70 protein-coding genes and 1 tRNA gene (1 of these 71 running past the window's edge) are annotated in these 55,290 nt (G+C 41.2%); 58 read left to right on the top strand and 13 right to left on the bottom strand.

Going from position 1 to position 55,290, the window contains the following annotated elements; all coding sequences use genetic code 11:
- On the bottom strand, positions 1–1,001 hold a 1,001-nt coding region (locus AB5754_RS02915), incomplete at its 3' end, for a UbiD family decarboxylase domain-containing protein (RefSeq protein ID WP_368259458.1).
- 96 nt (positions 1,002–1,097) lie between these two features.
- On the bottom strand, positions 1,098–1,976 hold the full coding sequence (locus AB5754_RS02920; RefSeq protein ID WP_311833503.1) for a LysR family transcriptional regulator: 879 nt from the start codon (positions 1,974–1,976) through the stop codon (positions 1,098–1,100).
- A 124-nt stretch (positions 1,977–2,100) separates the two neighbouring features.
- Between AB5754_RS02920 and AB5754_RS02925 the strand changes: the two genes are divergently transcribed.
- The 6 genes from AB5754_RS02925 to AB5754_RS02950 all read left to right on the top strand — a co-directional run bounded on the left by AB5754_RS02925 (position 2,101) and on the right by AB5754_RS02950 (position 10,764).
- Entirely contained in the window at positions 2,101–2,829 is a 729-nt protein-coding gene (locus AB5754_RS02925) for a DUF554 domain-containing protein (RefSeq protein ID WP_368251959.1), read from the top strand.
- Between the two features lie 185 nt (positions 2,830–3,014).
- Positions 3,015–6,974 (top strand): family 78 glycoside hydrolase catalytic domain, encoded by a 3,960-nt coding sequence (locus AB5754_RS02930; RefSeq protein WP_368259459.1) that lies wholly within the window; start codon positions 3,015–3,017, stop codon positions 6,972–6,974.
- 133 nt (positions 6,975–7,107) lie between these two features.
- The gene (locus tag AB5754_RS02935; protein ID WP_311833507.1) at positions 7,108–7,440 is read left to right on the top strand and encodes a potassium channel family protein; all 333 of its coding nucleotides are present in this window, start codon (positions 7,108–7,110) and stop codon (positions 7,438–7,440) included.
- Between the two features lie 129 nt (positions 7,441–7,569).
- On the top strand, positions 7,570–8,151 hold the full coding sequence (locus AB5754_RS02940) for a polymer-forming cytoskeletal protein (RefSeq protein ID WP_311833508.1): 582 nt from the start codon (positions 7,570–7,572) through the stop codon (positions 8,149–8,151).
- Positions 8,152–8,292: 141 nt separating this feature from the next.
- Positions 8,293–8,826: a ClbS/DfsB family four-helix bundle protein gene (locus AB5754_RS02945; protein ID WP_368251957.1), complete on the top strand. Its 534-nt coding sequence runs from the start codon at positions 8,293–8,295 to the stop codon at positions 8,824–8,826.
- 477 nt (positions 8,827–9,303) lie between these two features.
- Complete coding sequence (locus AB5754_RS02950) at positions 9,304–10,764, top strand: helix-turn-helix domain-containing protein (RefSeq protein ID WP_368251956.1); 1,461 nt, start codon at positions 9,304–9,306, stop codon at positions 10,762–10,764.
- A gap of 50 nt (positions 10,765–10,814) precedes the next feature.
- On the opposite strand, the gene AB5754_RS02955 is transcribed toward AB5754_RS02950, so the two are convergent.
- On the bottom strand, positions 10,815–11,129 hold the full coding sequence (locus AB5754_RS02955) for a DUF1827 family protein (protein ID WP_311833511.1): 315 nt from the start codon (positions 11,127–11,129) through the stop codon (positions 10,815–10,817).
- A gap of 165 nt (positions 11,130–11,294) precedes the next feature.
- Positions 11,295–13,529, bottom strand: coding sequence for an AAA family ATPase (locus tag AB5754_RS02960; protein ID WP_368251955.1), 2,235 nt, complete (start codon positions 13,527–13,529; stop codon positions 11,295–11,297).
- Between the two features lie 393 nt (positions 13,530–13,922).
- Here AB5754_RS02960 and AB5754_RS02965 point away from each other — a divergent pair, with 393 nt between their 5' ends.
- From AB5754_RS02965 to AB5754_RS02985, 5 genes are all read left to right on the top strand, one after another.
- Positions 13,923–14,189 carry a phosphocarrier protein HPr gene (locus AB5754_RS02965; RefSeq protein ID WP_010753392.1) on the top strand — a complete coding sequence of 89 codons (267 nt, stop codon included), beginning with the start codon at positions 13,923–13,925 and terminating at the stop codon, positions 14,187–14,189.
- Position 14,190: 1 nt separating this feature from the next.
- On the top strand, positions 14,191–15,921 hold the full coding sequence (gene ptsP, locus AB5754_RS02970; protein ID WP_311833513.1) for a phosphoenolpyruvate--protein phosphotransferase: 1,731 nt from the start codon (positions 14,191–14,193) through the stop codon (positions 15,919–15,921).
- Positions 15,922–16,191: 270 nt separating this feature from the next.
- On the top strand, positions 16,192–17,433 hold the full coding sequence (locus tag AB5754_RS02975) for a glycosyltransferase family 4 protein (protein WP_368251954.1): 1,242 nt from the start codon (positions 16,192–16,194) through the stop codon (positions 17,431–17,433).
- Positions 17,434–17,528: 95 nt separating this feature from the next.
- Positions 17,529–18,389: an NAD(P)-dependent oxidoreductase gene (locus AB5754_RS02980; RefSeq protein ID WP_368251953.1), complete on the top strand. Its 861-nt coding sequence runs from the start codon at positions 17,529–17,531 to the stop codon at positions 18,387–18,389.
- Between the two features lie 96 nt (positions 18,390–18,485).
- Positions 18,486–18,716 carry a YkuJ family protein gene (locus AB5754_RS02985; RefSeq protein WP_010753396.1) on the top strand — a complete coding sequence of 77 codons (231 nt, stop codon included), beginning with the start codon at positions 18,486–18,488 and terminating at the stop codon, positions 18,714–18,716.
- A gap of 89 nt (positions 18,717–18,805) precedes the next feature.
- Here AB5754_RS02985 and AB5754_RS02990 read toward each other — a convergent pair whose 3' ends face one another.
- Entirely contained in the window at positions 18,806–19,888 is a 1,083-nt protein-coding gene (locus tag AB5754_RS02990) for an NAD(P)H-dependent flavin oxidoreductase (protein ID WP_368251952.1), read from the bottom strand.
- A 241-nt stretch (positions 19,889–20,129) separates the two neighbouring features.
- Here AB5754_RS02990 and AB5754_RS02995 point away from each other — a divergent pair, with 241 nt between their 5' ends.
- The 15 genes from AB5754_RS02995 (at position 20,130) to AB5754_RS03065 (ending at position 31,579) form a co-directional block, all read left to right on the top strand.
- Positions 20,130–20,570 (top strand): MarR family transcriptional regulator, encoded by a 441-nt coding sequence (locus AB5754_RS02995; protein ID WP_311833517.1) that lies wholly within the window; start codon positions 20,130–20,132, stop codon positions 20,568–20,570.
- 8 nt (positions 20,571–20,578) lie between these two features.
- Positions 20,579–21,550 carry a beta-ketoacyl-ACP synthase III gene (locus AB5754_RS03000; protein WP_368251951.1) on the top strand — a complete coding sequence of 324 codons (972 nt, stop codon included), beginning with the start codon at positions 20,579–20,581 and terminating at the stop codon, positions 21,548–21,550.
- 50 nt (positions 21,551–21,600) lie between these two features.
- Complete coding sequence (locus AB5754_RS03005; protein ID WP_311833519.1) at positions 21,601–21,825, top strand: acyl carrier protein; 225 nt, start codon at positions 21,601–21,603, stop codon at positions 21,823–21,825.
- A gap of 87 nt (positions 21,826–21,912) precedes the next feature.
- Positions 21,913–22,845 carry an ACP S-malonyltransferase gene (gene fabD, locus AB5754_RS03010; RefSeq protein ID WP_368251950.1) on the top strand — a complete coding sequence of 311 codons (933 nt, stop codon included), beginning with the start codon at positions 21,913–21,915 and terminating at the stop codon, positions 22,843–22,845.
- Between the two features lie 12 nt (positions 22,846–22,857).
- The gene (gene fabG, locus AB5754_RS03015) at positions 22,858–23,595 is read left to right on the top strand and encodes a 3-oxoacyl-[acyl-carrier-protein] reductase (RefSeq protein ID WP_368251949.1); all 738 of its coding nucleotides are present in this window, start codon (positions 22,858–22,860) and stop codon (positions 23,593–23,595) included.
- A 48-nt stretch (positions 23,596–23,643) separates the two neighbouring features.
- On the top strand, positions 23,644–24,882 hold the full coding sequence (fabF, locus tag AB5754_RS03020; protein ID WP_368251948.1) for a beta-ketoacyl-ACP synthase II: 1,239 nt from the start codon (positions 23,644–23,646) through the stop codon (positions 24,880–24,882).
- Positions 24,883–24,884: 2 nt separating this feature from the next.
- Complete coding sequence (accB, locus tag AB5754_RS03025) at positions 24,885–25,376, top strand: acetyl-CoA carboxylase biotin carboxyl carrier protein (RefSeq protein WP_311833523.1); 492 nt, start codon at positions 24,885–24,887, stop codon at positions 25,374–25,376.
- Positions 25,377–25,379: 3 nt separating this feature from the next.
- Positions 25,380–25,808, top strand: a complete 429-nt coding sequence (fabZ, locus tag AB5754_RS03030) for a 3-hydroxyacyl-ACP dehydratase FabZ (protein ID WP_368251947.1) — start codon at positions 25,380–25,382, stop codon at positions 25,806–25,808.
- An 8-nt stretch (positions 25,809–25,816) separates the two neighbouring features.
- Entirely contained in the window at positions 25,817–27,181 is a 1,365-nt protein-coding gene (locus AB5754_RS03035; protein WP_368251946.1) for an acetyl-CoA carboxylase biotin carboxylase subunit, read from the top strand.
- Between the two features lie 115 nt (positions 27,182–27,296).
- Entirely contained in the window at positions 27,297–28,163 is an 867-nt protein-coding gene (gene accD, locus AB5754_RS03040) for an acetyl-CoA carboxylase, carboxyltransferase subunit beta (RefSeq protein ID WP_368251945.1), read from the top strand.
- Positions 28,052–28,942 (top strand): acetyl-CoA carboxylase carboxyl transferase subunit alpha, encoded by an 891-nt coding sequence (locus tag AB5754_RS03045; RefSeq protein WP_368251967.1) that lies wholly within the window; start codon positions 28,052–28,054, stop codon positions 28,940–28,942. The genes accD and AB5754_RS03045 overlap by 112 nt, the downstream gene beginning before the upstream one ends.
- Before the next feature lie 166 nt (positions 28,943–29,108).
- The gene (locus tag AB5754_RS03050) at positions 29,109–29,942 is read left to right on the top strand and encodes a transporter substrate-binding domain-containing protein (RefSeq protein WP_368259460.1); all 834 of its coding nucleotides are present in this window, start codon (positions 29,109–29,111) and stop codon (positions 29,940–29,942) included.
- Positions 29,943–29,960: 18 nt separating this feature from the next.
- A complete protein-coding gene (locus AB5754_RS03055) occupies positions 29,961–30,650 on the top strand; it encodes an amino acid ABC transporter permease (protein WP_368252056.1) in 690 nt (229 codons plus the stop codon).
- A gap of 10 nt (positions 30,651–30,660) precedes the next feature.
- A complete protein-coding gene (locus tag AB5754_RS03060) occupies positions 30,661–31,392 on the top strand; it encodes an amino acid ABC transporter ATP-binding protein (protein ID WP_368252055.1) in 732 nt (243 codons plus the stop codon).
- Positions 31,393–31,508: 116 nt separating this feature from the next.
- Positions 31,509–31,579, top strand: a tRNA-Gly gene (locus tag AB5754_RS03065).
- Positions 31,580–31,669: 90 nt separating this feature from the next.
- On the opposite strand, the gene AB5754_RS03070 is transcribed toward AB5754_RS03065, so the two are convergent.
- From AB5754_RS03070 to AB5754_RS03105, 8 genes are all read right to left on the bottom strand, one after another.
- Complete coding sequence (locus tag AB5754_RS03070; RefSeq protein WP_368252054.1) at positions 31,670–32,818, bottom strand: tyrosine-type recombinase/integrase; 1,149 nt, start codon at positions 32,816–32,818, stop codon at positions 31,670–31,672.
- Positions 32,819–32,994: 176 nt separating this feature from the next.
- Positions 32,995–33,675, bottom strand: a complete 681-nt coding sequence (locus AB5754_RS03075) for a hypothetical protein (protein WP_368252053.1) — start codon at positions 33,673–33,675, stop codon at positions 32,995–32,997.
- Positions 33,672–34,058 (bottom strand): hypothetical protein, encoded by a 387-nt coding sequence (locus AB5754_RS03080; RefSeq protein ID WP_368252052.1) that lies wholly within the window; start codon positions 34,056–34,058, stop codon positions 33,672–33,674. Before AB5754_RS03080 ends, AB5754_RS03075 begins: the two co-directional genes overlap by 4 nt.
- On the bottom strand, positions 34,027–34,980 hold the full coding sequence (locus AB5754_RS03085; protein ID WP_368252051.1) for a ParA family protein: 954 nt from the start codon (positions 34,978–34,980) through the stop codon (positions 34,027–34,029). Before AB5754_RS03085 ends, AB5754_RS03080 begins: the two co-directional genes overlap by 32 nt.
- Positions 34,981–35,092: 112 nt before the next feature.
- Positions 35,093–35,710 carry a DUF5067 domain-containing protein gene (locus tag AB5754_RS03090; protein WP_368252050.1) on the bottom strand — a complete coding sequence of 206 codons (618 nt, stop codon included), beginning with the start codon at positions 35,708–35,710 and terminating at the stop codon, positions 35,093–35,095.
- 19 nt (positions 35,711–35,729) lie between these two features.
- Entirely contained in the window at positions 35,730–36,197 is a 468-nt protein-coding gene (locus AB5754_RS03095) for an ImmA/IrrE family metallo-endopeptidase (RefSeq protein ID WP_368252049.1), read from the bottom strand.
- 18 nt (positions 36,198–36,215) lie between these two features.
- The gene (locus AB5754_RS03100) at positions 36,216–36,878 is read right to left on the bottom strand and encodes a restriction endonuclease (RefSeq protein ID WP_368252048.1); all 663 of its coding nucleotides are present in this window, start codon (positions 36,876–36,878) and stop codon (positions 36,216–36,218) included.
- Positions 36,879–36,886: 8 nt separating this feature from the next.
- Entirely contained in the window at positions 36,887–37,204 is a 318-nt protein-coding gene (locus AB5754_RS03105) for a helix-turn-helix domain-containing protein (protein ID WP_368252047.1), read from the bottom strand.
- A gap of 160 nt (positions 37,205–37,364) precedes the next feature.
- On the opposite strand from AB5754_RS03105, the gene AB5754_RS03110 reads away from it, so the two are divergent.
- The 32 genes from AB5754_RS03110 to AB5754_RS03265 form a co-directional block, all read left to right on the top strand.
- On the top strand, positions 37,365–37,598 hold the full coding sequence (locus tag AB5754_RS03110; RefSeq protein WP_368259461.1) for a helix-turn-helix transcriptional regulator: 234 nt from the start codon (positions 37,365–37,367) through the stop codon (positions 37,596–37,598).
- Positions 37,595–37,747 carry a hypothetical protein gene (locus tag AB5754_RS03115; protein WP_368252045.1) on the top strand — a complete coding sequence of 51 codons (153 nt, stop codon included), beginning with the start codon at positions 37,595–37,597 and terminating at the stop codon, positions 37,745–37,747. Before AB5754_RS03110 ends, AB5754_RS03115 begins: the two co-directional genes overlap by 4 nt.
- A gap of 62 nt (positions 37,748–37,809) precedes the next feature.
- Positions 37,810–38,358 (top strand): hypothetical protein, encoded by a 549-nt coding sequence (locus AB5754_RS03120; protein ID WP_368252044.1) that lies wholly within the window; start codon positions 37,810–37,812, stop codon positions 38,356–38,358.
- Between the two features lie 3 nt (positions 38,359–38,361).
- Entirely contained in the window at positions 38,362–38,598 is a 237-nt protein-coding gene (locus AB5754_RS03125; RefSeq protein WP_368252043.1) for a helix-turn-helix domain-containing protein, read from the top strand.
- Position 38,599: 1 nt separating this feature from the next.
- Complete coding sequence (locus AB5754_RS03130; protein ID WP_368252042.1) at positions 38,600–38,803, top strand: hypothetical protein; 204 nt, start codon at positions 38,600–38,602, stop codon at positions 38,801–38,803.
- 49 nt (positions 38,804–38,852) lie between these two features.
- Positions 38,853–39,164 (top strand): hypothetical protein, encoded by a 312-nt coding sequence (locus AB5754_RS03135; protein WP_368252041.1) that lies wholly within the window; start codon positions 38,853–38,855, stop codon positions 39,162–39,164.
- A gap of 11 nt (positions 39,165–39,175) precedes the next feature.
- Positions 39,176–39,991, top strand: coding sequence for a phage recombination protein Bet (bet, locus tag AB5754_RS03140; protein ID WP_368252040.1), 816 nt, complete (start codon positions 39,176–39,178; stop codon positions 39,989–39,991).
- Entirely contained in the window at positions 39,954–40,766 is an 813-nt protein-coding gene (locus AB5754_RS03145) for a PD-(D/E)XK nuclease-like domain-containing protein (RefSeq protein WP_368252039.1), read from the top strand. The genes bet and AB5754_RS03145 overlap by 38 nt, the downstream gene beginning before the upstream one ends.
- 10 nt (positions 40,767–40,776) lie before the next feature.
- Positions 40,777–41,583 (top strand): DnaD domain protein, encoded by an 807-nt coding sequence (locus AB5754_RS03150; protein ID WP_368252038.1) that lies wholly within the window; start codon positions 40,777–40,779, stop codon positions 41,581–41,583.
- 17 nt (positions 41,584–41,600) lie between these two features.
- Entirely contained in the window at positions 41,601–42,455 is an 855-nt protein-coding gene (locus AB5754_RS03155) for an ATP-binding protein (RefSeq protein ID WP_368252037.1), read from the top strand.
- Entirely contained in the window at positions 42,452–42,841 is a 390-nt protein-coding gene (locus AB5754_RS03160; RefSeq protein ID WP_368252036.1) for a DUF1064 domain-containing protein, read from the top strand. The genes AB5754_RS03155 and AB5754_RS03160 overlap by 4 nt, the downstream gene beginning before the upstream one ends.
- Before the next feature lie 16 nt (positions 42,842–42,857).
- Positions 42,858–43,322, top strand: a complete 465-nt coding sequence (locus AB5754_RS03165; RefSeq protein ID WP_368252035.1) for a hypothetical protein — start codon at positions 42,858–42,860, stop codon at positions 43,320–43,322.
- 105 nt (positions 43,323–43,427) lie between these two features.
- The gene (locus AB5754_RS03170; protein WP_368252034.1) at positions 43,428–43,775 is read left to right on the top strand and encodes a hypothetical protein; all 348 of its coding nucleotides are present in this window, start codon (positions 43,428–43,430) and stop codon (positions 43,773–43,775) included.
- A gap of 62 nt (positions 43,776–43,837) precedes the next feature.
- On the top strand, positions 43,838–44,494 hold the full coding sequence (locus AB5754_RS03175; RefSeq protein ID WP_368252033.1) for a hypothetical protein: 657 nt from the start codon (positions 43,838–43,840) through the stop codon (positions 44,492–44,494).
- Complete coding sequence (locus AB5754_RS03180) at positions 44,469–44,819, top strand: hypothetical protein (RefSeq protein WP_368252057.1); 351 nt, start codon at positions 44,469–44,471, stop codon at positions 44,817–44,819. The genes AB5754_RS03175 and AB5754_RS03180 overlap by 26 nt, the downstream gene beginning before the upstream one ends.
- Positions 44,801–45,034: a hypothetical protein gene (locus AB5754_RS03185; RefSeq protein WP_368252032.1), complete on the top strand. Its 234-nt coding sequence runs from the start codon at positions 44,801–44,803 to the stop codon at positions 45,032–45,034. Before AB5754_RS03180 ends, AB5754_RS03185 begins: the two co-directional genes overlap by 19 nt.
- 139 nt (positions 45,035–45,173) lie before the next feature.
- Complete coding sequence (locus tag AB5754_RS03190; RefSeq protein ID WP_368252031.1) at positions 45,174–45,515, top strand: hypothetical protein; 342 nt, start codon at positions 45,174–45,176, stop codon at positions 45,513–45,515.
- On the top strand, positions 45,512–45,874 hold the full coding sequence (locus AB5754_RS03195; protein WP_368252030.1) for a hypothetical protein: 363 nt from the start codon (positions 45,512–45,514) through the stop codon (positions 45,872–45,874). Before AB5754_RS03190 ends, AB5754_RS03195 begins: the two co-directional genes overlap by 4 nt.
- Positions 45,871–46,308, top strand: a complete 438-nt coding sequence (locus AB5754_RS03200; protein WP_368252029.1) for a YopX family protein — start codon at positions 45,871–45,873, stop codon at positions 46,306–46,308. Before AB5754_RS03195 ends, AB5754_RS03200 begins: the two co-directional genes overlap by 4 nt.
- A gap of 12 nt (positions 46,309–46,320) precedes the next feature.
- Positions 46,321–46,809, top strand: coding sequence for a hypothetical protein (locus AB5754_RS03205; RefSeq protein ID WP_368252028.1), 489 nt, complete (start codon positions 46,321–46,323; stop codon positions 46,807–46,809).
- Positions 46,806–47,003, top strand: coding sequence for a hypothetical protein (locus AB5754_RS03210; RefSeq protein WP_368252027.1), 198 nt, complete (start codon positions 46,806–46,808; stop codon positions 47,001–47,003). Before AB5754_RS03205 ends, AB5754_RS03210 begins: the two co-directional genes overlap by 4 nt.
- Before the next feature lie 80 nt (positions 47,004–47,083).
- Positions 47,084–47,509 carry an ArpU family phage packaging/lysis transcriptional regulator gene (locus tag AB5754_RS03215; RefSeq protein WP_368252026.1) on the top strand — a complete coding sequence of 142 codons (426 nt, stop codon included), beginning with the start codon at positions 47,084–47,086 and terminating at the stop codon, positions 47,507–47,509.
- Between the two features lie 442 nt (positions 47,510–47,951).
- Positions 47,952–48,584: a hypothetical protein gene (locus AB5754_RS03220; RefSeq protein WP_368252025.1), complete on the top strand. Its 633-nt coding sequence runs from the start codon at positions 47,952–47,954 to the stop codon at positions 48,582–48,584.
- A gap of 70 nt (positions 48,585–48,654) precedes the next feature.
- The gene (locus tag AB5754_RS03225) at positions 48,655–49,101 is read left to right on the top strand and encodes a terminase small subunit (RefSeq protein ID WP_368252024.1); all 447 of its coding nucleotides are present in this window, start codon (positions 48,655–48,657) and stop codon (positions 49,099–49,101) included.
- Positions 49,070–50,359 carry a PBSX family phage terminase large subunit gene (locus AB5754_RS03230; RefSeq protein WP_368252023.1) on the top strand — a complete coding sequence of 430 codons (1,290 nt, stop codon included), beginning with the start codon at positions 49,070–49,072 and terminating at the stop codon, positions 50,357–50,359. Before AB5754_RS03225 ends, AB5754_RS03230 begins: the two co-directional genes overlap by 32 nt.
- A gap of 15 nt (positions 50,360–50,374) precedes the next feature.
- Positions 50,375–51,892, top strand: a complete 1,518-nt coding sequence (locus AB5754_RS03235; RefSeq protein ID WP_368252022.1) for a phage portal protein — start codon at positions 50,375–50,377, stop codon at positions 51,890–51,892.
- Positions 51,885–52,718, top strand: a complete 834-nt coding sequence (locus tag AB5754_RS03240) for a phage minor head protein (RefSeq protein WP_368252021.1) — start codon at positions 51,885–51,887, stop codon at positions 52,716–52,718. Before AB5754_RS03235 ends, AB5754_RS03240 begins: the two co-directional genes overlap by 8 nt.
- A 12-nt stretch (positions 52,719–52,730) precedes the next feature.
- Positions 52,731–52,931, top strand: coding sequence for a hypothetical protein (locus AB5754_RS03245; protein ID WP_368252020.1), 201 nt, complete (start codon positions 52,731–52,733; stop codon positions 52,929–52,931).
- A 39-nt stretch (positions 52,932–52,970) separates the two neighbouring features.
- Positions 52,971–54,035: an XkdF-like putative serine protease domain-containing protein gene (locus tag AB5754_RS03250; protein ID WP_368259462.1), complete on the top strand. Its 1,065-nt coding sequence runs from the start codon at positions 52,971–52,973 to the stop codon at positions 54,033–54,035.
- Positions 54,036–54,049: 14 nt separating this feature from the next.
- Positions 54,050–54,991, top strand: coding sequence for a phage major capsid protein (locus tag AB5754_RS03255; protein ID WP_368252018.1), 942 nt, complete (start codon positions 54,050–54,052; stop codon positions 54,989–54,991).
- A 9-nt stretch (positions 54,992–55,000) separates the two neighbouring features.
- A complete protein-coding gene (locus AB5754_RS03260; protein WP_303220440.1) occupies positions 55,001–55,168 on the top strand; it encodes a hypothetical protein in 168 nt (55 codons plus the stop codon).
- Positions 55,169–55,177: 9 nt separating this feature from the next.
- Positions 55,178–55,290: the 5' end (the start) of a hypothetical protein gene (locus AB5754_RS03265; protein WP_368252017.1), read on the top strand. It continues 292 nt past the right edge of the window; only the first 113 of its 405 coding nucleotides appear in the window; the start codon lies at positions 55,178–55,180; its stop codon lies beyond the right edge, outside the window.

Genomic DNA, 55,290 nt, shown 5'->3' on the forward strand with positions numbered 1-55,290 from the left:
ATCCCAGCCATAGAGACATGTTCTTCACTGGGGCCGATAGTAGTTTGCATAATCGGCCGATCTTTTCGGTGAGTTATAGCTTTGACTTTTACTACGTTAACCGCGGGATTGGCATCTCCTGTATAACCAGGGAACTCCGGCATGGCCTTGCCCGTATTTGTATTAATATCTTCTTGCATCGTTTGATTTGGCATAATCTCAGCTTCGATGACAAATTCCGCTCGGGCAATCGCCATTTCATCTACAGTGATTCCAGCTACCAATTGGACGGGTTCCTTTCGTAAAGCACCAGCTACCCACAGTTCATTATAACCTAGAGGTGTGGTAGGGGGCTCAAAAGTTGTTCCAATGGCAATCGCCGGGTCCAATCCGATATTGATGGTAATCGGCATGGGTTTATTTAAAGCTTCAAACTCCTTGTGGAAGTGACCGATATGGCGGCCACCGGGCATAATGTACATCCCGATCGTGTCTTTGTCTTCTAAAACCATGCGGTGAATCGTCACATCGCTCATGGTCTTATCTGGATCAGAGCCAAGGACTACTCCCATGGTAATATAAGGTCCTGCATCTTCTTGTGTATTAGTAGGAGCTGGCAAAATTGTGCGAATATCAAAGTTAGAATCCGTTGCCAGATGGACGACTTCTTGTACTGGTGCGTCTTTTTTAGTCACTTGAATTGGTTTTACTGGATTTTCTACAGAATGTTGTAAAAGTTTGCCCAGCGTGCGGTAATCGTGGTGCAATATTTCTCCAACTCGCTTGCGACTCGCCATGGTGCCGATGGAAACCCGGGCATTTGGAAAGCCTTTAATATTGTTGAAAGTCACTGCAGGACCTTCTTGAGTAGGACGCATAACGGTACCTCCAGCGCCAATATAACGATAAACGCCGGATAACTCTGCTTCGGGATCAATTTCTCTATTCGTTTCATGGTATTGGCCGGGAATTTCATTTAATTCTGCTAATACTTTTCGTAAATCATAAGGTTCTGACATCATTTTTCCTCCTTTTAAGTTCTGTCTTTATCATAGGAGGATTTTTTTACTAGAACAATTCATGATTTTTATTATCCTATTCCAAAACGGAATAATTACTTACGATTGTTGCTCTTTTAAATAGTCCCAAAATAAGCGCAGAGCTTCAGGTTGGACGGTTTTTTTGCGAATAAAAGCCAGGTAACTAACTTCAGTTGGTGTAATTGGAATGACGGATACGGAATCAGTCCAGTTGCGTTCGATTGTTTTCTCCATTAGAATCGTGACGCCCAGTTCATTGGCTACCATATTAAGCAATAAATCAATTCGAGAACTTTTAAATAAAATAGTTGGCTTAAACCCAGCTTTTTTACACAGATCAAGGGTTGGCTGGTACAGCATTGTCTCTTTTTCTAATAAGACAAATTTTTCATCCTTTAACTCGGCTAGGGCAAGCTTTTTACGATTAGCGAAGGGATGACTCTTGGCCACCACGGCTACAAAAGAATCTTCTTCTGTTACTGACAAGTCATAATCTGGTAAATCTAGGGTGAAAGTCCGCATAAAAATCAGATGGTTATGGCGATCCTCTAAGAAAGGGAGTAATAAATTTCCTTCTCCTTCCTTTAAGCGCAGTTTGACTTCGGGATGCTCTTTTAAAAACTGGGTAATCAGTGAAAAGCCCCGATAATTCGCCATGGTGGGAATCGTTAAAATACTCAAGGAAAGCTCTTCTTGAGACTGATATTCCTGAAGCGCTCTTTCAAGACGGTGATATTCTGCCACCATATTCATGGCGTGGGGAAGTATAAGTTCTCCTTGTTTCGTCAAACTGATTTTCCGATGGGCCCGATCAAATAAAGTAACGTTAAGTTCTTTTTCCAAAGCTTGAATCTGTTTGGAGATACTGCTCTGGGTGCTAAATTGTCGCGAAGCAGTCTGTGTATAGCTAAGTGTTTTAGTAAGGTCAATAAAGCTTTCTAATTTATGGATATCCATTGGCATTCCCTCTTATCTATTCCATTCTAGAATATTGTAACACCAAATTTGAATTGCTTGAAAAGATAAACTCGCTAAAATAGATTCGTTGAGCAGTTTTTGCGACATCTATAGGAGGGGTATTATGCCAACTGGTATTATTATTAATGTATTGTCCGTTTTTATTGGAGGAATTGTCGGTGGCTTAGCGGGCGAAAAATTAAACGAAAAATTCAAAAGGGAAATCAATATGATCTTTGGCGCTTGTTCTTTGGCCATGGGAATCTACGCCATAGCACCGATGAAGTATATGCCTGCTGTCATTTTTTCGGTAGTTGTGGGTACAGGCTTTGGTTTAGTGATTCATTTGGGAGATAAAATTAACAAAGGAGCGATGTTGATGCAACGTCCCATTGCCAAACTGATTCCCAATGAAAAAATAATGATGAGCCAAGAAGAGTTTATTAACACCTTGGTCACGGTGATCGTTTTATTTTGCGCCAGTGGCACAGGGATTTACGGCAGTTTGGATTCAGGAATGACCGGGGATAGCTCTGTTTTAATTGCCAAATCAATCTTAGACTTCTTTACCGCCGCAATTTTTGCTTGTAATTTAGGCTACGTAGTTTCAGTGGTTGCCATCCCGCAATTTGTGATTTTCTTTGTCTTGTTTTTAATGGCCAAATTCATCTTTCCGCTAACTACGCCGGATATGATTTTGGATTTCAAAGCTTGTGGAGGGATTTTAATGTTGGCCACTGGTTTTCGGATGATTAAAGTCAAGATGTTTCCCACAGCAGATATGATTCCCGCCATGGTTTTGATTATGCCAATTAGTTGGGCATGGGTGAACTGGATTTTACCTTTGCTGTAAGAGCCTTTAGAGGATTGGTTAGCCTAAAAATACTTTCAATACAGAAAAAGGATTGAAAGCCTTATTTTCTATCGAGATTGATAGGAAATAGGGCTTTTTCTACTAGGTCAATTGGTCTATTATTAAGTGAGGATGAAAATTAATAACTGATTGGAAACCAGTATTTAGGAAGTGATGGGTGAAGAATGAAAAAGAGGTTACAAAAAATCAGTATTTTATGGGTTGTTTTACTAGTTTGTGGTATGAGCCAAGCCAGTTTCGCGGCAGAGGATGATACGCTGCATCTGGAAGAAAAGCAAGGACAGTTAGATAAAGAAAAGACACCTGAAATAAAAGACGCGACCCCAAATAATGAAACAAGCGATTCTTCTAGTGTGCTTAATGATGAGAAAGCAATTGATGGCTTAAGCGGTAGCCTAGAAGAAAACGGTACTGAAAAACAAACGGAAAAACCTAATAATCTAAAAGTAAATTTATTGCCTTTTGCCAAAAATGCTAGCAAGGATAAATTAACTTTTTCTTGGCAGAATGCCACCGCAGCGTTACAGTCTGCCTTTATGATTACTGTTTATTTGCGAAATGATGCAACGGAAGCTGTCTATCAAAGCAATTGGATTGCTTCTTCTGAGCAAACTTCAGTTCATTTGCCGGATCTTGGAAACTCGCTTTTGGCCAATGAATTGTATTATTGGTCAGTTAGTGTCCAATATAAGGATGGCACCCAGGCGATTTCAGATCGAGTACCTTTTGTAACCGCAGTGGATACTCAGTGGGAAGGTACCGATTTTTCATGGACTTCAGAAAGTAGTGTTGCCAATTTAATGCGCACCAAAGTAAGCAGAGAAGAAAATGTGGAAAAAGCAATGCTGACGATTACGGCTCTAGACACAGAAGCAGCCAAACGCAATGTCTTTAACGTTTATGTGAATGGCGTAGAGATTGGTGTAGGGCCTACTAGGAGAAATGGACAAAGCTTATTTTACAATACCTATGACATTACCGATGAACTGACTTTATCTGAAAATATCATTGGCTTATATAATTATTCCCAAGCTGTGAATTCGGGTGCTTTGATGCAGATCACTTATTACTACCCGGATGGGACAAAGAAAGTTGTTTACAACTCTGCCCGAGATGTGAACCAAACTCAGATTAAAAAAATGGATGAGATCATTTACGGTAGTTCCAATCAGTCCATCGGAACGGCTTATTACACCGAATTAGCCCAGAATGCAGACACGACAAAATATCCTTATCAATGGTCTGAAGTAACGGATTATGACAATAACCCGTGGAGTAAAGCTAGCCTAAGCGCTATGAACGCTCATTATAGACTGACACCATCCATAACAGACAACACGCTGCGACGTTTTGTTACCCCGGCTTCGGTGATTAAAAATGGGGATGGCAGCTATACGGTTGCTTTTGCCAAAGAGATTGTCGGGGATCTCCAATTAACCGCATCTGCGCCAACAAAAACCGCCATCCGGATCACTTTAGGGGAGCAATTGCAAAATGGGGTTGCCAAGTATCGGATGAACACCGGAAATGTTTACGATGAAACATGGTTATTTCAAGGGACGAATGTTACTTTTGCCGGGTACAGTCAAAAAGGGTTTCGGTATGCTACGATTTATAACTATCCTGGTGAATTAACTACCGATAAAGTGCAAGGAATCGAAATGAGCATTCCTTATGATGAGACAAAAAGTAGTTTTTCCAGTGATGATGATTTGCTTAATTCGATTTATGCAATGTCAAAATATTCCTATCGCGAAGTACACGATGGCTTAGTAGCGGATTCTGTAACTAGGGAGCGTCGGGCCTATGAAGGGGATAATCTGGTTTACCAGGCCTTATCTTATACTTTAAGCGATGACTATTTATCAGCACGAAATACCTGGGATTATCTAATTGAAAATCCTACCCAATATACAGAATATCGTTTAATGAGTGCTGTAGGAGTTTATGAGGACTATCTTCACACTAAGGATACAATTTACGTTCAAGAAAAATATGATAAGCTCAAAAATTTAATGAATGCAGTAATCTATGACCCTAACCAAAATCTTGTGTACTCTAATGGAACAATAGATTTAGTCGATTGGCCAAGAACAGAACTACCTAATTACGATATAGCAAATACAAAATACAAAAGTGAAGTCAATGCAGTTAGTTACAAAGCCTATTTCGCGATGAGTCAACTAGCGGCGATTATTGGTAATCCAACAGATGCTCAAAACTACTTAAACCAAGCCAATGCTATTAAAGAAAGTATGATTGAAAAGTTATATAACTCAACTAAAAAATCATTTTCTGATGGTTTGACAGCAACAGGCTCCCTTCAAGCCAATTGCTCTGTCCAAAATGATTATGTTGCCTTAGCCTTTGGTATTTATTCTGGTGAAAAAATGGCGGATGATTTGGCTAGCAATATTGAAAAGGCTGGGAAGCAAGCTAGCGGTAGTATTTATATGGCTTACTTTTTTTATAAGGGATTGTATGACACGGGACACGGCGCCATTGCCACTCAATTACTTGAACAACGAAACAATAAAGAAATTCGGAGCTATTTTTCTGTGTTAAACAATCTGGATGCCACCATTGCGCCTGAAGCTTGGAGTGTTTCAAGTAAGCCGAATATGACGTTTTCTCATGTTTGGGGAACAGGTGGTGGTATTGCATTGATAAAAGGAATCTTTGGCGTAGAGCCTACTGATTCAGCCTTTTCCAAGTACAACTTAACTTTAAATACTGATTCGGTTGCCTCAGCGAGTATGTCTATGCCGACTTTAAAAGGAAGTATTATGGCTAGTTTTATAAAAAGCCCGGATTCATTGACGATTGAAACGACAGTACCCAATGGTTGTGAAGCAACGGTAGAACTGCCGAAGTTATTTGATATATCAACGGTTTTCGTTGATGGACAGCCTGCATCTTCGTCTGAAAAAGAAAGTACTAAGCTAGTTATCGGTGGAGGCAGCCACACCATTCAAGTAATGCCTTCAATCACTTTATCTGGAACGAGCTCAGAAGGAAGTAGTTTAGACCCAGTATTTGATCAAGCTTCTTTTGGTCAATATGCCAAAAATGATATTCAAACCATAACGACAAATCTCGGCACGAATTTGAGTTCGTTAGGAAATTTGGAAACTGCCACTTACAGTAAGGGAAAAGCTACGTGGTCTTCCTATGTGTCACAAGGGGCAGTTGCTTTAAATAGTGACAATACCCCAATTGCCGCGATTCGTTACCGATTAACAGGGGAATTGGCAAATCAATATGATCTGTATTATCGAACTTTTTCTTCAAGAAGTGGCTGGCTAGGTTGGGCTAAAAATGATGCCCCAGCTGGATTTTATATTTCAAATGTAACGATTACTTCAATTCAGCTTAAGCTTATTAAAAAGGGAGAAACTTTTGAAACCGGTGATATTCCACCAATTTTTGAAGGGGGCAAGTCAGCTCCGACTACTTTAGCAGTTCGGCGTTCAAATAGTTATTACTTTAAATACAATCTTTTAGGAGGAGAGGCAGATAAAGTAATCGGCTATGGAAAACCCCAGGATACAATTTTAGTCGGGGATTGGGATGGCGATGGAGTGGACACTTTAGCAGTTCGCCGAGGAAATCTTTACTATATTAAAAATACCATTGCCGGTGGCGAAGCGGATAAAGTAGTGGGCTATGGCCGACCAACTGATGAAGTATTAGTCGGGGATTGGGACGGCGATGGAGTGGATACTTTAGCGGTGCGGCGAGGAAACCTTTACTATATTAAAAACACCATTGCCGGTGGCGAGGCAGACGAAGTTATTGCGTATGGTCGACCAAAGGATATCGTATTAGTCGGAGATTGGGACGGCGACGAGAGGGACACATTAACCGTTCGGCGAGGAAATCTTTACTATATCAAAAACTCGATTGCCGGTGGCGAGGCAGATAAAGTAGTGGGCTATGGCCGACCAACTGATGAAGTATTAGTCGGGGACTGGGATGGCGATACACAAGATACTTTGGCAACAAGGCGAAAAAATATTTATTATATCAAAAATTCTTTGTCTGGCGGCCAAGCAGATACCGTCTTAGCCTATGGGAAACCTAATGATATTGTTTTTGCTGGAACTTGGGTTTCTAATAATTAATTCTATAATAAATCGATTTGGCGATTCTCATTTTTATCATTCATTGATTGAAATGAGGTCGCTTTATTTAATTAATTCAATAAGGAGGATTTTTTGTTAAAATAATAGTAATAAGGTATTAAAAGGAGGTTCTATGGTTTCTTTTCTCTTATTGTTTCGTAGCTTATGGCGGGTGTTGAAGATTTTATTTCATCAAGAAGAGCAAAAAGCTGTGTTGTTATCTGGCGCTTTTATTTTAATCATCGGGACAGTTTTTTATCACAATGTTGAAAAGATGGCGTTTTTAGATGCTTTGTACTTTTCGGTGATGACATTGGCTACGGTGGGGTATGGGGATTTCACACCAGAAACCGCACTGGGAAAACTTTTCACTGTCTTTTATGTCTTAATTGGTGTAGGAATCTTAACAGCCATGATTGCTAATTTTAATCGCGCGTTGATTGAATACCATCAAAAATCAAAATAGTTGGTATTTATTTAATTCCTAAAAATCTACTACATAATTGAAAAGGGCTGATTGTTTTTAATTATTGGGGCTAGGTGGTATGATAAATAGGGTAAGTACCTTACTAACTTAAGAAAAAGGAGATTTATTATGATTTCGAAAAAAATTGTTAGTCTTTCCGCGGTTGCACTATTGGCAGTCACTTTAGGGGCATGTAGTAGCGACAACTCTTCTGATAGTTCAGCTTCCAGCAGCGCACCAGCAACTAGTGAAACAGCAGCTAGTTCTACTACTGATGTGCTTTCTACTGCTTCTGTCAGCAGTGACCCAGCTGTTTTAGAAACAGCCTTAAGTGCTGATGGGAACTGGATTGTAGCTGCAACTAGTGACATTACCTTTGATAAAGATGTAACGGTTGCCGGAGAGTTCCATAATAAAGGAGAAGATTCTGGTGATATCTATCGGAAATTCGCCCTTTATTCCCAAGATGATGATCGGAATGTCACTGCTGAATACACCATCACAGTTCCACAATTGATTGTAGAATCAGAAGGCTTCAATATCGTTCATGGTACAGTAGACGGCGACATCTTAGTAAAAGCCAATAACTTTGTCTTAGATGGTGCGAAAGTAACTGGTAATGTTACCTTTGAAAAACAAGAATACCAAGATTCCGCTAAGCTTGAAGAAAATGGTGCAAAAGTTGAAGGAGAAGTTAGCGTTAGCGAATAATTCAACATTGTTTAGTACACCCAATCTTTGACCTGAATGAAGCCCTTGAGAACTTTCTCAAGGGTTTTTCTTTTATCACAGGGCTACAAAGAAGTAAGTTCCCCTATGGTAAAATTAAGATAAGTTAAAGGAGGGATTCAAATGGCCAGACCCACAACGAAAGAAGGGTTACTTCAAGTGGCAACAGAGCAGTATGAAAAGTTATGCCAGTTGATTGAAAAGATGAGTGAAGCAGAGCAAGAGGCAGATTTTGCTTTTTCGGAAGCCTTTTTAGCGAATAAGAAAGAAAAACATTGGCGCCGTGATCAAAACTTGCGGGATGTATTGATTCATCTTTATGAATGGCATCGTTTGCTGTTGGACTTTGTCGAAAACAACCAACAAGAACCAAAGGCGCCTTTTTTACCAGCACCTTATAATTGGCGGAATTACGGTGGGTTGAATCAAGCCTTTACTCAAAAGCATCAGCAAACATCTTTAGCCGAAGCAAAGAACTTACTGGCAAACAGCCATGAGAAATGTGTTGCTTTAGTGAATTCTTTTAATGAGGAGCAATTGTTCACGAAAAAGTATTATTCTTGGACAGGAAGTTCCAATTTGGCAAGCTATTGTATCTCTGCTACAGGTAGTCACTATGATTGGGCGATCAAAAAAATCAAGGCTCGTCAAAAATAAAAATAGCAAAAATCACTGTTCCTTTTCGTTTAAGAAGGAGCAGTGATTTTTCATGAAATGACAAATAATCAAAAATTTTCAAAAAAGTAGTCAAAAGATGATTTTTGGGTTGCTAAGATAGGTATTCTTATCCTTTGACAAGCTGTCAAAAATTTTCAAGAAATTACAAAGATTCGTGGCCGTTTTTTAAACTTATGAAAGATTGCTTAGCAAAAGCAACACGGGGAAATCGGCTATCTATAAAATTATATAGTTATTTAATTTGCTTCTTTTTAGTGGCTAAAAGGAGTAGATTAAAAAGATTTTGCGGTATTTACAAAAGAATACGCTTTAAAAAATTGTTGCGTATTTAGTAATGGAAGAGCGCCGGTAGCAGAAAGAATAAAAGGTTTCAATAGGAATTTTACACAATTTTTTTATTTTCTTTTTTCAATAATGTGCTATTATTATAAAAAAATATGAGAAAGGAAGCTATGAATGTTAGAAGGAATTTTCTTAGATGAGCCAGGGAAATCAAAAACAAAAATTTACAAACATATTTTGGAAATCGATCCGGGAGAATATCCAATCCATTATTTTGAGAAATACACCGGCTTCTCTCATATCAAGACTGCAAATTTATTACAGGGTATGAATAAAGAACTAAACCAAATTGACGCTAGCTGTTTTTTGTTAAATGAAAAAGACAAAGTGGTAGTTGCTAAAAACATGCCTAGTTATCAAAAATACCAACAATATCTTTTTGCCAATGGGGTTCCTTACCAAGTGATTGTTGCTTCATTGCTTCATCCAGAGCAAGATTTGCGGGATTTTGGGGAGCAAAGAGGACTCAGCCAGTCTTCGTTGATGCGACGCTTAAAGCCTTTGGTGGAATATTTAAAAACCAAAGAGATTCGCTTAAACTGTCTGCAAATGGAAGTAACCGGGCGAGAAGCAGCCATTCGCATTATGTATTTCAACTTCTTTTGGAGTGTTGATTTTGGCACACGGCTTTATGATTATTTTGAACAAAACTTGGGGCATTCATTGGAGTCTTACATGGCGCCAGAAGATCTAGTTTATTTAAAATATGTGGAAAAACGGGAATTCAGTATGTACCATGGGCTAAGTTTGTTGCGAACAGCGCAAGAGTATTACGTAGATGAGCCCCAAATCAATAAGCTGAATTATCCTGCGACCAACTGTAAATTTAAAGAAGCTCTAGCAGCTAGAGGAGTTCCGGAAACTTATCAAGAGCGAGAAGGCAACTTCATTAATTTTATGATGTTTTATTGGCCACAATATTTTGCCTATGACGATCCACGTTTAACCATTGTGAAGCGACAATATCGCAATTTAACCGAGTCAAAGGCCTATGCTGAGAAAATTGCTCAACGGATTCAAGAACAATTAACGATTACCAATAAAGGGCTACAAGAATTATTTTTAATCAATTTACAGACGATTTTTTCTCGTTGGCAACTCTTAGGCAGCAATATTCCTCGCAATTTGGACTTTATTATGGAACGTTTAAAAGCCCACGATCCCGAGTTTGACCTTTTCTATCAACGGGTGATGAAGGCTTTAGTAGGGATTGAGGAAAACGATCCTGATTTAGCTAGTTTGCTGACCATTGTTTGCCTCAATGCCTATCACAGCGGAACTACAGCAGAAAAGATCAAAGTGGGCATCGTCGGTTTTCCCAACCATTTCTTGCTTTATGCGATGATCAATCGAATTGATCGTCTGCCTTTTGTAGAGTTTTATTTGATGAATACTGCCAGTACAGAAGCCTTTGATGCGGTAATTACGTGTAGTACGGATTTATTACCACCAAATACTCAAGCTTATTGGGTGGTGGAAGGCTTGGCCTCCTTTGACGATATGGAAAACTTTTTATTCCAAATGTACAAAGACAAAAGCAACAAAATTAGTGCTAATTTAGCCCAAGTGGTCTAAAAAAACTCATTAGGAGCCCTGAGGAATCAGGATTCTTAATGAGTCTTTTTTTAAATTGCAGAAGTATTTGTCAATGGCTTTTGAATGGAGATTTCCACGATGCCATTTTCTCGAATGATATTCACAAGCTCTGGCGCTGGTGTATAAGGCATTTTTTTGAAGAAAAAGTTTTTAATTTGCTGAATTTCTTTGTCTAACAAATTGCGTTTTTTGTTCACGATTAAGATTTCATCATGAGCAGGAGCGCTAGTAAAGATGACGGTGGTATTACCAGCAGTATAAACTTTTACCATTTCGGCATCGGTATTTTCTAGCTGGTTTCGAACTAATCTTGAATGGCTATTGGTTACATTAATTAATTTCATATCATTCACCCCAAATGTTTCGTTCTTATTATCATTATAGAGTTTTCTCAGGATTTTGGAAAGGAATTTCACCTGAAAATAACAATTCTCTCTTTAAGAAAAAGTGAGGAAAATATAAAAAGACCACTTTCTCTGAAACCTTGAGAAAGTGGTCAAAATCAATGGTTATTCTTCTGTTTCTGGAGCAATATCTTCTGTCTCAACTTTGGCTTCTTTTTGACGAATATGAATTTTATCATCTCGTAAGACGGCTTCTAGTTCTTTGACATCGGGATGATCCAAGTAGAATTCAGCAATGCCGTCTTCAATTTGATCTTGAATGGTCCGACGCAATGGGCGAGCACCCATGGAAGGATCATAGCCTAAGTCTACTAATTTTTCTTCTACGGCTTTGGTGACATGAATGTGTAAGTGTTGTGGTTGCAACATCTTATTTACATCAGCGAGCATTAATTCCACAATTGTCAAAAGATTTTCTTTTGATAGAGTCTTGAATTCGATAATACCGTCAAAACGGTTTAAGAATTCAGGAGTGAAGAAGTTGTTTAATTGCCCTAAAACCGAGCGGGTGATGCCTTCACGGGTAGCAGCAAAACCGACGTTTGCTTCCACATTGCCGGTACCGGCATTAGAAGTCATGATAATCAGAGTATCTTTAAAGCTGACCGTGCGACCTTGGGCATCGGTTAAGCGACCATCATCAAGGATTTGCAAGAACATGTGCAAAACATCGGGATGGGCTTTTTCCACTTCATCCAACAGAATTAAGCTGTAAGGATTGCGACGGACTTTTTCGGTTAATTGGCCGGCTTCTTCATAGCCTACATAGCCTGGAGGAGAACCGATTAATTTTGCCACACTGTGTTTTTCCATGTATTCCGACATATCAAAACGAATCATAGCTTCTTCAGAGCCAAAGAGTTCATAAGCTAGCTGTTTAGCAAGTTCGGTTTTTCCCACACCAGTAGGTCCTACAAAAAGGAAAGAACCAATAGGACGATTTTGTTTGCCTAGACCAACGCGATTGCGACGAATGGCTTTAGCCACTTTGTCCACGGCTTCATCTTGACCGATCACATGTTTTTTCAAATCGATTGCCAAATTTTTCAATTGAGTTTGTTCTTTTTGTTTTAAGTCACCAACTGGAATTCCCGTTTTTTGTTCCACGATTTGTTCCATGTCTTTTTCGGTAATAACAGGTGTTTGTTCATCACTGATTTGTTGTGATTTCATGGCACTTAGCTTGTTGATTTGATCACGGTAATAGGCCGCTTTTTCAAAATCCTCTTCGGCGGAAGCTTTTTGTTTTTGAGCTTCGGCTTCTTGTAATTTTTTATCGATGGTTTTTGGATCTACAAACTGAATGGTTAAGTTCATTTTAGAGCCAGTTTCATCTAATAAGTCGATAGCTTTATCTGGTAAGAAGCGATCTTGAATATAGCGGTTGGAGAGGTTAGCTGCCGCTTCAATGGCTTCATCGGTATATTTTACATGATGGTAATCTTCATAGCGAGGTTGCAAACCTTTTAAGATCGTGATGGTTTCTTCAACGGTTGGTTCGTCAACTCGAACTGGCTGCATTCTACGTTCCAAAGCTGCATCTTTTTCAATGATGCGGTATTCGTTTAATGTAGTGGCGCCCACCATTTGTAATTCACCACGAGCTAGGGCAGGTTTTAAAATATTTCCTGCATCCATATTGCCATCGCCGGCCGCACCAGCGCCGACAATTTCATGGACTTCATCAATAAAGAGAATCACATTTTCGGCTTGTTTGATTTCTTCGATTAATTTTTGAATTCGTTCTTCAAACTGCCCACGAATCCCAGTACCAGAAACTAAGGAAGCTACATCTAAGCGGATAACTTCTTTATCCATTAGTTTTTGCGGCACATCACCGTCGACAATCTTTTGGGCCAAGCCTTCGACTACAGCGGTTTTCCCTACACCAGGTTCGCCGATTAGGACAGGATTGTTTTTGGTCCGACGATTTAAAATTTCGATGACTCGTTGGATTTCTTGGTCACGACCCACCACAGGATCGATGCCACCGTCTCTGGCAATTTGCGTGAGATTAATCCCGTACTCGCCTAAGAGACCATTGCCTTGACCGCCGCCTTGTTGAGGGGGCTGACCACCGTTAAAATTATTGCCGCCGAATTGAGTAGGGGGCGTTTGATTTGTTGGATTTTGACCTTGTTGGGACTGGCGGGAAATCTGACGAAAGAGATCATCCAGAGAACCAAAGCCAAAAGGATCTTGAGACATCATAGCAGCTTGTCCTCCTTGCTTTAATTGTTGATAACAACTTTGACAATAGTCCAGTTGTTTACGCTGGCCGTTTACATTTGCATATAAATGAATCGTTGCTTCATTTTTGCCGCAATTTTGACAAAGCATTGTTTCACAACCTTTCTTGTACCGTAGCCAAAAAGACTAAGGTTAACTCTTTTTCATTAATTGTAACGCGAATTTTTCCTTGGGTAAAAGGATAAACCTCGCAAAATGTTTCTTTTGACCATTACTGACCAATAATTTTATTATACTCAAGATTCATTTTCTTGCAAATTTTGTGCTTGCTTTAATGGATTTCTTTTGGGAAAGAAGAGCATGGGGAAAAAATAGTTGCGATTTCCGAAATATAGCATGCTAAACTCCCCTTAAAAAAGTAGAAAACGGTTGTAGATTTTAAGAAAAAATGGTAACCTTAAAAACTGAGAGGGTGATTTCTAGCCTTGTGGCAAGATGATGCCCCAACCAAAAAACATTGTTCTATAAAGGAGACCGATCAATATGGAAAAGAAAGACTTTCACGTAGTAGCAGAAACAGGAATTCACGCACGTCCAGCTACTTTACTAGTTCAAACTGCTAGCAAATTCAGCTCTGACATTAACTTAGAGTACAAAGGTAAATCTGTTAACTTGAAATCCATCATGGGCGTTATGTCTCTTGGTGTTGGCCAAGGTTCAGATGTTACAATTACTACTGAAGGTGCTGACGAAAAAGAAGCGATTGAAGCAATCGTGGAAACAATGAAAAAGGAAGGATTGTCTGAATAATATGGTTGAAAAGCTAAAAGGGATTGCCGCAAGTGACGGCATTGCTGTTGCGAAAGCTTACCTGCTAGTTCAACCGGACTTATCTTTCAAAAAAGAATCAGTGGAAGACACTGACGCTGAGGCAAAACGTTTAGACGTTGCTTTGGCGCAGTCTTCCGATGAGCTGACTCTGATTCGTGAAAAAGCAGCGAAAAGCCTCGGCGAAGCAGAAGCGCAAGTATTTGACGCTCATTTAATGGTACTTAGTGACCCAGAAATGATTGGTCAAATCAAGCAAAATATTGCGGATAACAAGGTCAATGCAGAAGCAGCCTTGAAAGAAGTAACCGATATGTATATCGGGATGTTCGAAGCGATGGATGACAATGCCTACATGCAAGAACGGGCAGCAGACATCCGCGACGTTGCGAAACGGATTTTGGCTCACTTGATTGGCGTAACTTTACCTAACCCTTCAATGATTAACGAAGAAGTGGTAGTGGTTGCCCATGACTTGACACCAAGTGATACAGCTCAATTAGATCGTACTTACGTCAAAGCTTTTGTAACCGATATCGGTGGTCGGACTTCACACTCTGCCATCATGGCCCGTTCTCTTGAAATTCCAGCAATTGTTGGGACCAAAGAAATCACGGACAAGGTGAAAGCAGGAGATATTCTAGCAGTTAACGGGATTGAAGGGGATGTAATCATCAACCCTGACGAAACCCAAACTGCCCAATTCCAAGAAGCGGGAGCCGCTTATGCAGCTCAAAAAGCAGAATGGGAAAAATTAAAAGAAGCCAAAACGGAAACAGCAGATGGCGTTCACTTTGAATTAGCTGCTAATATTGGGACACCGAAAGATTTAGAAGGTGTTCACAATAATGGCGCAGAAGCGATCGGTTTGTACCGTACGGAATTTTTGTATATGGACTCACCAGATTTTCCAACTGAAGAAGACCAATTTGAAGCCTATAAAGCCGTATTAGAAGGTATGGATGGCAAACCAGTGGTTGTACGGACGATGGACATCGGGGGAGACAAAGAACTACCTTACTTACAATTGCCTCATGAAATGAATCCTTTCTTGGGTTACCGGGCGTTACGGATTAGCTTGTCATCCCTTGGTGACGGCATGTTCCGTACCCAATTGCGAGCATTGTTGCGGGCTTCTGTTTACGGAAACTTGCGCATTATGTTCCCAATGGTAGCGACTTTGAAAGAATTCAGAGCAGCGAAGAAATTGTATGATGAAGAACGTCAAAAATTAATTGACGAAGGTATCAGCGTTTCCGATAACATCCAAGTAGGGATTATGATTGAAATCCCAGCTGCGGCTGTATTAGCTGATAAATTTGCCAAAGAAGTTGACTTCTTTAGTATTGGTACCAATGACTTGATTCAATACACCATGGCAGCTGACCGCATGAATGAACAAGTTTCTTACTTGTACCAACCTTATAACCCTTCAATCTTGCGCTTGATCAAGAACGTGATTGATTCAGCACATAAAGAAGGCAAATGGGCTGGTATGTGTGGCGAAATGGCTGGTGATCAAACTGCAGTACCACTATTAGTGGGTATGGGTTTAGATGAGTTCTCCATGAGCGCTACTTCTGTTTTGAAAACACGTAGCTTAATGAAGAAATTAAATACGGCTGACATGAAAGAATTGGCAGACCGGGCCTTACAAGATTGCGACACCATGGAAGAAGTACAAGCTTTAGTTCAAGAATACTTGGAAAAATAAGCGAATCGAAACTCCTAACGACAGAGAGAAATCTCTGTCGTTTTTTAGGCTTGAATGGTACAAAAAAAGTTTATTTTTGTTGTCTCATGCCTTTTGCCTGTAACTGCTCGATTGAATAAAACAAAGTTAATTCGCTTTCTTCCTATGCATTTCTTTAAAAATCAGACTTTAGCAGGAGGAGGAAAGTTTTTGTTATGCTATAATCAAAGAGTAATCAAGAGTGCTGTGAAAGCAATTTTTGAAAAGGTGACAGGTTTGGAGGTTTACACGTTGAAAATTGGTTTTTTTACGGATACGTACTTTCCCCAGGTCAGTGGGGTTTCCACGTCAATCCGGACATTAAAAGAACAGTTAGAAAAAAGGGGTCATAAGGTTTACATTTTTACCACCAGCGATCCAAATGCCACCGGTTTAGAAGAAGACATTATTCGGATGCCTAGCGTACCGTTGATTTCTTTTACCGATCGACGCATTGTGGTTCGAGGAATGTGGTATGCTTATTTAATCGCCAAAGAGTTGGAATTGGATTTAATTCATACTCATACAGAATTTGGTGCCGGACTCTTAGGAAAAATGGTGGGGAAAAAAATGGGAATCCCTGTGATTCATACGTACCACACCATGTATGAAGACTATTTGCATTATATTGCTAAAGGCAAAGTTTTGCGGCCAACCCATGTGAAGTATTATTCCCGATTGTTCACTAACCACACGACCGGCGTTGTTTGCCCTAGTGAACGAGTGATTGACACGCTGCGTAGTTATGGAGTAGATAGCCCTATGCGCATTATTCCCACGGGGATTGAAGTGGAAAAATTCAAGCGGCCAGATATTACTAAAGAGATGTGTGAAGAATTGCGTCACTCTTTAGGAATTCAACTAGATCAAATGTTGTTGTTATCTTTAAGTCGTATTTCATATGAAAAGAATATTCAAGCCATTATTTCCGGACTTCCAGATATTATCAGCAACTTCTCTGATGCTCATTTGTTAATCGTTGGCAAAGGGCCTTATAAAGAAGACCTTGAAGCCTTAGTCGCTCAATTGAACCTCTCAGAACACGTGACGTTTACAGGCGAAGTGCCTAACGATGAAGTGGCCATTTATTACCAAGCAGCGGATTACTTCGTCAGTGCTTCAACTTCAGAAACCCAGGGACTAACCTATACAGAAGCCATGGCGGCTGGGACGCAATTGGTGGTGGAGGGCAACGATTATTTAAATAATTTAATTGATGACGAATCACTAGGGGTAACCTTTGCTACTGATGAGGATTTTGCAGCGAGCTTTGTAGAGTTTGCAAACCGTCAAATTTCCATCAATCCTCAAGTTTTGGAGCAAAAAATGTACACTATTTCCGCAGATCATTTTGGAGAGTCCATGTTAGCTTTTTATCACGATATGGTTGCTTATCATTTTGAACGGAGTTTAGTGAAAGAACCGAAAAAACCAATTCAAAAAGTCAAAGTAAAACTATCTCCAGCTTTGAAAAAAGTGGTTCGCAGAGGTTGAAAATAAATTTTAATAGCTGACTAAGGACAAAGATCACACTTTTTGCGTATACTAAAGGTGTGATTTTTTTATGTACTTTTTTGAGGAGGATGGATATGGAAATTGGATTTATCGGCATCGGTGTCATGGGGCATGCCATTGTAAGTCATTTACAAAATGCTGGGCACACACTACACGTATACAACCGGACAAAGGCCAAAGCGGATGATTTAGTGGCAAGAGGCGCAGTTTGGCAAGAGACTCCCCAAAAAGTCGCTGCTGCTAGTGAAATCATCTTTACCATGGTGGGTTATCCCACAGATGTAGAAGAGGTTTATTACGGTCCAGTGGGAATTTTTCAAAGCGATGTATCAGGGAAAACTCTTGTAGATTTGACTACGAGCACCCCTAGTTTAGCTGAAAAAATTGCGACTACCGCCAAAGAAAAAGGAGCAGTGAGTTTAGATGCGCCAGTTTCTGGAGGCGATTTAGGAGCGAAAAATGCTACGTTGACGATTATGGTTGGCGGCGAGGAAGAAACTTTTAACCAATTGCGCCCGCTATTTGAAATCATAGGTAAACGTTACACCCTTCATGGTGGGCCAGGCAAAGGACAACATACAAAAATGGCCAATCAAATTATGATTGCTGGCACCATGACCGGCATGACAGAAATGCTGGTTTACAGTAAAGCGGCTGGCTTAAACCAACCAAAAGTGATTGAAACGTTAGCTGGTGGCAGTGCTAGTAACTGGTCCATGGAAAACTATGGTCCTCGAATTTTAAAAGCCGATTACAGCCCGGGCTTTTTTGTAAAACATTTTATCAAAGATTTAAAAATTGCCTTAGATGAAGCCGAAAAGATGGAATTAGATTTACCGGCAACTAGATTAGCCAAGGAACTTTATGAAAAGTTGGCAGACAAAGGCTTTGAAAATGAAGGAACCCAGGCCTTAATCAAACTATGGTGGGATTAAAGAACAAAAAAAGTTAGATTTTTTTGCGAAAATCAATGCATGTCTAACATGGTTCTGATACAATGATACAGGAAATAGAAAGGGAGGCTTTCGTTTATGAAAAGTTCACAGCTAGTCGCCATCATCAAACGTTTGGAAGCGATGACCGAAGCGACTGATAACGAGATCCAAGTTCGCCGGTTTGAAAAAGAAGGCGTGGAAAAATGCTTGGTTACCTATGACAAGGCTACCGAAACATTCGAATTGACAGAATCTGATTCCCAACAAAGTTACCAATTCGACAATATTGATATCGTCGCTATGGAGATTTATGATTTAATCCAATAGTCATGGCTGTCATATGGAAGATGAAAACGAAAAAGCGCAACCGTTAAACAAGAATGTTTGGCGGTTGCGCTTTTCGATTGTTTAAAAGTTTAGAGGAAAGTTGTTTCAGAAAGTCCCGTCCACTCTGCAAAAAGGGCAGGAACAGTGGTTTTTTCATGAATGCGATGGACTTGCGCTCCAGCAAATACTAATCCTTCATTAGGATGTTCTGTGACAGAATTTAGCAACATTTGAGAAATACAGTAAGGAATTGTCTTGCGGTCACAATGTTTTAATGACAGGCAGTTGCGACACCGTTCAATGGGAATGCGTTCTTTGGCTGCTCGTTTTGTAAAATCATTGTGCAGTGCGCGACCAGGCATTCCCACAGGACTTTTGATAATTTCGATATCTTCAGGTTTTGCTTTAAGATACATCTGCTTATAAGAGTCAGGAGCATCGCATTCATCGGTGACCACAAAGCGGGTGGCAATTTGTACGCCACTAGCCCCTAATTTCAAATAGTGATCGATGTCTTCGCGACTGTGAATCCCGCCGGCAAAGACTACGGGGATTTTTTGTTGGAATTGTTCTTCGTAGGCGGCGACTTCTTTTAGAATTTTACCGAATTCTTGATCCATAACACTTGGCTCTATGGAGGCTTCTTCATAGGAAAACCCTAGATGTCCACCTGCTTGGGGACCTTCCACTACGACTAAATCTGCTGTACGTTGGTAACGTTTGGCCCAAGTGCGTAAGAGGACTTTTGCGGCCTTGGCAGAAGAGACGATAGGGGCGATTTTAGTTTTGCTGTTAGCTACCAGTTCTGGTAAGTGGATGGGTAAGCCGGCGCCTGAAATAATTAAGTCTGCCCCCACTTCCACGCAGCGTTTTACATAGCGCTCATATTGATAAGTGGCACACATGATATTGAAGCCTACAATGCCGTTGTCTCCAGCAATGGTTTTGGCTTTTTGATATTCAGTTTCAATGGCCCGCATATTGGCTTTTAAAGGACTTTTTTCAAACAAAGGATCTTGGAAGCCAATTTGAGCACAGGAAATAATGCCGACGCCCCCTGCTTTGGCAACTGCACCAGCCAGACGAGAGAGGCTGACGCCAATGCCCATGCCTCCTTGAATAATTGGAAAGCGGGCGGTCAAATCCCCAATGGTTAATGTTGGTAATGACATAGATAAACTCCTTATAGGAAGATTTGTTAGTAATAAATTACTTTGATTGTCAAACTAATCATTAGTCTAGAGTTTGGATTGAGAAATGTCAATAAAATTTTATAAATCCTTATTTATCCTAACAATGAAATAACAAACCAGACTTTTTTAGAAAAAAGTATTGCAATGATTTTGGATTTCGATTATAGTTTGATAGTCAAATGATTTGATAATCAAACTAATTTGATAGGTGGTGAAACCAGTGGAACCCAATTTGGCAACAGTAAACGATTATTTGGTCAGTGTGTTTAACGATATTTTGGTAATTGAAGAATCGGAATTGAAAAAATCCCAATTCAATGATTTGTCCATTACTGAAATGCATACCATTGAGGCAATCGGGATGTATAAGAAAAAAACTACGACCGAAGTAGCAAAAGAGCTACAGATTACGGTGGGGACACTGACGACTGCAATCAATCGTTTGGTAAAAAAAGGTTATGTGGAACGCCTGCGCAGTGAAGACGATCGTCGGGTTGTAAAACTATCCTTAACAAAGCAAGGCAAGCTCCTTTATCGGGTGCATCAATACTTTCACAGGCAGATGATTAAAAATGTTTTGAAAGATATGACACCAGAAGAAGAAGCAATACTATTGAAAGCCTTAAAGAATCTCCATGATTTTTTACAGGAATATAAGTGAGTGAAGAGATGGAAACCTACGCAAAAATAGTAGCAACAGCAAGCTATCTGCCAGAAAAAATCGTGACCAATGACGATTTGGCGCAAATTTTAGACACTTCCGATGAATGGATCACAAGTCGCACCGGGATTAGAGAACGGCGTATTTCAGAAAACGAAAACACTTCTGATCTGTGTAGCAAAGTAGCTGAAGAACTTTTAGCGAAAAGTGGTACCAAAGCCACAGAGTTGGATTTTATTTTGGTGGCTACCATGTCACCGGATTATCAGACACCAGCTACGGCTTGTTTAGTTCAAGGAAAGATTGGGGCAGTTCATGCCTTTGCCTTTGATCTTTCGGCTGCCTGTTCGGGTTTTGTTTATGCTTTGTCTATGGCAGAAAAACTGATTCGCACGGGTTCAAAAAAAGGCCTGGTCATCGGAGGAGAAGTGCTCTCTAAAGTTGTCGATTGGCAAGACCGTAGTACTGCCGTGCTCTTTGGCGATGGAGCGGGTGGTGTGCTGCTGACAAATGAAGGGGACTATCCTTTAATCGAAAAAGAGCATTTGGCTGCTGATGGGACGAGAGGTTTTTCATTGACTTCTGGTTACCGCATGCTCCAAAGCCCCTATGCTCTTGAATCAATTGAACAAAAGAGCACGTTAACCATGGATGGTCGCGAGATTTTTGATTTCGTGCTCCGAGACGTGACAAAATCTTTACAAGCTTTACTAGGGGAAGAAGCTAGCAGTATTGATTATTTTCTTTTACATCAAGCCAATGCTCGAATTTTGGAAAAAGTAGCCCGGAAGTTGAAACTGCCTCAAGAACGCTTTTTAAAAAACATGGCTAGGTATGGCAATACGTCAGGGGCAACAGTGCCTATCTTATTAGATGAAGGGATTCAAAAGGGTACCTTATCATTAGGTAGCCAACAAAAAGTGGTGCTTTCAGGATTTGGCGGAGGTTTAACCTGGGGACATTTGGTTCTCTGCCTGTAACCTGTACACATAAATAAACGAATAACAATGAAACTATTGGAGGAGATCTCATGATTTTTGAAAAAATTCAAGGAATTGTCGCAGAAGAATTAGGTAAGGAAGCAGAAGAAATTACATTGACTACAAACATTCAAGAAGACTTGGATGCTGACAGCTTGGACTTATTCCAAATTATCAATGAAATTGAAGACGAATTCGATGTGAAAATTGAAACAGAAGAAGGCATCAAAACTGTTGGTGACCTTGTGAAATACGTAGAAGCACAACAAGCGTAACACCTTGGCTAGGCGAGTAGCCTAGCTTTTCTTTTAAAGGAGGAAAAAATTTTTCCCTCCTTTAAAAGAAAAAATAAGGAGCAGTCTATGAAAACAGCTTTTTTATTTAGTGGCCAAGGAGCCCAATATACTGGCATGGGCCAGGAACTTTATCAAACTGAACCAATTATGAAAGCAACCTTTGACGAGGCATCTGAAGTTTTAGGCTATAGTGTAGCAGATTTATGTTTTAAAGCAGAAGAAAGCGAGCGTTTGAATCAAACCGAGTTTACCCAACCAGCAATTTTAACGGTAAGCGTGGGGATGTATCGGATTCTTTCTGAAAAGGGCCTTTTGCCAGATGCTGTAGCAGGCCTAAGTCTAGGAGAGTATACAGCCCTGGTAGCTAGTGGCGCTTTAGATTTTGCTACAGGAGTCACTTTAGTAGCAAAACGCGGTGCTTATATGGCTCAAGCTGCCCCAGCTGGTAGCGGAAAAATGGTAGCAGTGATGAACGCAGAGGCGAGTCTCATTGAAAAATGTTGTCAAAAAGCTAGTAGTGTGGGCATTGTGTCACCGGCTAACTACAACACTCCGCAACAAATCGTCATTGGTGGTGAAGTTGCCGCAGTAGACGCAGCGGTAGCTTTATTACAAGAAGCTGGAGTGAAGCGGATGATTCCTTTAAATGTTAGCGGTCCTTTCCATACGGCGTTATTGTCACCGGCAGCGGAACAATTAGGTAAAACTTTGCAAAGTATTCCTTTTAATAAGATGAAGATACCGGTAATTAGCAATACTACCGCTCAAGTGATGGAAGCAGAAGAAGTCAAAGGATTGTTAGAGCGTCAAGTCATGTCCCCGGTGCGTTTTTATGAAAGCATTGGAACATTGAAAGACTTAGGGATTACTCGGGCAGTAGAAATCGGCCCTGGAAAAACCTTAACCGGCTTTATGAAGAAAATTGATAAAACCATTGCCATGACACGAGTGGAAGATGCACAAACGTTAGCTGAAACCATTCAAGCTTTGCAAGGATAAGTGGAGGATACCATGGAGTTAAAAGGAAAAAATGTATTTATTACCGGTAGCACTCGTGGCATTGGCTGGGGACTTGCAGAAGCCTTTGCCAAAGAAGGCTGTAACATTGTCTTAAACGGTCGGGGGGAAATCGATCCAGCTTTGATTGAGCAAATCAAAGCGTTCGGCGTTTGCTGTATAGCGGTTTCTGGGGATATTGCTGACTTTGAGATTGCAGGAGCGATGATTAAAGAGGTGGAAGCCCAACTTGGAACGGTGGATATTTTGATTAACAACGCCGGAATTACCAATGATAAACTGGTTTTGCGCATGACTGGTGAAGAATTCCAAAAAGTGGTGGACATTAATCTGGGTGGTACTTTTAATATGACCCAACATGTCTTAAAGAAAATGATGAAACAACGCTCAGGTGCAATTATCAATATGGCTTCTGTCTCTGGTTTGATGGGGAATTTGGGCCAAGCCAATTATGCCGCTAGTAAAGCTGGTGTAGTAGGTTTTACCAAATCCGTAGCTAGAGAAGCTGCTGCCAGAGGAATTACTGTCAATGCCATTGCGCCAGGCTTTATTGAAACAGATATGACGGACTGTCTATCAGATAAAGTAAAAGAAGCAGCCACAGCCAATATTCCATTGCAACGTTTTGGTCAAGTCGCTGAAGTAGCCCAAGCGGCAATTTTCTTAGCGAAACATCCCTATATCACCGGCCAAGTCTTAAATGTTGACGGCGGCATGGTAATGCAAGGATAGCATTTGAGATTTTCAAATAAGTCTTACCTGCTGAAAGGAGCAAGGACAATGACAAGAGTAGTAATTACAGGATACGGTGTCACTTCCCCGATTGGAAATGACCGAGAAACCTTTTTAAAAAGTTTACAAGAAGGAAAAAACGGGATTGGCCCGATTACCCGCTTTGATGCTAGTGAAACTGGTATTTCGGTTGCTGGAGAAGTCAGTGATTTTCCTTTAGAAAAATATTTCGTTAAAAAAGATACAAAGCGCATGGATTTGTTTTCAATTTATGGTATTTATGCTGCTTTAGAAGCAATGGCCATGGCTGGAGTTACTAAAGAAAACGTAGATGACCCTGATCGTTTTGGCGTTATGGTGTCTTCTGGGATTGGCGGCTTGCCTACCATCCAAGACCAAGTGACCAAAATGAACAATAAAGGACCAAAACGGGTTTCTCCCATGTTTGTACCGATGTCCATTGTCAATATGGTAGCAGGCAACATTGCCTTACGAGTAGGAGCAAAAGGTATTTGTACTTCTACGGTGACAGCTTGTGCTTCTGGGACTCATTCTATTGGGGAAGCATTCAGAAATATTAAACATGGCTATGCTGACATGATGTTAGCCGGTGGAGCCGAAGCAAGTATTTGTGAAATCGGTATTGCCGGTTTCGCTTCTTTAACGGCATTAACTACAGAAAGTGATCCAAATAAAGCATCGGTTCCCTTTGATCACAAACGTTCTGGTTTTGTGATGGGAGAAGGTGCCGGGGTCTTATTATTAGAATCTCTGGAACACGCCCAAGCCCGGGGAGCCAATATTTTAGGCGAAGTGGTGGGCTATGGTGCAAACTGTGATGCCTACCATATGACTGCCCCTGCTCCCGATGGTTCTGGTGCGGGGAAAGCGATGAAATTAGCCATGAATGAAGCAGGCATTACGCCAAGTGAAGTGGGCTATATTAACGCCCATGGCACATCTACTCCGGCTAATGACCAAGCAGAGGCCAAAGCGATTCATTACGCTATGGAAGATGCGGTCAAAGAGGTATATGTCAGCTCTACAAAATCCATGACGGGGCACTTATTAGGAGCGGCTGGTGGTGTAGAAGCGGTAGCCACGTTACTAGCCTTAGAAAATCAATTTATCCCACCAACTATTAATGTCACAAAGCAAGATCCAGAAATTGCTCTTAATGTGGTGAAAAATGAAGCTGTGGCAGCACAATTTGATTATGCCATGAGTGATTCACTAGGTTTTGGTGGTCACAATGGAGTTATCTTGTTGAAACGCTGGGAGGCATAACAATGGAAATTCAAGAAATTAAAGACTTATTGGCTCAATTCGATCAGTCAACGTTAACAGAATTTGACTTAAAAGACGGATCTTTCGGCCTGTATTTCAATAAAAATCAAGAATGTCATAATTCAGGAACGTCACAAAGTGTTACCCCTCAAGTGGGAACTAAAGAAGTATCCGAAACCATTACGCCTGTACCAGTAGCTAAAAAGACATTATCCAATGAATCCTTACCTAGTAAAGAAGAACCGGAAGAAACAGGTACAAAAATCGTTTCTCCAGTAGTAGGAATTGTTTACTTAAAACCGGCTCCTGATAAAGCTGAGTTTAAAAAAGTCGGGGATCGAGTGGAAAAAGGTGAAGTGGTTTGTATCGTGGAAGCTATGAAAGTAATGAATGAAATCACCGCCGATGTAGCTGGTGTTGTCACCGGTGTTTTAGTGGAAAATGAACAAGTCGTGGAGTTTAACCAAGCGTTATTTACAGTGAAAGAAGGGTAATTTATGAGTGTCTTAACTATTGAAGAAATCAAAGCAATCATTCCTCATCGTTATCCTATGTTGTTAATCGATCGAGTAGAAGAATTAGAAGCGGGTAAAAAAATCGTGGCTAAGAAAAACGTTACGGTAAATGAACCTTTCTTCCAAGGACATTTCCCTATGGAGCCGGTAATGCCTGGGGTCTTAATCGTAGAAGCCATGGCGCAAGCGGGAGCAGTTGCTTTGCTGTCATTGCCCGATTTTAAAGGCAAGACTGCTTATTTTGGTGCTTTGGATAAAGTGAAATTCCGGAAAAAAGTAGTACCGGGAGATAGTTTAGTATTAGAAATAGAAATCCAAAAAATTAAAGGCTCCGCGGGAATTGGCAAAGGAATTGCTTATGTAGATGGCAAAAAAGCCTGTGAAGCGGAACTGACATTTATGATTGGCTAGGTGAGAGCATGTTTCAAAAAGTATTAATCGCCAATCGTGGCGAAATCGCCGTGAGAGTCATCCGAGCTTGTCGAGAGTTAGGTATTCATACGGTGGCGGTTTATTCTGAGGCAGATCAAGATGCCTTACACGCCGAACTAGCAGATGAAGCCATTTGCATCGGTCCGGCTAAGGCTAGCGATTCCTATTTAAACGTGCAACAGATTTTAAGTGCGGCGGTGGTGACCAATGCGGAAGCAATTCATCCCGGATTTGGCTTTTTATCTGAGAACAGCCGCTTTGCTTCCATGTGTGAAGAAATCAACATCGCTTTTATTGGTCCGGATAGTGCCACGATTGATGCCATGGGCAATAAAATTAATGCTCGCAAACTGATGATTGAAGCAGATGTCCCGGTGATTCCCGGCAGTGATGGCGCTGTGGCAGATGTAGCCGAAGCATTGTCCATTGCCGAAAAAATCGGTTATCCAGTGATGCTAAAAGCCGCAGCTGGTGGTGGTGGGAAAGGAATTCGCAAGGTTTTATCTAAAGAAGAATTGCCTCAACACTTTGCTTCTGCTCAACAAGAAGCAAAAGCTGCTTTTGGCAATGATGATATGTACTTAGAAAAAATCATCTATCCTGCTCGCCACATTGAAGTTCAAATCTTAGGGGATTCCTTTGGCAATGTGATTCATTTAGGGGAACGAGATTGTTCCTTGCAACGAAACAACCAAAAAGTCATGGAAGAATCCCCATCGGTAGTAATTACTGAAAAAAAACGTACAGCCATTGGGGATGCGGCAGTGCGAGCTGCTAAAGCAGTGAACTATCGCAATGCGGGGACCATTGAATTTCTTATGGATCAATCGGGGGCTTTTTATTTCATGGAAATGAATACCCGAATTCAAGTAGAACATCCGATTACGGAGATGGTAACGGGAGTAGACTTGGTCAAAAAACAATTAGAAATTGCCGCAGGTGAACCTTTAGGCTTACACCAAGAAGAGGTTCATCTATCTGGTCACGCTATTGAGTGTCGGATTAATGCAGAAAATCCCGCATTGAATTTTGCGCCATCTCCAGGAAAAATTGAGAATCTCTTTTTACCAAGTGGTGGCCTAGGTCTGCGAGTCGACAGCGGAATGTATTCAGGCTATCGGATTCCTCCTTATTATGATTCTATGATTGCTAAAATCATCGTCCACGGAGAGACTCGTTTTGAGGCTTTGATGAAAATGCAACGAGCATTGGGAGAATTGGTGACAGAAGGAGTAACCACTAATGCAGATTTTCAGATGGATCTGATTAGTCATCCTCGGGTGATTGCAGGCGACTATGATACCGCCTTTTTGCAAGAAACTTTCTTGCCAGAGTGGCAACCAGAAGCGTAATCGTTAAAGACTAACTAAAGGGAAGTTAGTAGTTAGTTTACAGGAAAGTGCCCGCCAACTTTTATGGTACAAAGAGTGTTGGTTGGGCATTTTCTCTTAAGTAGGAGGCATAAGGATGGCTTTATTTAAAAAGAAAAATTATATCCGAATTAATCCCAATCGTAATCAAGCGCCAACTGTCAAGCCCGAGGTGCCAGACAATTTATGGGCGAAATGCCCCAACTGTAAACACATGCTCTATACAAAAGACATCGGACTAGAAAAAATTTGTCCTTATTGCAGTTATAACTTTCGAATCAGTGCTTGGGAGCGCATCGCCATTACGATTGACGAAAAGAGCTTTGAAGAATGGGATAATGATTTATTTACCCAAGATCCGTTAAACTTTCCGGGTTATCAAGAAAAAGTTCGCACCATGCAGGAAAAAACGGGTTTAGATGAAGCGGTATTAACGGGACGAGCAACAATTCATGACGCTGATTTGGCTATTGGGATTATGGATTCTCACTTTATTATGGGGAGTATGGGGACAGTAGTTGGGGAGAAAATTACGCGTTTGTTTGAAAAAGCTACTGATTTAAAACTACCAGTGGTAATTTTTACGGCTTCTGGTGGGGCCCGCATGCAAGAAGGAATTCTCTCCTTAATGCAAATGGCTAAAATCTCAGCAGCGGTAAAACGTCATAGCGAAGCAGGACTTTTTTATTTGACCGTTTTAACGGATCCTACAACTGGGGGCGTTACTGCAAGTTTTGCCATGGAAGGTGACATTATCTTAGCCGAACCCCAAAGTTTAATTGGTTTTGCTGGTCGGCGAGTGATTGAACAGACCATTAAACAAGAACTTCCAGAGGATTTCCAAAAAGCAGAATTTCTGCTGAAGCACGGTTTTGTGGATCAAATCGTACCTCGAACTCAGCTAAAGACCAGAGTTTACCAACTCTTGCAACTACACACAGAAAGGAAGTGGGGCGAGCAGTGACTAGCACAAATGAAATTGTTCAACTAGCTCGAGCAAAAGATCGGCCCACTGCCTTGGAATTCTTTGAGGAACTCTTTGAAGGGTACCAAGAGCTTCACGGAGACCGACTTTTCGCGGATGATGAAGCCATTACAGGTGGGATTGCTTTTTTAGATAAGCGACCGGTTACTGTAATCGGCATTCAAAAAGGCCGCGACTTAAAGGAAAATTTGCAACGAAACTTCGGTGCTCCTCATCCAGAAGGGTATCGCAAAGCTTTGCGTTTAATGAAACAAGCTGAGAAATTTCAAAGACCGGTAATTACGTTTATTAATACAGCGGGGGCTTTTTGCGGTATTGGTGCTGAGGAACGTGGAGAAGGAGAGTCCATCGCCAAAAATTTGATGGAAATGTCCGACTTAAAGGTGCCGATTATCGCCATTATTATCGGCGAAGGAGGTAGTGGCGGTGCTCTAGCATTGGCAGTAGCCGATGAAGTGTGGATGCTGGAACACGCCATTTATGCTATTTTGTCTCCGGAAGGTTTTGCTTCAATTTTGTGGAAAGATGGCAGCCGGGCTCCTGAAGCTGCTGAATTAATGAAAATTACTGCAGGCGAGTTATTAAAGATGGGTGTGGTAGATAAGGTTATTCCTGAAATGCTTCGAGGGCATCCCATTGAACGACGTAACTTAATGGAAAATCTTCGCAAACAATTAAGCAAGAAACTCAGTCAGTTATCCCAACTGCCAACAGAGACTTTACTAGAACAACGCTATCAGCGCTTTCGTAAATACTAAAAAAGACAGTCTTCTTTTTGAGGACTGTCTTTTTTGTATAAAAATCCAAAAAATGATAAAAAACTAAATAAAATACGTGCAATCTACAAAGGCTTGTGCTAGGATGTATATTATATTGATTATTTCGGTTTAATTGTATAAATATTTATAAAAAGGGGCGAGTGTTATGAAAAAGATGATGAAATGGTCCATGACCTTGGGAGCGTTGTTTTTATTAGGAGCGTGCGGCAGTGGGGGCAAGGATTCTACTAGTAGTGAAAGTGAGGATACGAATAAGCTGGAAGAAGTCAAGAAAGCCGGTGTCTTAAAAGTCGGAACTTCTGCGGATTTTCCACCTTTTGAATTTCATACAATGGTGGATGGAAAGGATACCATTGTGGGAGCTGATGTGGATATGGTGAACACCATTGCCAAAGAGCTGGGAGTCAAAGTACAGTGGAGTGATACAGAATTTGATCCCATGTTGGCTTCTTTGCAACAAGGTAATTTAGATATGGGCGTTTCAGGGATTTCCGCTACGGCAGAACGAAAGAAAAACATGCTCTTCACAGAAAACTATTATGCACCAAAACAAAATGTAGTAATCAAAAAAGAAAATATGGATAAATATACGGATATTGCCAGCTTGGAAGGATTGAAAGTCGGGGCGCAAAAAGGTTCCATTCAAGAAGGAATTGTTAAAGATCAGTTTACCGATTCTCAACTAGTCGCCGTGGGAAAAATTCCGAGTCTAGTGGTGGAAGTTAAACAAGGATCAATTGCTGCTCTTGTGTTGGAAGATAAGATTGCTGAGTCTTATGTGGCTCAAAATGAGGATTTAGCTTTAGCTGACATTGAAGTAGCTTCATCAGATGACGAGTCCTATGCGATTGCCTTACCAAAAGGCAGTGAAGACCTCCAAGAAGAATTGAATAAAATCTTAGACAAACTGATTGATGAAGGTAAGATTGATGAATTTGTTGAAAAAAATACTGAATTGGCCAATACCCAAGCCAAGTAAGCTATTGGAGCGATGTAAATGAATTTCCAATTTTTAACCACGTATTATCCTTATTTTATTTACGGGACTATGGTAACGTTAATCATTTCAATCGTAACGATTGTCTTTGGGACTTTGATTGGCGTTTTGATGGCTTTATTAAAATTGTCAAAGCTAAAACCATTGCGTTTGTTTGCCAATTTGTATATTGAAATTTTTCGAGGGACGCCCATGCTTTTGCAAATCATGATTGGGTTTACGCTCTTGCAAAATCTCTTTCGCTTGCCGTTAATTTCCATTGGAATTTTGGATATTGATTTAAGCCGTTTGTTGCCGGGGATTATCGTGATTTCATTGAATTCCGGGGCTTATGTGGCCGAAATTGTCCGAGGTGGTATCAATGGGGTGGACTATGGTCAATCAGAAGCAGCGGGTTCTTTGGGACTGCGGCCTTTGCAGACCATGCGCTATGTCATATTGCCTCAAGCTTTACGGAATATTTTGCCACCATTAGGCAATGAATTCATCGTCTTAATTAAGGATTCTTCTTTGCTTTCGATTATTGGTATCTATGATTTGATGAACAGCGCCCAAATCGTGATTTCTAGCTCTTTTAATCCTTTAGGGCCCTATTTAATCGCTGGTTTGATTTATTTGGTATTAACTTTTACTACTTCAAGGCTTTTAAATCACTGGGAAAAATATCTAGGCAAGGGCTATCATCGCTAGGAGGGAAAGCGTGGAGGCATTAATTCAAGTCAATCAATTAGAAAAAGCCTTTGACAAAAATGTAGTCTTAAAAGGCATTGATACCCAGATCAAAAAAGGCGAAGTAGTGGTGATTATCGGCCCATCTGGTTCTGGGAAAAGTACCTTTCTGCGTTGTCTGAATTTATTGGAGACACCAACTAAAGGACAAGTGATCTTTGAAGGGGTGGATATTACAGACAAGCAAAACGATCTGTATAAAATGCGGGAAAAAATGGGAATGGTTTTTCAAAACTTCAATCTTTTTCCCAATATGACTGTCATGGAAAATGTGACTTTAGCTCCGATTAAAGTCAAACAGCAAAATAAAAGGGAAGCAATTGATGTGGGGGAGCAGCTTTTGCAAAAAGTCGGTTTAGCAGAGAAGGCAGAAGCCTATCCCCAGTCTCTTTCCGGAGGCCAAAAGCAGCGTATCGCCATTGCCCGAGCTTTAGCAATGCAGCCAGATGTCATGCTTTTTGATGAACCAACTTCAGCTCTTGATCCCGAAATGGTAGGAGAAGTGTTGCAAGTTATGAAAGATTTGGCCAAAGAAGGCATGACCATGGTGATTGTCACCCATGAAATGGGGTTTGCCAAGGAAGTGGGAGACCGGATTTTGTTTATGGATGATGGGATCATTATGGAAGAAGGCACACCAAATCAACTCTTTGAACATCCTCAAAATCCTCGAACTTGCGATTTTCTATCTAAAGTTTTGTAATGGAAAGTGTTCGTAAATAAACCCAAGAGGTGTGATATCAGCCTCTTGGGTTTCCTTGTAAAAAAGTGTAATTTTTTCTTGCATTGTCAGAAAAACAGTTTTATAATAACAAACATGCGGGTGTAGTTTAGTGGTAAAACATGAGCTTCCCAAGCTCACGTCGCGAGTTCGATTCTCGTCACCCGCTTCAGTCTAAAGCTCTAATCCCTTGATACCAACGGGATTAGGGCTTTTCTTTTTACCCAACTACCCAAAAACTACCCAAAATTCCCGGCTTTTACTTTGCCTCGATGTTTTTCATAAAGTCCAGAACCTTTTCTTTGTTTTTTAATCGGTTCTCTTGGGTAGCAGATGCATAGTCATAGGATTGCGAAATATTCTTGTGTCCGACTTGAGATTTGATATAAATCGGGTCGGCCTCTGCTAGAATCATTGCATCAATTTTGGCGTGTCGGAAAGCATGGGAGGTAATGCGCGGCACTTCTGCAAGTTCGCACGTCTCCTTGATATACTCATTTACATAATCATTTGTAATTGGCCAAGTGTTACGATCATTCACAAAAACTAAGCATCTTGGATTCCTAAGCTTCCCTAGTAGCATACGCTCATTTTGGATTGCTTTGTATTTTCGCATTTCGTGAAAGAGAGAGGCGGGGACATCAATATCTCGAATGCTGTACGGTGTCTTGGTCTTGCCTAGCCCTCGTTCGTCTTCCTGATATTGATAGGCTCTCCTAATTGAGATCGTTCCTTCCGTTTCGTTAAAATCACTCCAAAACAAGGCAGCAACTTCTTGATAGCGACAGCCGGTATAAAGTTGTGTTAAAACAAAATACTTTCCTGTGGTATCCGGCCGGGCAAGGAGGGTAGCACGGAATTTCTTGGTATCCTCATAACTCATTGTCTTTTCTTTATCATGTTCCGCTTCTTCGCCAGCTATTGTGGCACGACGACAAGGATTACTTGAGATAATCCCCATATCTAAGGCCTCAAGGAAAACGGATTTAACAATATCATGGCGATTTTGGACCGTCACTTTGGAAAGTGGGTCGCCTTTATGTCCACCTTCTTCTGCAAGCCAGTTGATAAACTTTTGGTAGGACAGCTTGTCAACGCCACTAACTGTTTGTTTGTCACCAAAAAAACGTTCAAGGGATGTTCTTGTAGTTGCGTACTTATTTAAGGTAATCTTGGAAACTTTGCCTTTTTTGAAAGTCTCAACATACTCATCAAAAAAGGCTAGGAGGTTGACTTTCTTTTCTAACTTCCCTTTGTTGACCTTCGCCATAAAATCGGTGTAACTGGCATTAACTGCTTTTCTGGTAGCATCAGTAATCATTTTATTCTTCCAGACGTTAGTAATAGGGTCCTTGTAACGGAATCGTATTTGCCATTTTCCGTTTTCTAGTTTCTTTGGTTCAGCCATGTTGAATCATCCTTTCTGATTAGTAAAGCTGAAATCAGATATTTGTTAAATATCAGTTTATAAAATAGGGGATATGAGGTTATTTTGTTGATTTCGTCCTTAAAAATACGCACGTATGTTCGTTTTGGTGGTAAAAAGAAAAGGCCAAAGCCTTTCTTTAGTCATTCTAAATCATGTCAATCTTTAATCAATTCGGCAAGAATCCTAAAACTTGTTGAAGTCATTGTTTGATGATTTAACGGATAAACAGAAAAAATAATATCGAAAAATGAACTTGTAATTGCGTTAATGCGCTTGTTTAATTCTTCGTTAGAAATACGAGTTGTGCCTTCTTGAAGATCAGTAAGATATGAGATTATTTTCTTTTCTGGAACTTTGTTATGAATGATATTAGAGCTTTTGCCAAAAATATCATTTATTTGATTCAAAATCTCTTTATGATCTTTATAAATTTTTTTCTTTTTAATATCACTCCACAAAAATCTATATTGACTGTTACGAGCATCAATAATTTTGTTGCTAGACTCCGTAAGCCAACAGATGCGAAGGATGTTCTCTGCTATTGCTCTGAATCCTAAAAAAACAAAGTATCTATCTTGATGAGGAAGGATATAAAGTAGTCGTATTAGGATATACTCCGAATCAAGAACAATTTCATACTGTGCATCTGATACCCCGTATTTAACGGAATCTTTTACTACTTGGACTAGGTAAATACATTTGAAAATTCTGGTGATATTTTTTCTCAGAAAATGAATTTCATTGTTAAAGTCACTCTTTGGAAAATACTCTAAGCAATATTGTTTATAAGATTCAAATTCTTTATCTACTAATTTTAGCGACAGTTCTTTTTTCATGATTTAGTCCGTCCAAACTGTTCTAATAAACTGTCAATATCGTTATCATCTTTATTTTTTTTATTTGGCGATGAGATCGATTTTGTTTCGAATAAATAGTCTTTTAATACGTCTACCAAATGGAAAATTTGTTCATCAGTAGCATTTTCGATATATCTGATTATTTTTGCAATAATTAATGTCCTACTTCTATAAACATAAGGGCGAAATACTATACTCGCTGATAACAATAGCGGTTCTATATCTTTATTTAGTTTGAATAGGTCAGTGGACAGAAGTACTATGGAACAAATTGATAATAACTTATATCGTATTGTTTCTATTTTTTGTCGCTTACTAAGTGATGATAACTCATTCTTCGCCATCAATAGTTCTTTTTTCAAGACTATCAATCCTTCCTATCATTTCATTAACCAATAGTTCGAGATTCTGTTGTGATTGAACGCTCTTGTTGTAATCTATTACGTAATCAATATTGTTCTTTAGATATTCATTTCTTTTGAAACGTGTAGTAAACAAATATGTTCCTCTGTCAATCAAAGCTTTGCTATTTTCAATTGATTTTATCATTTTTTCCATACCTGTGGAAAGTGTGTTTGGAATATCAGTGAAAACTAATCCGAGATTGTTTAAAGGCTTAGACTCAAAATATAATGAATTTTCATCAACGACTGCTTCTACTACTTTAAGTAACATATCTAATCCCAATATAGAATATGCTTCGGGCTTCACAGGAACCAAGTAAAGATCGCTTGGCTTTAAAGCAGCAACCGTATATGAAGAGTACGTTGGGGGACAGTCAATTAAGATATAATCATAAGTGCTTCTTAGATTATTTTTTTTAATAAAATCATGAATTCCATTCTCTAGTTTCCCACTGTTCAAGTTTCTTAATGAGAATTCAATCCCTAATTCCCCGGGAATGAGATCAAGGGTTTCAGTTAAGGGTTGAATGGCATCCTTTAGAGAAGCTGCCGAAGATACAGTCCCGCTGAATATCTTTTCAATAGAAGCGTTAGAAATTTGTAATTCCGGATTCTTAGAAGGTTTATGTATCATTTCTCCTTCATCTTCTTCAACTTCTGATGAAATTTCCATTTCGATTTCTTGAGCAATTTCACGAGATTGAGCAAAACCATACACACGGAACATCGCTTGTGTTAAGTTCAACTGTGGGTCGACATCAATCAACAAGACTTTCTTATTTTTAGTTTCTGAAAGGTGAATTCCAATTTCCTTGGTGAGTGTTGTCTTTCCAACACCACCTTTCATGTTGATAACTGATATAACTCTACACTTTTCCATGCTTAATCACTCTTTCCTATGAATAATAATGTTGGTTTGAAGTGCTAATTATTCCCCTCGCCGGAATCGAACCGGCGCCGCCAGAAAGGGAGAGGCCGAAGCCTAATCTTAATTATTTAATTGCAAAGTCAGCTCGACCAAATTCGCTGGAGAAATCTCCGGCTACTAAGGTTACAGGCGTACTATCATCAGTAAGTTCATAAGCTACTGAATTAGCAAGCGTTCCGCCGGGTTTAATTTCTGCAGACTGAGTATCTAAATGTGCTTGATCGGGTAGAGAGGCAACGTTCAATTCATTAACCATATTTGGGTCATTATCTTGTATTGCTTTGAAATTTGAAATCCATGCTGTAGTAGGATTTACAGGCATTGAATTGTCATAATCTGGGGAGACTAAAGTGTCGTACCAGAAGGCAATTACAGGAGCTTCACCATACTCATTTCCAGTTTCCCCTGGCTGAATTACTTTGTGATCGGTGATTCGAACTGAGTAGGCGTTACCCTTTAATATAGTTCCATCAAAGGTAGCGTCTGCTGCTGTTGGCACGAAATCACCCGAGACTTCTTTTTTTGATTCTTCTGTAGTTTCCACAGCGCTTGAGCTAGAAGTTTCAGTTACTTCCGTTTTACCAGAGGATTCCTTCGTATCACTACCAGAATCACTGCTTCCGCAACCCGCCAAACCAAACGATACCGCCAAAATTAGCCCTAATCCTACAATCTTTTTCATTTCTTTCCCTCCAAACATTTTATATCAACGATTTGTAAACAGACATCGTTCCGTCTTTGTGGAACCAGATTGTGTGTTTGTCATCGGTGATTACCCCATCGTATTTCCTCGCATACCATTTAATAGCGGTGCGGAAAGTCTTTTCCGTGACTGATAAATGGTCGGCGCATTCCCAAATAGTTCGACAACCACTATCAAAGCAGTCAATAATGTCGTAAGGCGTGACGAGCATCAAGGCGCCTACATCTCGTGCTTTTTGTTCTTGCTTACGTTTTTCATTGCTATCTTGATCCACAATGTCTCCAACGGACGTGAGATAGTGCCCGATTTCTTCGGCTACTGTGCAAGTTAGCTCTTCCGGTGTTTGGTCAGGATTGAGATAGACAACATCTTTTACTATCAATCCTTTTTGCACCTTAGGCATGATAGGTTCAAATTTGTATTCCAGTTCTGGGTAAAGCGCCATGAGCTTCTCTGCATCATCCAATTTACATCACCAACTTTTTTAAAATGTTCCGTTTTCGAACGAGACTTTATCTTTAATCATTTCTCTTATGTCCATGCGATCCCATAGTTCTACATTTACTTTTTCAGCAGCTTCTTTGGCCGATTTGGTAAATGTCCCGGTGCTTACCACCACGCCCTTATCTAAGTCATACACACCACACCCGGTGTAAACTTCTTGGACTGCTTTGTTAGTAACAGAACCTTTAAAGAGCTTGCATTGAAATCCATACGAAAGGCCGTCTTTTTGTCCAATGACATCAACGCCTTGGTCTCCGCTAGACTTCGTGACTGAAATCTCTTTAAATCCTCGATAGAAGAGCATGTCAGCAATATAGCTCTCAAACTCCAAACCGGTCATTTTATCAAGTCTTCTCACTTCAAGTTCCCAGCGGTAATCCCAATAAGCATCTAAAACAGCGAACTCTTTCTGCAACTTTTTTATATCGTTTTGCAAAATTTTCTTTGCTTGCTTTAGCTTTACAATTTCCTCGGTCAAGTCCCTAAGTTCAGCGTAATCACGCTCATATAGTCTTGCATGACGTTGTCCTTCGGTTTCTCCCGGTTGAAATCTATTGTATTCAAAATCTTTGATAGAGGGAGCCACCTTGTTTACAGCCGGCCGGATTACTTTTTGCAGGTCTTTTAGAATAGATTCTTTCATATAAGTGCCTACTTTCCGCTATGATCTCTTTGCTTTATAAAATCAATAAAGTTCCGTACCTCATCCAATTGCTCCTCCGTCAAATTGTCGTCCAAGTGGGCGGCGACTAGGGTAGGGGCTTTTTCTTTGTCGTCAGTTCGGCCGTGGAGGTAGTCCAAAGAAACATTGAAATAGTCTGCGATTTTATTTTGTACATCGACATCAGGAGTTCGTCTCCCTTGTTCGTAAGACGAGTAGGTAGTTCGAGCAACTCCAATGATCTTTGCCATTTCTTCTTGAGTGAGTTTTTTCTGTTTGCGTAGTTCTGTCAAGGTTTGACCAAACATATAAATTCCTCCATCTACTCGGTATGTAATAATTTTACTACGCAATAAGCGTATGCGATAGTTAAAAAAATAAATGTGTCAAAAAGAGTAATTTGTGTTGACGTGTGTCAAAATGCGTAGTATTATAAAAGTACGCAATACGACACATTGAAAGGAGACGATGAAATTGAAAGAATGGTTAACTAAATTGCGTTTAGAAAAGGATATGACTCAAGATGATGTTGCTAAAAATGCTGATATCCCAAGAACAACGTACTCTTCTATCGAGCAAGGGCGTCGGCGCCCATCGGTTGAGAACGCTATGCGAATCGCGTCTGTCTTAGATTTTGAATGGACTCTTTTTTTTGAAAACGAGCGACGCGAATTGACACATAAAAAGGAGGTTTCAAAATGACTAAGCAAGACAAAATCAACTTAATCCTCGATGCCCGTCCTCGTTTGGTGCATATCATCAAATGCGCTAACGACGACCAATTGGATAGATTGGTCGAGGAAGTCCAAAAAGAGCTAGAGCGCGAACTTGATGAAGCGGCATTTGCTTAGCTTCATTCTCGCAAAGGAAGCTGTTGAAAACTAGATTACACACTAAGAAAGGATGTGTAGACATGAGAGCACAATCAACGTCAAAAGTGATGAACGCTCCAATTAATGACTTTTTAAGTCGAACGGGCATTATGAAAAAGGACATCGCAAAAGAGATGTTTGTCACTGGACAAACCATCACCGACTGGACGCGAGAGAGCCACCCTAAGCCGGTTACGGCAGAAAATGCGGTAAGACTAGCGGAAGTCACTAACGACAGCACGTTGGCTCAGACAATCGGGTATTTCTACCTTGGGCTACCTAGACCGCTAGACGGCGAGTACAAGCTAGACCTCAGCTATCTCGACGACCTTCGAGAGATTGAGGAGGACGAGAGAGACGAGCGGCAGCAAGATCGCCAAGTAAGACGAATCCTTTGTAAACGAGGAGAGCTAAATGTTGAATCCTATGATTTAGTCCTAGACCTCGCGCGGGAGCAGGCAGAGGCTTGCATTGTCAATCAGCAATACTTATTCGCATTATGCGAACGTCTCAATATCTCGGTCATGGATTTAATGGATATGTACATGGATCAATGGAAGACGGAAGGATATTTCGGAAAGGAGCTGTAAAGCATGGCAAATCAAAATACTAGTCTGGCTTTCCGACTATCGAAAAATCTGTATCTCTTAATGGGACAAGAAAGAATAATCAAAAACAAAGAATTGGCTGAAATGAGTGGTGTAGACGTAAACACCATCAGCAAGATTAAAAACGGTTGGGATGGGGATTTCGCTGTTACAACAGTGACAATCGAAAAACTGGCGAAGGCCTTGAATGTCGATTGTATGGATTTATTGAAGGAGGTTTGAAATGAAATACATCATCAGAATTGGCGCTTTTACTTGGATATTAGCCGATATCATCACATGGCTAGTGGATTTTCGCTGGGCGATCACAATAGCGGTTCCGGTGGGAATGTTACTGTTTACCATTTTTGACGACACGGAAGCAAAAAAAGCAAAAAAAAGACCCGCTAGCTTGCAGGCATGGACGGGTCAAAAGATAAAACAATAAGGCTATTTACTTAGCCTCATTATAACACAGCGAAAAGGAGTTGTGGAAGATGAGTTTTAGCAGTGACTTAGATAGATACTTAACCACCCCGAATTGGGGAATTGATACAAAGCCTTTTACAGCGACCGAAGAAGAATACGAACCTTACGAACCTGAGGAAGATTGGCTTGGAAACTTGATCCAAGACGAGGACGAGGTGTTCGAGATTAGCTTTTACGAATACGAAAACGGCAGACGGTGGAAGGAATACCGCATCGCCACTGCCAAGAGCTTTCGAGAGGTCAAAGCTGATCTATGCACGTTTGAGGTCGAATACCTTGGAACCGGCGAACAATACAAAGAGGGATTAGCACTTAATTAGGAGGAAACAACATGAGCAACGAACTACTAGAAAAACCTATCAAATATAAGGTTAATGGTGAGGAAGTCAAACTTTCCGGGAATATGGTCAAACAATTTTTGGTTAGCGGGAACGAGAGCGTAACAGATCAAGAAGTTGTGATGTTCCTGCAACTCGCCAAATATCAAAAATTAAATCCGTTTTTGAAAGAAGTCTACTTAGTCAAATTTAAAGGGAAACCCGCTCAAAACATCGTATCTAAAGAAGCCTTTATGAAGCGGGCAGAAAACCACCCGCAATACAACGGCTTAAAAGCTGGCATCATTGTACAGCGAGGAGAAGAGCTTAAAAAGCTTCCGGGGGCAGTAAGCCTACCAACAGATAAGTTAATCGGCGGTTGGGCTGAGGTATACCGAAAGGACCGGCCATCACCTACTGAAGTAGAAATAGAACTAAGAGAGTTTTCCAAAGGACAAGCGACTTGGAATCAGATGCCAAAAACAATGATTCGTAAATCCGCAATCGTGAATGCTTTGCGTGAGGCTTTCCCAGAAACATTAGGCGCTATGTATACCGAAGACGATCAAACAGCTAAGTTAGGCGGGTTTAACGGAGCGAAACAAGCAGAACCTGTTGAACAATCCGCACAAATCGAATCACTATCAGAGCTAATTAAGCCTGAGGAACCGGCAACATTGCCAGAAAAAAACATCTCAGAGCATAAGGTTCCGGAGATTTTCGAAGCCGAAGAAGTAGTCCAAGGCGACCTAGGCATCATTCCTAACTTTGGCAGAGAGGAAGGCGCTGATTATGACGGTAGCGACATCGACGAAAACAATCCTTTCTGATGAAAATTACTATTCAAGCGAGGCCGGGCAACTTTTCATGTCCGCCTCGCAATATAAGGATTTTCAATCCTGTGAGCTGATGGCCTGGGCAAAGCTTAATGAAGGGTGGGAGCCTGAACGAGATCTGACACCATTGTTAGTCGGTAATTATGTACACAGCTATTTTGAGAGTAAGGAAGCACACGAAAAATTCACAAGCGCTAATAAAGACAAATTGTACTCAAAGAGAGCACCAAACGGTCTGCTTAAGGCTTTTCAAGTAGCGGAGGACATGATCACAGCTCTTAAACGGCAACAAGCTTTTATGAAGCTCTATCAAGGTGAGAAAGAGCATATTGTGACCGGCGAGATCACTGGCGTGCAATGGAAGGGCAAGATTGACTGTCTAAATGTTGAGGGTGGGTATTTTGTGGATATCAAGACCAGCGCTGACTTAACCAAGAAAGTTTGGAATGAACGGTTCGGGCAGAGAGTGAGCTGGGTTGCTGATTTTGGCTACTACATGCAGATGGCAGTATACCGCGAGCTTTTGCAACAAGAATTTGGCAAGACCTTCACGCCGATCATCGCAGCAGTTAGCAAACAGTCGCCACCAGCTTTCAAACTCTACACCTTAGATGAGGGCATGATGCAGTTCGAGATGGACGAAGTAGAGCGGAATGCGCCGGAGTTTGACACTATCAAACAAGGCCTGCAGAAGCCGGTAGCGTGTGGCAATTGCGAGTATTGCCGGGGGCATTTGCAAGTAACGGAATTTAGTAACACGGAAGATTAGGAGGGGTAACATGAACAATTACTTCTCCCACGATAGCAACGCAAGAAATTCTGACAAGCTATTGCCCGTCCGTATGAAATACGGTGCCGAGGGTTACGGAATTTATTTCATGATTTTAGAACGTCTCCGTGAGGAAAAAAACTACATGAGTGTCAAAGATTACAACATGCTAGCCTTTGACCTTCGTGTAGATACTGGAAAATTAAAAAGTATAGTTGAGGGCTTTGGGTTATTTGCCTTTACCGATGACGGTAAGTGTTTCTACTCCGAAGGTTTCAACAAACGCATGGAGATAAAAGACGAAAAATCAAAGAAGCGATCCGAAGCAGGGAAAAAGGGAGCAGCTAAAAGATGGCAATCGGATAGCAATGCTATAGCAAAGCCAACCGATTCCGATAGCAAGAAAAGGAAAGAAAAGGAAACGAAAGAAAAGGAAAGAGAAGAGAGGCAGAAGAACCTTCCGGCCGCCTCTAATTCTGACCTTTCAGAAATCTATGCTTTTTGGGAGCAGAACGGCTATGGATCACTAGCCCCTGTCACCAGAGAAAACCTTGCCTACTGGGTAACTGACTTTCAAGAAATCGGCGCTACTCGTGCAGATGCGGTTCAAATCGTCCTGTTTTCGTTGCTACGAGGGATTGAAGGCAAGGGTAGGACTTATAACTACATCGATTCAATTTTAAAGAGTTGGGAAGGAAGTCGCTTTTTAACTGTTTCTCAAATAAAAGCGGAAGACCCCTTTCTGAATAAGCTTAAAAAACAAGAGCGGCCTAAGCTAAGTTACGAACAAGACGATGATGAAGAGCCTTATTTCTAAAAAAGGAGGCATAACCAATGGCAAAAACAAAAAGCACAGGAGACGTTTTAGCAAATCTAATTGAGAGCCTGCTAGAAGTACAGGGGGTCTGCCCTGATTGCAATAGCCCGCTTTTCGGATGGAAAACCAAGAAACCAGACGGATCAGAGCGTTGTGTACCTACCTGCATGATTTGTGGGTATAAAGCACTTAAAAAACGTGAGAAAACCGAGGTCAAAGAGCGGTACGACAAGGCGGTACGCGGCGATGCACTCGCGTTTTTCTTGAGCCAATCGCTAGTGACGGATAAAAAGCTACTGAACTGCGATTTGAGCAACTACGCTGTCGTGGATGCAGAGACAAAACAGGCCAAAGAATTAGCGCTAAAATACGTCGATTCGGTGGTAGCGGGCAACCCAAGCCACATGATCTTGATTGGCAAAACCGGGGTAGGCAAGAGTCATATCGCCATGGGTATTTGCTACGAGGCCATGGAAAAATCCAACTACAATCTCAAATGCATCGTGATTAATTACCGGGAATTGTTGGAAAAGCTGAAAAATGCCTTTAACGACCGGGAAGCACAACGAGAAGTGCAAGGCCGCCTAATGCGAGATATCAAAAACGCTGATTTAGTCGTCATTGATGATTTAGGTGCAGAACTAGGTGGCGCATATGCTGGGCAGAGCACGGTGTATAACAACGATATTATCAATTCCATCATGGAGGCGCGCCAAAACGAAGCAACAATCATCACGACGAATTTAAACGGAACAGAAGTCCAGAAAGCCTACGGAAAACGGATTGTTTCCCGAATTTCCCAACATTTAGATGGGTTTACCTTTACGTTTAGGCAAACGGCGGATAAGCGGAAAGCGGGCGTTAGCCAGTGAGAAAAACGATCACCAAACGCCGGCACAAGTACGGCGCTAGAAAGACCGTCAGCCACGGCATCACCTTTGATTCGGCAGCGGAGGCGAATTATTACCCGTTTGCCTTTGCGTACGCCACCGAACACGGTTATGAGCTACGCCTGCAAGAAGCCTTTGAATTATTGCCAAAACACCGTAGAAACGGCAAGACTGTGCGAGCTGTCAAGTATGTGCCTGACTTTTCTTTTTGGGAAGGTGATACTTTGGTCAAGGTAGTAGACGTCAAGGGTTTGCAGACATCGGATTTTAAAATCAAGGCCAAGTGGTTCTGCTACCGATACGACGTGGATTTGACGATAGCAAAATATGACTACAAGACGGGACTGTTTGACGAAACGATATTTTGAATTGTGAGGGATAACGATGGAATTAACACTAGGCACACAAGTACGCGGCAGAGCGTGTAATTTTGCCATGCCGGTACGCGGATACGTTGAGAAGATTAACGAGAAAACAGCGGTTGTGCGCGTGGAAAACACGAGCGATTGCGACAGCGAAAAAGCCAAGGTGAAGAACAATCTGGTGATCGTCAAGTTGAAAGACATTACCGTTTTCCACGGCGGGAAATGGATTAAACCGGGGAAAATCAAGCGCACGAAGCCAGTTAAAAAGAAAATACAGCAAGATATTCCCGGCGTCAAAGTTAAATTTACGGATTGTGACGGGAAATCAACGGTCTACGCTAACGCTCGATTGTGCGGAGAAGCGATTGGCCGGAGTACCGACACCATTTACAACACGCTGCGCATAGGCGGTGCTTTTCCAAAGCGTAGTGAGCTATACGGCTGTAAGGTGGAGCGTCTGAAATTGGCGCGGGTATATGAATAAGGAGGCTTAACTATGGACCTACTACTAGGCCTAGTCATCGGCTCGATATTAACAGCGTTTGTGCTGTGTGGGTTGATGGTTGGCAAGGAAGAGATGAGATAGAAGATGAAAAATCCACTATTTAAATCGTTAGCAATAGTGTCAATTCCAATATGGGTTGTAATCGTTATGTGGCTGATTTGGGAAATACTGTCGCAGTTAGGTATGAGCGATGATGATATTGGAGTTACGGTATTTTTGGGAGCAATGTTACTGATGACATCTGTGGTGCTATTTTTCACATTTTATAGCCCAGAAGATATGCAACTCTATCGTGAAGAAAAAGAACGTGCAAAAGAAAAGGCCAATCGAAAGTTAGAAAAGTTTCAGCGGGATTTTGAACAGATGGAACGAGATTACAAAGAAATGGAAAAACGAGTAAGCGAGCATTTAAGTCGCTGGGATGATTTTTAGAGTGGTCTGTGCAGAAAATGCACGAACCATTTCCATTTTGGAAAGAGTTGGAGGAAAGAAGAATGAAAGTAAGTAAAGCAACCGAAGAGCTAGAAGTCGGCGAAGTGGTGTGGGTAAAAGCAAGAGTCGATAGAATTAATTACGAAGGTCGGTATATCAAAGTAATGCCGAACACTTCGTCCTTATATTTAGACGGCAACGATGAAATCTCCCTCACCGAACCATCACCCATCGACACCCTAGCTCAAGAGTACGACGTTGAGCCAGACACGATTCGGGAGTGGCTTGATAGAGGCCATGCGGGGAGTTTTGAGAAGGTGGAAGTATCACAAGAGTTTGCGGATTGGGTTGAGAAGGCAATGGTTTACCAAGTTATGACGAAAGAATGGTGTTTAAAAGAGGTCGCTAACATGGGGTGGGGAGATTGGCTACATGACCCCCAAAACGGCGAAAAATATCCATGCGATGACCATTGGTCATGTGAAGTGTATAGGAACAAGGAAAAGCACCTAAAGGCAATCTATGACGGCTACACCGTCAAGCCGAAGCGGTGGGTAGTTAAATCTTCTAGCGAATACTATTTCACAAAGTTTAACGGACTGAACGCATTAGAATATTGTTTAGTTGGAAGGAAAGAGAACGCCTATAAATTCACCGACCGCGCCAAAGCCGACGCAGTTGCCCTCTTGGTTGATGGGAGTGTTGAGGAAATTGATTAAAGGAAAAAGCAAGTTTGATTCCGAGATCTTCTTTGGAGACTACGATAACTGGGGCGGTTTTAATAAGCAAAAATATTCCAAAGAACAAGCTATCGAAGCTTGGCGAACAGAAATGTTTGGATTTGATAAAGGAGCCCCGTGTGTCGTTGAAGATGCGTTCACAAGGTATCGTTTTGGCCAAAATGAAGACCATGAGCCTTGCGTCGGGTGGTGGTTAGAATGGAAAGATTATGGGAATAAATCAGTGCCTGTGTGGTCTATCAGGTCACCGTATCCGTGGGAAAAAGATGGGAGTGTGGAGGAAGTATGGAACGGAAAATCATAGCAGTAATTAACGACCAAACAGAAAGTATAGTTGCTGTACTTGAAGATTATCATTATTATTTTCCTTTTTCGGGAGTGCCATCTAAGTACATTGAAGAGACCAACCGCTACGGCGAGATTGGTGAATACTCAATGATTAAGATTGACTACTTTGGTTTTGCACGCTATGTATCAACCGAAAAATATTCATTGGTTTATGAGGAGGTAGCGGAATGAAATTTGAGTATATGTCTTTTGAGGACAAACACGATTTATTTAGATATGTGAACTCATACTCAATTAAGCCCGAGAACATTCAGCAGATTGTTTATACAACCAAGGATAGATGGGTTTTGTTTTATTGGGAGGTAGCGGAATGACTGAATATAAAATAGGCGACAGAGTTATGTGCAGAGGCATAGAAGGGATGGTTACTGGTCAAAGAGGGCGTTTGTACGAAGTAAGATTGGGTGGACAAGGCTACTATCTTTACGCAAACCAAATGGAGCCGTTAAAAACAGCTAAAGGCTGTATGTACTGCAAACACGGTGAACCGTTGAATGACACCAGCAACTCTAACTTTGCTTTGGTAATTAGACAAGGCGAAAGCTCGTATTATCTTGAATCCGAATATGACCCGGGCGAATGGAATGATAATGATTGGGGAAACATTAACTATTGCCCGATGTGTGGACGGAAGCTGGAGGTGGCGGAATGACAAACGAAGAAGCTCTATTGATTGATATTAAATTTCAGCTTGATATGTACGGTTCTGGTCAAGGTAGTGCGGAAGATACTTTGGCTAGAGTACGTGAGATTGTTTTCTCTCCCTCTCTCACCGATGATCAGCAGGTCGTGTTGGAGTGGTTGAAGCAGTACAGAGAAGAACAGGGCGAGAACCCTTTGAATACAGTATCTACATTGATTGATATGTACTGTGCGGACCCGGCTGGCGGCGAAGTTCCGTTACCATCAAACGTTAAAGAAGCATATAAAAAGCTAAACGATGAACAGGAATTCCAAGTCATCGCTGCGTTTGCGGAATGGGGCTTGTCAAAAATGGAGGACGAAGGATGATTAAGTTTAGATATTGGGACGGACAAGAAAAAGTAATGAAACCAGTTGATAATATGAGTTTTTGCGATAACGGTGAAATTCTTTTGCATATTGATTGTGAAGAGTGGGCGTTAGGGCCTGACCTAATCCTCATGCAATCCACCGAATTTAAAGATAATAACGACACAGAAATTTTCGAAGGCGATGTTATCAATATCCATTGGTTCTATGCAGATTTTGACCCAGTCGAACTAGGAGCTTTTGAAAATGAGGAATACGCGGAACGAGTAATAGTAAAAAAAGAATTCGGCAATTTTGGTTTTTGGTGGAAAGAAGCCGATAGTTGGGTGGATTTAGCCACACTAGCAATGTCTTCTCGATTAGACGAAGAATCGTTTGAGATTTTGGGTAACATCTACGAAACCCCCGAACTGTTAAGCTCGGGAATCGAGTGAGGGAGGAAGAACATGAGTAACGAAATTTCAAGAGTAGCTTTTAGAGGTATGTGTACTGACGATCCAGAAGTGATGCAGATTTGCTTGGCAAAAATTTGGCACATGGCCACTAAAGGAATCGGCGAAGAAGAAGCAAGTCAAGCTGTGAATGACACCCCGCAAGAAAAGGTAAAAGCTGACGACAAGTTAGGAAAATACCTAGCCCGAAAGTTCGGGACTTATGAAGGGCATTCGAAATTCAAACTGGCCTTAGATTTTTTCCAGATGAGTAATGACCGTTTCTTCGAGATTTACAAGTTTAACTTCGTGCCTCGTGGAAACCTTGCTGAAACGGCAAGGAAGTATATAGAGAACCGTCAGTTAATGGCCGGAGAGCGAATGGGCCTAACTGTATCCGCCATAAATAACATGGCTATTACGCCAGAAACAGTTTCTAGGTCGGTAGAACAGGAATTTAGGAGAGCGATTAACAATTCCATGTGGCAAGGGGGAGCACGATGAACAACCGACACAGACGCGTGGCCAAGCTAAAAGCGCAGGAAGAAAAACGACTTAAGGCTAAAGTGATCGCTGCGTATGAGCTGGCAAACAAGTTTTTAGATGGATTTACCGAAGGAATAAGAGTTATCTGGGACGCGTTTGTTGATATAGTTGACAGTATTTCTCGTGGAATCGATGAGGCGCTACACAAATAAAAAAAGCACCAGACCATCAGCCCGGCGCCATAATGTTACTTCGCAATGACATTATACCATAAAGGACGGTGGCGGGATTGATGGCATTATTTCCAGAAATCGACGAGAAACAAACTAAAGATAACGTGAAGCAATTATTGTCACGCTACAGAAATTTTGTGCGTTTGGCTAGTGAGGAGTATATCCCTAAGGTCACCGCCACGTACTCATTTGAGTTGAAAAGCTTTACTGGTAACGTAAGTAGGCCAACTGAAAATGCCGTTGTCAGAAAAGTTACGGCAGAGCAAGAATTGGCAAAAATAGCTAGAGCAATGAATAAACTCAATGCTTACGATGCCCAATTGATCTATGATAAGTATATGGATAAAAGAGAACTCACCGATACGGACATCTATCTGAATTACCACATGAGTGCGAGTGGTTTTTACAATAAATTAGAAGCTGTTTTAATTAAATTTGCGGAAGCTTATGAAGGCGGCGTTTTAATTGTAGATAAACCGGAGTGAACTTGGTTAAATTTAACAGGAATACCAATAGTTACCGGTGAGATAATAGTATTATCAAAATGTATATAACCGGCCAGGCGAAGAATCAAAAATTAAACTTGCTACACTGCCGTAGCACAAAATTATACAAACATCTTGCGCCTTGGTCGGCTAATATAACCACGGGAGCCTAATAATAGTCTAAGAGTACTCACATACTAAAATAGACCACATTTGATGTTCGCGTGAAACACGTCGGCCGGAATACAATTAAAGGAGTGGAACACTCCTTATATCGTGTACTTCAACCGGCTGGCGGTACATAGCAACCGACGCCTCCTTTTTAGAATGGCAGACGCTGGACATGGAAGAATAGCTATCTTCGGCGGTTGCATGTTTAAGATCGCTTCGGCGGTCTTTTTATTTTCATCTCTTATTGGTATGATTGTGCTGAGGTGAGATTATGGATTTCATAAAGATGGTCACTAGTTTTGTTCTTGGCGGAGGATTGGTAACACTTTTGCTAACTTGGGGTTTACCCAATATTATTCAAAAGTATATTCAGAGTAAAATTGATAGAAAGCTAGATATTCTAAGAATAGAACAAGAAAAAGAGTTACAAAAAGAAATCGAAGACATAAAATATAATAATTCTCTTGCTTTGGCTGAACTAAATAATAATTTCAAAAACGAATATCAGAAGTTAGAGCATCATTTTTCGGTTAAAATGGAAACTTTGAAGAAAGAGTTTGACGTTTTGCCTGTCGTGTATGAAAAGGTTGTAAGAGCAGAGAGTTTTTATAAAAATAATTACCATGGACAGAAGCTTAATTCGGTGACATTGCAACCTTTTGCTGATTTAAAAAACTATTTAACGCTTAACAAATTTTATATTAATGAAGAAGTGTATGTTTTGGCTAAGGAATGCGAAAATACAGTGTTTAAAATGGCGATGGCAAAGAAGAAGTCGAAAGATGTTAATTTAACGATTACAGAAATGCAATTTAACGAGGAAAAGTTTGATAATTACTCGAAAATATTAAATTCACAGATTGATGACTTAGAAGGTGCTATAAGAAGAGTGCTAAAATCGTAAATAAACTTTAAGACCTAATATTCATTTAGGTCTTTTTTAATACATAAATTTAAATTCGGAGGTGAGAAATGTGTCAATCAATGAAAGACAAAAAAGATTTGCAGATAATTACATAATTGAGCCTAATGCTTTCAAAGCGGCGATTGATGCAGGGTATAGTGAGAAATACGCTAAGGCTCAATCTCACCGGCTGTTGGAAAATGTTGGAATTCGCCAGTATATGGATGAACGATTGCAAGAAATGAACTCTGAAAAGGTTGCTGACCAAGAAGAAGTCATGGAATATTTAACCAAAGTTCTCCGCGGCGAGGAAACAGACCAGACCGTCGTATTCCAAGGCGCTGATTATGGTTCTTCGATTGAAGACATCCAAGTTGCTAATAAAGACCGAATCCGAGCCGCTGAATTATTAGGTAAACGGTATGGCATGTGGACTGACAAGCTAGACCTTGACGGAAATATCGACTTGAAGGTGGTGGTAGATTATGGCGACGGCGAACCGCCAGATGATAGTTAAGGTACAGTTTAATAGGCATTTTCAGCCGTACAATATCACTAGAAAACGTTATCGGCTTGCTAAAGGTTCTGCCGGCTCCGGGAAATCAGTTGATACAGCTCAAGATTATATCGTTAAGCTTGGTGACCCAAAATATCAGGGAGCCAATCTCCTTTGTGTACGGAAAGTTGCTGAATCAAACAAGGATAGCACCTATGCAGAATTAAAATCTGCCATTTACAAGATTTATGGTGGGAACTATCACAAATATTGGATCATCAAATCTAGCCCGATGATGTTGGAAAGTAAAATTACCGGAAATCAGGTTATTTTTCGCGGGATGAAAGATGACGGGCAACGGGAAAAGGTAAAATCAATCACCTTTGACCGCGGGAAACTAACTTGGATATGGGTAGAAGAGGCAACCGAACTCTATGAAGCCGATGTGGACATTTTAGATGACCGCCTCCGTGGGAATTTGGACTTTAACGCTAATCTGTATTACCAAATGACGTTTACCTTCAACCCGGTATCGGCTACGCATTGGCTCAAAGCCAAGTATTTTGATATTGATAGCCCGGATATCTACACACACCAATCAACCTATCTACAGAACCGGTTTATTGATGAGGCTTACCACCGACGCATGATGATGAGGAAAGAGCGAGACCCAGACGGATATCGCGTTTACGGGTTAGGTGAGTGGGGAGAGACAGGCGGAACTATTTTAAATAATTATGTTGTCGAAAACTTTAACCGGGATCCCGGTAGATTTGATTACATGGTCAACGCTCAAGACTTTGGATTTAACCATGCCAATGCGATTGGTGAAGTTGGATTTAAAGACGGCGAGCTTTTTTTGTGCCGTGAAATATACGAATTTGAGAAGGATACCAGCGAGCTGATCGCTATTGCGAATCAGCAAAAGATTAACAAGAAGTTGGTCATGTGGTGTGATTCTGCTGAGCCGGACCGAATCAAAATGTGGCGCAAAGCTGGTTATAATGCCTTAGCAGTAGTAAAGGAGCCCAATAGTGTAGCAGCGCAAATTGATTATCTAAAACAGACCCGCATACATATCCATCCGAGCTGTGTAAACACAATTAAAGAAATTCAACAGTGGAAATGGCGAAAAGACGAGAAATCCAATACCTATACAGATGAGCCGGTTAACTTTTTCGATGATGCCATGGCCATGCTACGGTACTCAATCGAGATGGAACGCAGAAAAGGTGAACGGCCGAAGAAGCGCCGGTCTGGTAGAAAAACATCTTTCTAAGAAAGGAGCGATGAAATGACGAGTAAAATTATTAGTGGTGGGAAATCCGGGAGGATACCAAGTGAATACTTGCGAAAAAAGACGGTTATAGAAAAGCGCCGTGCTTTGAAATTTAAAAAGCAAGGTGGTGTGGAAGAAACGCGAGACCTTACTCTGCTGTCCCCACCCTATGATATGACCACGCTTAAATCCATCAGTGAGGTGTCTGATATTCTACAACAGTGCATTGAAGCCTATGTGCAGAATATTGTCGGTTTCGGCATGGACGTGCAGTATAACGTGGATGATAGCAACGAAACGCCTGAAATGAAAACGGAGTGGACACGCCTTACCGACCTAATCAATGGACTTTCCGTTGAACGTCCAGCTAAAGAAGTTCTTGAAGAAATTTTGAGAAACATGGAACAGTGTGGGAACGCCTATATGGAGGTTGTTCGGAATGGCGCTGGCGAGGTTGTTGGTATTGATTCAATCCTGCCTGAATACATGACAGCCAGCAAGCTAAATCGAGTTTCGCTAGATGACGGAACAACCCTTAAAGTACGTTACTACCGTTACCAAGACAATGCCGATGATTCTGCTCGCGATCAAGGCATCTGGTTCAAGTCTTACCAAGACCCTACGCCGCTAAATATCAATGGATCGGTAGCGAAGGATGGTGAAGGGACGGCAACCGAGGTTATTCATTTCAAAATTGGGGACTTTATCAAACCGTATGGGATTCCGCGTTATATCGGCCCTCTGATTAAGATTCTGGGTAACCGTAAGGCGGATGAGCTTAATTATCGGTACTTTACTCAAGGGCGCCATGTTCCGTTAGCAATCACTTTGGAAAACGCCCAACTCACCCCGGAATCAGAAGCAAGCCTGCAAGGTTATGCCAATGCTATTGGTGGTGAGGAAAATCAGCACAAGTTCCTCTTGCTAGAGGCTGAAAAAGTCAGTCCCACTGATGAGATGCTGGGTATGGATGATAAATACAAGCCGGCGATTCGGATTGAGAAACTAGCTGATATCCTTCAAAAAGATGCGCTATTTTTGGAATACGACCAAAGCACCATTAATGCAGTTTTGTCAGCTTTCCGGTTACCGCCAGTTTATGTAGGGCTTTCGCAAGATTACAACCGAGCTACGGTAGAGACAGCCAAGGAACTTACCGAGGAACAGGTATTCCAACCGCGGCGAGAAAGTATTGCTTGGCGGATTAATCAATTGTTTATCGAGTATGGCTTTCAATATGCCGAGGTCTATCTCAAATCTTCCAATCTTACCAACATGGAGGACATCAAGGCGATTCTTGACCCGGCCATTAATGCTAAAGCGGTGGCTCCTAACGATTTACGAGACTTGTTGTCTAAGGTGCTTAACAAGCCGTTAGAGCCGTTTGATGGGAATGAATACAATTATCCTATGGAATCAGCGCAACAGCCTCAATCGATGGGAGTTGATCTATCCAAAGCCTATGGCGACAACGACTTATCGGAAGTAGCAGCAAGTGTCCGCCGGATGATTCGGAGGACTAGCGATGATTAATGATGAGGAACTTATCAAATTAGCATTACTAATCAAAAATGAGGAGGACGATGAGCTGGCAAAGCTTTTAGAAGCTGCCGGCTTTTTGTTTGTTCCTGTTCTGCTGAAATATATTCTAGGCGTCGAGGACAAGCTGGACGATACACTTCAAAACGATTACGAAGAAACTTGGGAAATCGTTCAAAAGCTGGTCAAGCGATTCAAAAACAGAAAACCGCCCAAGGCCGTTATTTCCGCGTACCTAAATAAACGTTCCTTTAAATCTGCAATGGCAGATAAAGTAGCGCCAGAACTCCGCAAGACTTTTTTTGGCTTGTTTGATGAGTTTAACGCTAAGTGGAGCGGACCGGAATCCTTCGACTATCGAACCAAGTCTTATCGAGACATTGAGAAGTGGCTGAAAGGCCTACCGAAATTGATGGATTTAACAACCAAGGACGCTGTGGTAAAGCTCGTTCAAGCCTCATACGAGGACGGAAAGGGAATCAAGTGGTTAGAACGTGAGCTGTCCAATCTGCCAGAATTTGAACGTAAACGAGCTAGAACAACGTCAATTACCGAGGGCCTACGAATGTATTCGGCGTCAGAGTACGAGGCTTTTATGCAGAATGATGCCATCGTCGGAAAAACTTGGCACCACACTCACGGGATTAACGATCCGCGAAAAGGTCACGAAGAAGCGGACGGCCAAACGGTTGCCAAGGACGAACTGTTTATTGTCAATGGTGAGAGTTGCCGATACCCTCGCGATCCTATGTTGTCTGCTAAGGAATCAATCCACTGCCACTGTTTTATGGAGCCTGTTTTGATAGAGGAGACCAAATAAGGAGGAATCGTTATGAACACACAAAACAAACGTTGGGAAAAGAGAACTTTACGCGATGTCGTGGAGCTTTTTGATTTACCAGTTAAGAAACCTCCGGAAGAAATAGAATACGAAGAAATCGCCTACTACAACGGAAATGGGGAAGTAGACGTGGTTATGCGGAGACCAATCGTTAATGGTCAGGAAGGCGAGTGGTCCAAAGTATCTCCATAGCCGTGGTTAAGGCGAAATTCATTGAAAGGTGGTGAGAAAATGCGAAAACTGGAAAATGTAACAGTAACACACGTTTCATATGTCGATAAGGCGGCCAATAAGAAATCATTCTTTTTGACCAAAGCCGTTGGTGAACCGACATTTGAAACATCTGTCCGCCTTGTGACAAAGGCCGACGACCCACAAAAGCTTGTTTATGGCGTGGTGTATGAACCGGACGTAGAAGACGCTCACGGCGATTATATGGACGCTGATACGATTGAGAAAGCGGCTCATAGTTTTATGGAAGACTATCAGCAGATTGATAAACAGCACGATTTCACCACGAATGCTGGCAAGGTTGTAGAAAGCTATGTTGCGCCAGTGGATATGACTATTGCTGATACTACCATTACTAAAGGGACATGGGTTTTGGTAACTAAAGCGACTGATGAACTTTGGGAGGATATCCAAAAAGGAGAGTTTACCGGGTATTCCTTAGCAGGTACAGCACAAGTTGAGGAAGTCGCCAAGCAAACAGCTGAAAACTATAACCAAAGAAAGGTCTATAGAGATATCAATGCCGCAATCGAGGCGTTTCAAAGGGCGTCTTGGTCTATTCTGGATATTTACACCAATGACGATGCAGAAAAAGTAGCTGAAATTCAATCAGAAATCAGTGAATTGTCAGAATTAATTAGTACCATACCAACAACTAAATCAGTTACTAAGCAAGGACTAATCGAAACGGTTAAGTCCTTTTTTAGTACAAAAAAATCGAAGGAGGAACAAGATATGACCCACGAAGAATTAGTAAAAGCTCTTGGTGAAGCATTAGCCCCGGTCAATACACGATTAGATGAATTGGAAAAAGCAACCAAGGGAGAAGATCCCAAAGAAGCTGACAAGAAGAAAAAAGAGGGCGAAGAAGACGAAAAAGACACGACTTTAGATGCAAAAGCAGTTGCTAAAGCGGTTGCTGAATCTATCGCGCCTTTGAACGAGAAAATCGAAAAGCTTGAAAAAGCTCGTTTTTCCAACGTAACCGAACAAAACTACACAGAAACCGTTGAGAAATCGGAAGTTCCATCTTATGTGGACGCTGCTTTCCCAATGTCTGAATAAGGAGGAAAACAAATATGAATAACGTATTATCTAACGAGGCATTGATGAAACAAATGTCCGCAATCCAAAAAGCCGGGAACGACGTGACATTGCGCGACGACAACGCCCGCGCCTTTTTCCTTGATGCCGTAGCTACTGCTGGTACCATCGGAAAATTGTATAAGCACTTTGCGAAATCGGGGACTGGTTCCTTGGACAAATTGGGCGTTAAAAAGCGCACCTTGAAATTGCACCAAGGCATCAATACGCCTGATACCGGCACTGACATCGCCGAAGAGGGCACGGTGCCATTTACTTTGGTGCCAGTGTATATGGACACTTGGATTTCTAACTCTAACACCTTCTATACTGCTCGTACTCGCGGGCAAGATGTCCGTCAAGCGCTGTTATCTTTAATGCAACAACAGTTTTCGGCTGATTTGCAGGACTTAGCCTTTAATGGTGATTCTGATTCTACCGATGCCTTCGTCAAATTAAATGATGGCTATATCAAATTGGCGAAAAATTCTGCTGTGGTCAAAAAAGAAGGCGCGGCATTGCCGACCATCCAAGAATTGACTGCTGCTACTGCTGAGATTGAGCCTAAATACTTGCGTCAAGGCACGTTTAAGTTCTTTATGTCCCAAGCTACCGCTACTAACTATGTAGTTGAGTTGCAAAATCGCAATACCCCACTTGGTGATGCCGTTTTAGTTGATGGTGCACTACGGAATATTGGCGGGTTTGGCGTGGAAGTCGTTGAATCCATGGCTAATGACGTGATTCTGTTCACGCCATACGAAAACTTAGCTGTCGTTTCTGGCCTGTCTATTACTTTGACAACCGCTGCACAAGACAGCCGTGCCGTTGCGAAACAAGCGACTTACCACTTTATGTTGGATGATGTTGACTTTGTTATCCGTGAGCCAAAAGCTTTGGGATATTTTGGATTGACAGAGCAAGCGCCAGAAGGGTGAGTGATCTAAATGGCAAATTACAAAGTCTTAAAAGAGTTCCGAGATAAAGAAACCAAGGAACTATACACAGCCGGAAAAGAAATTGAAATGACTGTCAAACGGGCCGAAGAAGCCGAAAAGAACTTAGCAAAGTTTGGCGGTCCTTTTTTGGAACGGACAGACAAAAAAACAAAGTAGGTGAGCACCATGGCTGAACCTTATGTAGATGAGGCTTATTACAAATCCGAATACATGGGTGAGCCTGTGGAATCCGCTGATTTTCAAAAATTGGCGGCACGGGCCACTCGCTTGATTGACGT

Source organism: Enterococcus sp. 2201sp1_2201st1_C11_2201SCRN_220225 (assembly GCF_040925905.1).
GTDB lineage: Bacteria > Bacillota > Bacilli > Lactobacillales > Enterococcaceae > Enterococcus_C > Enterococcus_C asini_A.

Bases quoted from the DNA above. Each gene is read 5' to 3' on its own strand.
- AB5754_RS02920 (WP_311833503.1), bottom strand. From the start codon at position 1,976: ATGGATATCCATAAATTAGAAAGCTTTATTGACCTTACTAAAACACTT.
- AB5754_RS02925 (WP_368251959.1), top strand. From the start codon at position 2,101: ATGCCAACTGGTATTATTATTAATGTATTGTCCGTTTTTATTGGAGGA.
- AB5754_RS02930 (WP_368259459.1), top strand. From the start codon at position 3,015: ATGAAAAAGAGGTTACAAAAAATCAGTATTTTATGGGTTGTTTTACTA.
- AB5754_RS02935 (WP_311833507.1), top strand. From the start codon at position 7,108: ATGGTTTCTTTTCTCTTATTGTTTCGTAGCTTATGGCGGGTGTTGAAG.
- AB5754_RS02940 (WP_311833508.1), top strand. From the start codon at position 7,570: ATGATTTCGAAAAAAATTGTTAGTCTTTCCGCGGTTGCACTATTGGCA.
- AB5754_RS02945 (WP_368251957.1), top strand. From the start codon at position 8,293: ATGGCCAGACCCACAACGAAAGAAGGGTTACTTCAAGTGGCAACAGAG.
- AB5754_RS02950 (WP_368251956.1), top strand. From the start codon at position 9,304: ATGTTAGAAGGAATTTTCTTAGATGAGCCAGGGAAATCAAAAACAAAA.
- AB5754_RS02955 (WP_311833511.1), bottom strand. From the start codon at position 11,129: ATGAAATTAATTAATGTAACCAATAGCCATTCAAGATTAGTTCGAAAC.
- AB5754_RS02960 (WP_368251955.1), bottom strand. From the start codon at position 13,529: ATGCTTTGTCAAAATTGCGGCAAAAATGAAGCAACGATTCATTTATAT.
- AB5754_RS02965 (WP_010753392.1), top strand. From the start codon at position 13,923: ATGGAAAAGAAAGACTTTCACGTAGTAGCAGAAACAGGAATTCACGCA.
- ptsP (WP_311833513.1), top strand. From the start codon at position 14,191: ATGGTTGAAAAGCTAAAAGGGATTGCCGCAAGTGACGGCATTGCTGTT.
- AB5754_RS02980 (WP_368251953.1), top strand. From the start codon at position 17,529: ATGGAAATTGGATTTATCGGCATCGGTGTCATGGGGCATGCCATTGTA.
- AB5754_RS02985 (WP_010753396.1), top strand. From the start codon at position 18,486: ATGAAAAGTTCACAGCTAGTCGCCATCATCAAACGTTTGGAAGCGATG.
- AB5754_RS02990 (WP_368251952.1), bottom strand. From the start codon at position 19,888: ATGTCATTACCAACATTAACCATTGGGGATTTGACCGCCCGCTTTCCA.
- AB5754_RS03000 (WP_368251951.1), top strand. From the start codon at position 20,579: ATGGAAACCTACGCAAAAATAGTAGCAACAGCAAGCTATCTGCCAGAA.
- AB5754_RS03005 (WP_311833519.1), top strand. From the start codon at position 21,601: ATGATTTTTGAAAAAATTCAAGGAATTGTCGCAGAAGAATTAGGTAAG.
- fabD (WP_368251950.1), top strand. From the start codon at position 21,913: ATGAAAACAGCTTTTTTATTTAGTGGCCAAGGAGCCCAATATACTGGC.
- fabG (WP_368251949.1), top strand. From the start codon at position 22,858: ATGGAGTTAAAAGGAAAAAATGTATTTATTACCGGTAGCACTCGTGGC.
- fabF (WP_368251948.1), top strand. From the start codon at position 23,644: ATGACAAGAGTAGTAATTACAGGATACGGTGTCACTTCCCCGATTGGA.
- accB (WP_311833523.1), top strand. From the start codon at position 24,885: ATGGAAATTCAAGAAATTAAAGACTTATTGGCTCAATTCGATCAGTCA.
- fabZ (WP_368251947.1), top strand. From the start codon at position 25,380: ATGAGTGTCTTAACTATTGAAGAAATCAAAGCAATCATTCCTCATCGT.
- AB5754_RS03035 (WP_368251946.1), top strand. From the start codon at position 25,817: ATGTTTCAAAAAGTATTAATCGCCAATCGTGGCGAAATCGCCGTGAGA.
- accD (WP_368251945.1), top strand. From the start codon at position 27,297: ATGGCTTTATTTAAAAAGAAAAATTATATCCGAATTAATCCCAATCGT.
- AB5754_RS03050 (WP_368259460.1), top strand. From the start codon at position 29,109: ATGAAAAAGATGATGAAATGGTCCATGACCTTGGGAGCGTTGTTTTTA.
- AB5754_RS03055 (WP_368252056.1), top strand. From the start codon at position 29,961: ATGAATTTCCAATTTTTAACCACGTATTATCCTTATTTTATTTACGGG.
- AB5754_RS03070 (WP_368252054.1), bottom strand. From the start codon at position 32,818: ATGGCTGAACCAAAGAAACTAGAAAACGGAAAATGGCAAATACGATTC.
- AB5754_RS03075 (WP_368252053.1), bottom strand. From the start codon at position 33,675: ATGAAAAAAGAACTGTCGCTAAAATTAGTAGATAAAGAATTTGAATCT.
- AB5754_RS03085 (WP_368252051.1), bottom strand. From the start codon at position 34,980: ATGGAAAAGTGTAGAGTTATATCAGTTATCAACATGAAAGGTGGTGTT.
- AB5754_RS03090 (WP_368252050.1), bottom strand. From the start codon at position 35,710: ATGAAAAAGATTGTAGGATTAGGGCTAATTTTGGCGGTATCGTTTGGT.
- AB5754_RS03100 (WP_368252048.1), bottom strand. From the start codon at position 36,878: ATGAAAGAATCTATTCTAAAAGACCTGCAAAAAGTAATCCGGCCGGCT.
- AB5754_RS03105 (WP_368252047.1), bottom strand. From the start codon at position 37,204: ATGTTTGGTCAAACCTTGACAGAACTACGCAAACAGAAAAAACTCACT.
- AB5754_RS03110 (WP_368259461.1), top strand. From the start codon at position 37,365: ATGAAATTGAAAGAATGGTTAACTAAATTGCGTTTAGAAAAGGATATG.
- AB5754_RS03115 (WP_368252045.1), top strand. From the start codon at position 37,595: ATGACTAAGCAAGACAAAATCAACTTAATCCTCGATGCCCGTCCTCGT.
- AB5754_RS03120 (WP_368252044.1), top strand. From the start codon at position 37,810: ATGAGAGCACAATCAACGTCAAAAGTGATGAACGCTCCAATTAATGAC.
- AB5754_RS03125 (WP_368252043.1), top strand. From the start codon at position 38,362: ATGGCAAATCAAAATACTAGTCTGGCTTTCCGACTATCGAAAAATCTG.
- AB5754_RS03130 (WP_368252042.1), top strand. From the start codon at position 38,600: ATGAAATACATCATCAGAATTGGCGCTTTTACTTGGATATTAGCCGAT.
- AB5754_RS03135 (WP_368252041.1), top strand. From the start codon at position 38,853: ATGAGTTTTAGCAGTGACTTAGATAGATACTTAACCACCCCGAATTGG.
- bet (WP_368252040.1), top strand. From the start codon at position 39,176: ATGAGCAACGAACTACTAGAAAAACCTATCAAATATAAGGTTAATGGT.
- AB5754_RS03145 (WP_368252039.1), top strand. From the start codon at position 39,954: ATGACGGTAGCGACATCGACGAAAACAATCCTTTCTGATGAAAATTAC.
- AB5754_RS03150 (WP_368252038.1), top strand. From the start codon at position 40,777: ATGAACAATTACTTCTCCCACGATAGCAACGCAAGAAATTCTGACAAG.
- AB5754_RS03155 (WP_368252037.1), top strand. From the start codon at position 41,601: ATGGCAAAAACAAAAAGCACAGGAGACGTTTTAGCAAATCTAATTGAG.
- AB5754_RS03165 (WP_368252035.1), top strand. From the start codon at position 42,858: ATGGAATTAACACTAGGCACACAAGTACGCGGCAGAGCGTGTAATTTT.
- AB5754_RS03170 (WP_368252034.1), top strand. From the start codon at position 43,428: ATGAAAAATCCACTATTTAAATCGTTAGCAATAGTGTCAATTCCAATA.
- AB5754_RS03175 (WP_368252033.1), top strand. From the start codon at position 43,838: ATGAAAGTAAGTAAAGCAACCGAAGAGCTAGAAGTCGGCGAAGTGGTG.
- AB5754_RS03180 (WP_368252057.1), top strand. From the start codon at position 44,469: ATGGGAGTGTTGAGGAAATTGATTAAAGGAAAAAGCAAGTTTGATTCC.
- AB5754_RS03185 (WP_368252032.1), top strand. From the start codon at position 44,801: ATGGAACGGAAAATCATAGCAGTAATTAACGACCAAACAGAAAGTATA.
- AB5754_RS03190 (WP_368252031.1), top strand. From the start codon at position 45,174: ATGACTGAATATAAAATAGGCGACAGAGTTATGTGCAGAGGCATAGAA.
- AB5754_RS03195 (WP_368252030.1), top strand. From the start codon at position 45,512: ATGACAAACGAAGAAGCTCTATTGATTGATATTAAATTTCAGCTTGAT.
- AB5754_RS03200 (WP_368252029.1), top strand. From the start codon at position 45,871: ATGATTAAGTTTAGATATTGGGACGGACAAGAAAAAGTAATGAAACCA.
- AB5754_RS03205 (WP_368252028.1), top strand. From the start codon at position 46,321: ATGAGTAACGAAATTTCAAGAGTAGCTTTTAGAGGTATGTGTACTGAC.
- AB5754_RS03210 (WP_368252027.1), top strand. From the start codon at position 46,806: ATGAACAACCGACACAGACGCGTGGCCAAGCTAAAAGCGCAGGAAGAA.
- AB5754_RS03215 (WP_368252026.1), top strand. From the start codon at position 47,084: ATGGCATTATTTCCAGAAATCGACGAGAAACAAACTAAAGATAACGTG.
- AB5754_RS03220 (WP_368252025.1), top strand. From the start codon at position 47,952: ATGGATTTCATAAAGATGGTCACTAGTTTTGTTCTTGGCGGAGGATTG.
- AB5754_RS03230 (WP_368252023.1), top strand. From the start codon at position 49,070: ATGGCGACGGCGAACCGCCAGATGATAGTTAAGGTACAGTTTAATAGG.
- AB5754_RS03235 (WP_368252022.1), top strand. From the start codon at position 50,375: ATGACGAGTAAAATTATTAGTGGTGGGAAATCCGGGAGGATACCAAGT.
- AB5754_RS03240 (WP_368252021.1), top strand. From the start codon at position 51,885: ATGATTAATGATGAGGAACTTATCAAATTAGCATTACTAATCAAAAAT.
- AB5754_RS03245 (WP_368252020.1), top strand. From the start codon at position 52,731: ATGAACACACAAAACAAACGTTGGGAAAAGAGAACTTTACGCGATGTC.
- AB5754_RS03250 (WP_368259462.1), top strand. From the start codon at position 52,971: ATGCGAAAACTGGAAAATGTAACAGTAACACACGTTTCATATGTCGAT.
- AB5754_RS03255 (WP_368252018.1), top strand. From the start codon at position 54,050: ATGAATAACGTATTATCTAACGAGGCATTGATGAAACAAATGTCCGCA.
- AB5754_RS03260 (WP_303220440.1), top strand. From the start codon at position 55,001: ATGGCAAATTACAAAGTCTTAAAAGAGTTCCGAGATAAAGAAACCAAG.